Source organism: Coprococcus sp. RTP21281st1_F1_RTP21281_210402, assembly GCF_040915325.1.
In the GTDB taxonomy this organism is placed as follows: Bacteria; Bacillota; Clostridia; order Lachnospirales; family Lachnospiraceae; genus Coprococcus; species Coprococcus aceti.
In genome coordinates this window covers 68,976-126,646 of sequence record NZ_JBCPDQ010000005.1, presented here as the reverse complement: position 1 = coordinate 126,646, position 57,671 = coordinate 68,976, and the positions used below count along the sequence as shown (strand labels likewise).

Genomic DNA, 57,671 nt, shown 5'->3' with positions numbered 1-57,671 from the left:
AGAGCCAGATCCTTTGTCATCTTGCCATCTTCTATAGTCTTGATGGTTGCAGCCTCGAGCTTGTCTGCAAAATCCTGAAGTGCCTGGATTCCATCAAGCTCTCCACGCTTTCTGAGTGCTCCTGACCATGCGAAGATAGTTGCAACTGAGTTGGTTGATGTCTCCTCACCGGCAAGGTGCTTGTAGTAATGTCTCATAACTGTTCCGTGTGCTGCCTCGTACTCATACTTTCCATCAGGGGATACGAGAACTGATGTCATCATGGCAAGTGAACCAAATGCTGATGAGATCATATCACTCATTACATCTCCATCATAATTCTTACATGCCCAGATGTAACCGCCTTCACTCTTCATAACACGGGCAACCGCATCATCTATAAGTGTGTAGAAGTACTCAATACCTGCTGCATCGAACTGCTCCTTATACTCTGCATCGAATATCTCCTGGAAGATATCCTTGAATGTATGGTCATACTTCTTTGATATGGTATCCTTTGTGGCAAACCACAGTGTCTGCTTGGTATCAAGCGCATACTTGAAACAGCTTCTTGCAAAGCTCTCAATAGACTTGTCCACGTTGTGCTGTCCCTGAAGAACACCAGGGCCATCAAACTTATGTATAGTCTCCTTTATAACCTGTCCGTCATCGCCTGTGAATACAAGCTCTGCAGTTCCAGGACCTGGAACATCGATCTCTACGCTCTTGTATACATCACCATATGCATGTCTTGCGATGGTGATAGGCTTCTTCCAGTTCTTAACACATGGCTCGATTCCCTTTACTACGATAGGTGCTCTGAACACTGTACCATCAAGGATCGCTCTGATGGTTCCGTTAGGGCTCTTCCACATCTCCTTGAGATTGTACTCCTTAACTCTTGCCGCATTAGGTGTGATAGTAGCACACTTTACAGCTACGCCATACTTCTGTGTTGCGTATGCTGAGTCAAATGTTACCTTGTCATCTGTCTCATTTCTATGTACAAGTCCAAGGTCATAGTACTCTGACTTGAGATCGATAAATGGATAAATAAGCTCATCCTTGATATACTGCCAGAGAATTCTGGTCATCTCATCTCCATCCATCTCTACAAGTGGTGTGGTCATCTGAATCTTTTCCATGTTTTATGTCCTCCATCTTTGTGTTTTCTAAGTTTTGTTATATACTCACTGCCGATTATAAACTATAAGGGGCTATATTTCTAGTTTTTTTGAATTATACATACCAATTATTAATTTTCTTAAGCCCTATAACCATATTCTTGATCAGCTATTTTTTTCAGCCTTACACATATCCATATATTCCTCTCACGGATACTTCCCCGGATATTATATCGTGAACCTCGCCATCGGCATCCCTCACCAGAAGTCCGCCATCCTTTGAAAGTCCAAGCGCCGTGTACTCTGTCTTTTTATCCCCCTCTATTACATACACCTGCTTATCCCTGTTCACAAGATAACTGTTGTACTCATCAACAAGGAATCCCAGGTCCTTATTCTTTATAAATTCGTCATATAGCTTTTCAAATTCATTTGACACCTGTGCAATGAACCATGACCTGTCACAGCCCTTGCCATTTTCCAGCAGTATTGATGTGGCCTTGTCTGCTATGTCCTCAGGGAAGCTTCGGTTATACACGTTTATGCCTATTCCCACAACAACATAGCTTATGTCAGTTCCCTCGGAACTCATCTCTGTGAGGATTCCGACCAGTTTTTTTCCATCAGACAACACATCATTCGGCCATTTAATCTGAGGCTTTACTCCATCCACCTTGCTGAACGCTCTGGCAAGTGCCACCGCCGACACCAGAGTTATCCTTGACACACAGGAAATATCTATGTCCGGCTTGAGCAGATACGACATGGATATTGTCGTGCCCTTATCAGAATTCCAACTGTGGCCTCTTCGTCCCTTTCCTGCAGTCTGCTCATTTGCCACGAACAGAGCTCCGTGAACACAGTCAGTTTCCCCGACTATCTTGGCACGGGTGTTCGTTGAATCCGTCTCATCATAATAGTAAAGCTTTCTGGCAAATGTTCTGGTCTCAAGATACTTTGAGATCTTCTCCTCAGACATTACATCAGGCTCACTCACCAATCTGTATCCCTTGTTGTTCACGCCCTCGATCACATAACCTTCATTCTTGAGTGCCTGTATGTTCTTCCACACCGCTGTTCTGGATACCCCCAACAGCTCACAGAGCTCCTGTCCTGACACATATCCATCACTGTTCTGCAGCTTTTCAAGTATTTTATTCTTCATCAGTTCTTACCTTCTCTCTCAGGATATCGTATACCGCCTCACATTTGCCTTTTGCTCCGGCAAATGGAACTATGTAACTCTCCCTGCCTCTGTCAAACTTAATTATATAATACTTCAATTCAGGATCAGGCTCTATCATGATATACCCTGTAATAGTCTCATACGGTATCACCTTACTGCCTCTCTTCTGAATGATCGTTACAACATCCTGACCAAACAGATATGTCATATCATATGCAGACTTTCTAAATGAAGCCTTGACCACATAAAATCCATATGCCATGGCCGCAATCGCAATAGCAGCCTTTATCATTCTGTAGTGACCTCCCATAGCCCACCACACAAGTGCTATACCTGCCAGTACAAATATTATGCCAACCACCCTGTACGCTATCCTGGTGCTCTTTCTCTTGACTACCTTCTGTCTGATGATTCCATCTGCCTGAGTTTCCTGTTCTTCACGCCTTGCGCGCTCCAGCTCGTCCACGAGCTTTCCAGCCTGTCTGACAAGCACCTTCTGCCTGTAGGCTCTCGAAGTACCATTCTCTATGCTGCTTATATTTCTAATCTCTTCTCTGTGTTTTTTATTGTTCTTTTTTTTATCACTATCTCTACTCATTCCATATCCCCCGCCAGGTCATTATCGTTATCGACATTACCCTGGTTTGTATCCATGCGCTTTATGCACAATTATTTTCTCTTTTTTCATCACTTTTACGACTATACTTATATTAGTTCAGAGACTAATATATATCAAGTTTCCAGCATTACAAAAGTGTTTACATTTTACCACGTTTAATCACCTTTTTTCCATATATAAAATCATTAAAAGGTGATTAACTAGCAAACACACGATATCGTGAAAACAACCTGTAAATAACAATTTTGGAGAGGTGAATTACATGAAGAATTTTATCGCACGCATCAGTGGCACAAAAGACCTCACTGAAGGAAAGCCTTCAAAGCTTATATTGAACTTTGGTCTGCCCCTTCTCTTTGGTCTGATATTTCAGCAGTTTTATAATATGGTAGATTCTGTCATAGTCGGGCAGAAGCTTGGGACTGACGCGCTGGCGGCGGTAGGTTCCACCGGAAGCATCAACTTCATGATACTCGGTTTCTGTATAGGAATCTGCAACGGATTTGCAATCCCTGTTGCACAGGCTTACGGTGCGAAGGATTTCAAAGCTCTTAAGGCTTATATAATCAACAGTATATGGTCATCCGTTGCACTGGCTGCTGTTATAACAGTGGCAGTAAGTATCTTTACCATGCAGATACTCAAGGCTCTCAGAACACCTTCGAATATCATCGATGATGCATATATATACATATTTATAATATTCCTGGGCATTCCGGCAACCTTCCTCTACAACCTGACCGCCGGGATACTGAGATCACTCGGAGACAGTATCACACCTGTCATATTCCTTGTGGGTTCATCAATTGTCAACATAATACTTGATCTTATACTTGTTGTTCCTATGGGCGTCGCCGGAGCTGCAGTTGCCACAGTAGCTTCACAGGCAGTGTCAGGAATCATATGTACGATATACATGACAAAGAAACTGAAGTATCTTGAATTCAGTAAAGAGGATTGGACATTCAGCATGCGCCACTGCCTTAAGCTCTGCGGTATGGGTCTGCCTATGGGCCTGCAGTACAGCATAACCGCCATAGGCAGTGTCATTCTTCAGACCGCAGTCAATGATATGGGTTCAACATATGTTGCAGCCGTATCAGCAGGAAGCAAGATTTCCATGTTCATGTGCTGTCCTTTCGATGCAATGGGCTCCACCATGGCAACATACGGAGGTCAGAATGTTGGTGCCAGACGTCTTGACCGTGTTGATCAGGGACTTAAAGCCTGTATCAAGATGGGAATCATATATGCCCTCGTGGCTCTGGCTTTCTCCATCGTATTCGGAAAGCAGATTGCACTTCTCTTTGTAAAGAAGGAACAGATTGAGCTTATCGGCTACATATATGAATTCGTAGTTATCAACGCCGCATTCTACATATTCCTGGCTCTTGTGAATATCGTAAGATTCATGATACAGGGGCTTGGATACTCGACTTTCGCCATACTTGCAGGCATATGTGAGATGATTGCCCGTTCTGTTGCCGGTTTCGTGCTGGTGCCTCATTTCGGTTTCATCTGCGTATCACTAGGAAGTCCGCTTGCATGGGTATGTGCTGATCTCTTCCTGATACCTGCGTACCTGTGGGTTATGAAACAGCTGAGACGAAAATTCGGGGGAAATAAAATCAGCCGTGCAAAGTCCGCAACGGCAACAATATAATCGGTTTATGAACAGACTCACTTGTGTCTCGATCACATGTGAGTCTGTTTCATTTGCACCCTATTGGGATACTAAAGTCTGTTCTGCATCCTTTCCTGTTTCGGAGTGATTCCCCTCCACTTTTTATACACACGGATAAAATAACTGCTGTCCGAAAAACCATTTTCCTGCGCGATATATTCCATGGAATAATCCGAATACAGCAGCATGTTCTGCGCCTTGTTGAGCCTTATATACAATATGTATTCCTTACACGATCTTCCATAACGAGCCTTAAATGATCTGGCAAAGTGTGAATAACTCATACTGCACATTTCTGCCAGATCTTGAACCTCTATCTGTTCTGACGAATGCGCATCTATATATTCCAGTATGTGATTGAAATACACATCACCATCCGACCTCTTATGCTTAAAATCTCCATTTGTTTTCATTTGTCTTGCCATGATGATGAGCAGCTTATATATCCCAGACTGAACCGCAAGCATGTACATCTCCCGCTTTTCCGTATACTCCTCAAATATATCCTGAACAATATCTGCCATACTTTCTTTTAGTTTTTCAGACCTTATAACCATACAGAAATCTGTAGTCTCCGTCCTGTATACAAAACAATCATACATTTTCCTTACATAAGTCTGGGGAATGCCCAGTGTATACATATTAAACTTTATGACCGCATACTTCACCGATTCCGTACAGGTCTTATCCGCCTTTATACTGTGAAGCTGCAGCGGATATAGGTAGCACATATCCCCTTTTCTGAGAACCGTCTCTCCATCATTGCAGATCACCCGGATAGATCCGCTGACTATATAAAGCATCTCACTGTAATAGTGCCAGTGCAATTCAGAATGCACCCAATCTGTGTAAAATATATCATATGGCTGTTTCATCTCATCAATGTACTCAAACATTTCCATAGCAGTCTCCCCCTACGATCCAAGTTGTATCATGATAGGTTTATACAATTTTTTGCTCTTTATATAATACAATTATTACATTTATTTGTATATGATAAAAGCATATCAAACACATACTAATGAAGGAGAAAATAAGATGCAGAAAGCAGCAAACAAGCACATATCGCATTCAGCACAGAATCTGCTGGATTATTTATCGGAGATTTCTGGTAAAAAGATAATAACAGGTCAGCACACACAAACCAATCCTATGGAGGAGATTGACTATATATACGAACAGACAGGCAAATATCCGGCACTCAGAGGTTTCGAGCTGCTTGGATACTCGCCAAACATAAACTATAATGATGCATCCGCAGAATGTCTCACAGAGGTATATGAAAATCAGAATACCCTTGACACCGCTCTCGAATGGGCAAAGAAAACAAATGGCATTGTCACTTTCACATTTCACTGGTTCTCTCCGATTGGAGGTCGTGACAAGAGTTTCTACACAGAGCACACTGACTTCGACGCTGAAAAGGTGCTCATTCCAGGAACAAGAGAACGTGATGCTTTCTACCACGATATGGACATCATCGCAAAGGAACTCCGAAGATTCCAGCTTGAAGATATCCCGGTTCTGTGGAGACCTTTCCACGAGTCCGAGGGCACCTGGTTCTGGTGGGGTGCCAAAGGTCCTGCTGTTGCGGCAAAGCTCTACAGACTCATGTTCGACTACTATACAAATGTACTGAACATCAACAACCTTATATGGGTATGGAACTGTCCTACAAAAGGCGTATACCCTGGAGATGACTTCGTTGATATTGTCTCCATGGACATATATCTGCCGGAATACACAGCAACCGATTACAGTGAAGAATATACAAAGCTTGTAGAAGCTACCTCTCCGAACAAGGTTGCTGCCCTTACCGAAGTCGGATATATACCGGATATACATCTTCTGGAGAAGTCACACACTCCATGGGCATACTACATGACATGGTCTGAAAAATTCTGCATAGGAGAAAAATTCAATTCCAACGAAAATCTTAAGGCTATGTATGACAGCCAATATGCTGTTACCGGAAAGTAAGTGGGTAAGTCTGTTATATGTAACGGCTGTAATGCTCACTTTATAAAACGACTTCAAAAATCGTTCCTCCAGACGGATTAGACTTAACTGCAATATTACCATCATGCACTATCACGATCTCGCGGACAAGAGCAAGTCCCAGTCCTACGCCGCCAAGCTCACGGCTTCTGGATTTATCCACGCGAAAGAAAGGTTCAAACACGCGATCCTTCAATTCTTCCGGGATGCCATTTCCGGTATCCTCTACTGACAGGTAAACGTGTTTTTCCTTCTGACGCGCTGTCACTGTAACCCGTCCTCCTGTGCGGTTATATTTTATAGCATTCTCAACAAGATTGTATAACATCCTGTAAATAAGGATGTCACTTCCTATCATCGTTACATCCGTACATTCTCCAATAAGTTCTATATCCTTTTCCTGTGCAAGAGGTTCCAGATCCGCCAATACCTCATCAACAAGCGCGTCGACCATTATTTTATCATCCCGGCTCACAGTTTGAAGCTCACTCATATCAAGAAGTGTCTTTACCATTTTGCTGAGTCTCTCATTCTGTTCAGTTACCATCTTTATCGTCTGCAGAGTGACTTCATCATCTCCCGGATGCCGGGAAGAATTATATGAATCAAGCTGTATCTGCATTAAAGACAGTGGAGTTCTGAGCTCATGTGCTGCATTTGCAGTAAACTGTCTCTGTATCTCAAATGCATCCGAGAGGCGTTCAAGCATCTTGTTATATGAAACGCTGAGCTGGTTCAGTTCTTTAACATTGTTTTCTTCTATTCGTGAATCTGCCAGATTCTGTGCCTGTACCTCTTCAATTTTATCAGAAAACTCACTGATAGGCTTTAGTGCATGCCCACTTATAAAATATGTAGCTACTCCGCCAAGCAGGGCCAGCAAGGCAGAAATTATCAGGCTGTTTTTCTTGTAATCTGCCTTATTATTGTACACCTTAACAGAAAAATCATTTGCAAATTCATCCCATTTATCCTCCGGAATACTGATATATATTTCATCAGTACCGCTCCCATTATCATCTCCCTGGGCATCAACGGTTTCTTGCAGAGAATCAATATAATACACGCCATTTTTATAGACAAGCAAAGTAAGGCATCCACATATAAGCGCAATATATAATGTGATTATACAGGTAAGCCTCCACTGCAGCGACATTCTTTTCATCTGTCGGACTCCTCTCGTATTTTATAGCCTTCTCCCACCTTGTTCAAAATCGGATCATATCCAAGCACTGCCTTAAGCTTTCTTCTCAGCGAAGACATATGTACTCTGATTGCTCCACTGAAGCTGTCAACCGAAGCATCCCAGACATGCTCCATCAATTCCTCCTGGCTTACCGGTCTGCCCAGATTAAGAAGCAGATATTCCAGGATTCCATTTTCTTTTCTTGTAAGGGGAACCTTCTCTCCTTTTGCGTATGCCTCACGTTTTATCGTATCAAACTTTATCCCGCCACTTTCCAGACATACATCCTTCTGTACAAATTTTCTTCTTGTAAGACTTCTGATACGCGCCTCAAGCTCCTGCAGATGAAATGGTTTTTCCATATAATCATTTGCACCTGCATCCAGCCCTTCAACCTTATCCGCAATTTGTCCCCTCGCAGATAATATGATAACCTTTGTCTCCTCATTTTTCTGTCTGAGTTCCTTTAAAATCTCCATTCCATCCATCCCCGGCAGATTCAGATCCAGAACGATCAGGTCATATTCCTCTGACAGAATGCATTCAAGAGCCTCTTCTCCGTCATAACAGGTATCCACCTCATACCCGGCATCATACAGGCTTTTCGCAACCATATCACATATCTGCTTCTCATCTTCAACTATCAATAATCTCAAAACTGTCACCTGTTTCTTAACAAAAATCCTTCTTAACAAAAATTTTACAACAGCTATTGTATAATATCCAAGTCAGCTGGTCAACAAACACAATCATGAAAGGAGCTGCAATAACTTGAAGTACAGGAAAATGTCTCAGATCATTTTACTCATCACGGGTATGGCAATGATCAGCTATGGTGCAGTCAGAGGTGAAGCGGCTGCCGTGCTCAGCAAAGCAATAAAATTATGTCTGGAGTGTGTAGGAATTGGATAAGAATAAATCACTGTCAAAAAAAACAGCCAGAATACGCGGATGGATACAGGCAGCAGCCACGCTGCTTACCAATATTCACATCCCCAATTTATTTAAAGGCAAGATCTATCAGGGCAAAGCAAAAACAGTATGCGTACCAGGACTAAACTGTTACTCCTGTCCTGCTGCAACAGGAGCGTGTCCCATCGGTGCATTTCAGGCGGTCGTCGGATCATCCAAATTTAAATTTTCTTACTACATAACCGGTTTTTTCATTTTAATCGGTGTGATCCTCGGAAGATTTATATGTGGGTTTTTGTGTCCATTTGGATGGTTTCAGGATCTGCTTCACAAAATCCCCGGGAAAAAGTTTTCCACAGCCAGGCTGAAACCACTAAGATACCTGAAATATATAATCCTTATTGTTTTCGTTATACTTCTGCCGATGCTTGTAACGAACTCCATAGGAATGGGAGACCCGTTCTTCTGTAAGTATATTTGTCCACAAGGTGTTCTGGAGGGTGCTATACCACTTTCACTTGGAAATGCAGCTATACGCTCTGCACTCGGAAAGCTGTTTTCCTTTAAATGCCTTATTTTAATTACAGTTGTCGTTCTGAGTATTCTGTTCTACAGACCCTTCTGTAAATGGATTTGTCCTCTCGGCGCAATCTACTCATTATTCAACAAGGTCAGCCTTATGAGTATCAAGGTTGAAAGCAGCAAATGTGTCGGATGCGGTAAGTGTTCAAAGGCATGCAAAATGGATGTAGATGTATGCAAAACACCAAATCATCCAGAATGCATACGATGCGGAGCTTGTATGAAGGCATGTCCAAAAGATGCGATCCACTATCAGTTTATGGGAAAGCCATGTTCCCCAAAAGGACATAAGCAAGCTTCCAAAACCAACATGTAACAATCAACCACACTAATATTATTTAAATTATTATTTAAAGGAGCAATTATTTATGAAGACAAAAAGAACATTAATATCTATTATCACTCTCTGTGCAGCATTATCTCTCACAGCATGTAACGGATCAGGATCTGCCACCACTGAGAATTCACAAAAAACCCAGACAGAATCCACCACTGAAGCTGTGGACAATTCCAACACAAAGCTGGATGATCTATATCAGCAGGAGAACCAGATCTTTGCAGATCACCAGGATGTATGGAACAAGGCATTTGGCATGGCGAATAAAAGCGATGCTGATCCAAGCGGAAATTATGCCGATTATCTGGCCGGCATAATAGAATCGAACAAGGAATCCTTTACGGATGATGAACTGAAAACACTTAACGATGATATCGAAACTATCAGACAGATTGAAAAGCAGATAGATGAAATCGAAAATAAAAACGCAGGATCAGAAAGCACCGACCAGAACGACAGTTCCGAAGAAATCACGCCTTTCAAGAGTTTCTCCGGCAAGAATTTTGACGGTAATTCTGTTGACGAAAGCCTGTTTTCCAATAATGCAGTAACTGTCGTTAATTTCTGGTTTACCGGCTGCAAGCCTTGTGTCGCAGAATTGTCCAAGCTTAATGAATTAAATGATGCCATCAAATCGATGGGCGGCGAGGTAATAGGTATCAACACAGAGACATTTGACGGAAACGAAGATGCTATCAAGGAAGCCGCAGCCGTTCTTGACAGCCAGGGTGCAAAATACCGCAATATCTCCGTTGACTCTGATTCCAGCATAGGCAAATATGCCTCCGACATCATGGCATTTCCTACAACCATACTAGTCGATAGAAATGGTAATATTGTCGGAGAGCCTATGCTTGGAGGGATCGACGATCAGGCTAACTACGACTCTCTCATGAAACAGATCCAGTCAGTGATCGACGCTGATAACAAGGATAAATAATTATAGTTGACTTTAAATTGAATATACTAATGAAAGGACAAGAAGCCTTTCTGCTTTTTAAAAAAAGGTCATCTGGTTTTCAAGAAACCAGATGACCTTTTCCCGTGCAATAAAATTTCATATGCTTACTCCCTTCTTTTTGCCCCCCGTCTTTTACACTTCGATTCCCATCGCACGTATTGCGTTTAAATTTTTTTCTGCACGTTCTGCTTTTAATCGTGCAATCTCATTTTTAGTTATTTCATCTGAAAAAAATTTTTCATATTGTTTAATATCATCATTGTATCTTCCTTCACACCTAAGCAATCTCTCCTTTCCTTCCTTTTCTGTCATCTTTTTTTCTGAAACAAGTTGCATCACTCTCCTATTTGCCTCTTGGAAATCATTTTGTACTTTTGCGCTGTAAGATTCTACATCTGGATACTTTGCTGGCAAAATAAATGCATCTACATTACATTCTGTTTCTAATCTGACTTCCAACTCATCAAAGCCATATAGTTCCAAATAATCCACACAAGTCTTTAAATCCACCACCTTGTCAAATGCAGGAATTACATAATGCTCTATGCCAGTCATGGCAAACGCAATCTGTTCTCTGAGAGAAGCTTCATCTCCCTTTTTGATGATATAGTCAACTCCCGGCTGTTCATTCTCGTAAACCGGTATTCCATTTCGCTTTGCCGTAAAATACATATCTAGCTGTGTTGTATTTATCCAATCCATGCTGGCATACACAGACCGGTTCAGATTGATCTCCGGGCGGTATATACTGCCGACCGCACAGTATACCTCAAACCGTTTTTCTTCCAACTGCGGCGACAACGCCTGCTCCAGCCGATAGTTGATGACTTGAATAATCTCGGGAGTTGCCATCCTCACAAAGTGCGGATACCTCCCCTTTACTTTCTTGAACCCATGCGGCTCCAGCGTTTCCTTAAACGCCGCTTTAAGACTCTTGTCCACTTCCAATGTTCCCATTTCTCTTTCTCGCACACAACAGATGCACGATACCTCCTTTTCGTTAAATTTAATTAAAAAACGGAGTAAATACTGATGCACTCAGTGTTTACTTGACAAGCTCCAAACGGTCAGAAGCTGTATCTCTGACAAATGATTCCTGATATCATGGCGCATGCCGAGAACATTACATATAAGATTAATCAATTATATATTAAGACAGATAAACAACGCGCTGTTTATCGCATAAAAAACAATACATACTCCTACAACATGTTTCTTATCCGAATTCTCTCCCTGAAAAAACATGTCTGTAAGCTGCTTAATCAGATATATTCTGAACATGTTGCTCATAATCAAATCAATATCCAAGAATAATAAATCAATCGCATTCCCATCAGCCCCTATAGTTAAACAAAGCATTTACATTTTAGATTGTATCACCCATACCATCTTAAATCCAATGCTTTGTAGTAGGCTGCTAATCAGAACCGCCGCCATCATCTCCACTTTCAGATAAGCTCCGAGTATCACACCCGGAAGATGTATTCCTCAATGATTGCCGGTACTATTGCAAAACAGACATCCCTTTGCACCAAACCGATCATTCGCCAATTGCTTTATCAACCGGCCACGACTTTCTGAGAGCCATATAAGAGATCAGAAAGTTTGCAAGCCATCCCGCCGGCACCGCAAGCCAGACAAATTCGATACCAAAACGGGGCGCATAAATCAGGGCAACTGACAGACGGATCGCTAAGTTGACCATATTTGCAATGAGAAATGGGCGCATGATCCCAAGTCCTCGAAGAACCCCATCGGTTGCCATCTTGATTCCCATGAAAATGAAAAAGTAGCCAAGCCATCTCATATAACCCCCAGACACCTGATATGCCAAAGCGGTTCCATCTTTGCCAAGGAATAAAGATGAAATCTGAGTATGCAGTGTTTCAATGACTATAAATGCGATGATCGCAAAGCACATATCCAACACCAGCGCAGCCCGATATCCTTTTTTGATACGTTTGATTTTCTTTGCACCAAGATTCTGAGAAACATATGGTGAAACTGCATTTCCAATGGATACAAATATCAGTGAAAAAACATTCTCTACCCTCATCGTTGCTGAGTAACCTGCAAGCGCCTGTGTGCCGAATGGATTTACAACTGCCTGAACGATCATCATACCAATCGACACTGTGGACTGCTGAAGAACCGATGGTACGGCAATTCTAAGCATGGAATGTAACTCGTGCCTGTCAAACCAATCAAAACGGCCTTTATATTGACGCATCCGCCAAAGAAAAATCAACAGTGAAAACACTGCGGATATTCCCTGAGCAATGAGAGTTGCAAGGGCTGCACCGAAAACGCCAAGGCCGAGGCCTGCCACCATCCAAAGATCCATAACAATATTCAAGACAGAAGAAAATATCAAAAGGCCCAACGGTATCTTTGATTCACCGATTGAATTGAACATTGTTGAAAGAATATTATACATAAACAAAAATGGAAATCCGGCAAAATAAACACGAAGATACAGCACCGCTTCATCCAGTATGTCAGCAGGTGTCTGAAGCAGCGTCATCATCGAACGTGAAAAGATAAGACCAAATACACCCAAAAGTATGCTTAGGATCATAAAACTTATCAGCGATGTTGATACTATTGTTTTCATTTTACTATAATCCCTAGCTCCAAAATAGCGGCTCACAAGCACGCCCGCACCTACGCCGGCACCGAGTGCCACACAAATGAATACATTTGTAAGGGCGGCACATGCGCCAACAGCCGCAAGTGCAGATGATCCGACATACTGGCCAACTATTATTGAATCAGCCATATTATACACTTGTTGAAAAAAGCTGCCCAAGATCATAGGCATTGCAAAAACAGTCAGCGCTTTAAGCGGTGCATCTGTGATCAAATACTCATCTTTTGACATTATGTTATTCCTCCAAATTGAATATTAATCCACTTGTCCTTATTTACAACAAATACCATTTTTTAAATTCACAGCCAACAAATTCTGCGTCCTCTATTGTTTCATTTTCCAGTATCACATTTTCAAACATCTACAAGTGGAATCTATAAAATTCAAAACGATGAATCAGATTCCGCCTTATTAAACAATCCCCTTTCTTAATTCAAAAAGTCTTGCCATAACAGGCTTTTTAAAATGCACCGTTAATACATTTCCTTTGAATTCAAAATCAACCGGTTCCTTCTTAGGATAAATGCAGGATACCTGCATATCGTCTCTGATAAAAGGAATACTGTCCAATGGTATGGATAAACTATCATCTGTGCAGTTTATGCCGGCTTTCATGTACCTGTCATTATTTTTTCCTTCCATTTGCCGCTTCCATACTGCAAGATATGCTTTGTTTTCAAGCTGAAGGCCTCCGCATACCCACATATCCTCATTGTCAGCAATATCAATCGGCCAATAAGGTATCGCATATTTGATATCCTGACGAATCGTCTTATAACAGGCAATTCCCTCTTTCACTAATGCAAGACGTTCCGGCGGAAGTTGTGCCAGATGACCACTCTGATGAATACGAAGCAGCATGGCATTTATCATATTATAAATTACTTCTTCCTTGTCTCCCTGGCGCATCGGATACGACCAGACTGCCGCCTGTTCCGGAGTAACTCCTGCCACAGCATTTGCTGCTATCGTCGCATAATTCCGGTAATCTTCCTGATCCGATGTAGACTGGATACTATATCTGGAGAGCAACGCATAATCAATGCGAAGGCCTCCGCTGGAACAGTTTTCAATTACCAGATCCGGATAACGTGCAAATACATCATCAAGCCAGTTTAGATATGCTTTTTCATGTTCAAGCAGTCCCTGCCCCACACTTTCCGCGCCAAGTTCAGTACCTATGCCCGGTTCAATGTTATAATCCATCTTGATATATCCCACTCCGTAATCTTTGACTACCCGATCGATCACTTCATTGACATGTTCGATGACTTCCGGATTCCTAAAATCGAGCTGATATCTGCTACGGTCATATACACGCTTTCCATGACGGATAAAGAACCAGTCATCCGGAGCATTCTTTGCTTTCTCACAATTGATTCCCATCACTTCAAGTTCCAGCCAGACGCCCGGTATCATTCCCTTTTGACGAATGTAATCTGTTACTTCTTTAATTCCATTCGGAAAACGCTCCCTGCTTTCCTGCCATTCGCCGACACTGTCCCACCATTCTCCGGGAGCATACCAACCGGCATCTATCACATAGTATTCACAACCGCATTCCGCAGCCGCATCAATCAGCGGAAGTTCTTTCTCCGTTGTCGGATCACCAAACAGGCAATTCATATAATCGTTGAAAATAACCGGTAAATTCTCATCATCTTTATTTGGTCTTCGAATCATACGGCGATATTTTGTCAGCTCACCCATTGCTTTTTCAAAGCTGTCATCTGCCACACCCACAGCAACCGGTACCGATTCAAATGATTCGCCCGGCGCGAGATTTTTGAACCAGTGAGACTGTACTTCGGTCGGTCCGCTGACACAGACATAAAAATGCGTATTCTGATCACTGATCTCATAATGCCAGGAACCGTTATGTTCAATCTGCCAGAATAAGCTTGTATGTGCCTCTGTATTTTCTACATACCCTAATGGTAAATACTTCTTCGTAGACCAGTTTCCGGTATTCGATACTTCAAGCACCTGTGAAGTACGCTGGTATACCCCGGGTTGTGTTTGCGCCAGTCCTACATCTCCGAACTTATATTCTTTGATACTCATCTCTTTCTGCCATCCATTATAAGGAATGCGCACTCTCATTTTCGCATCGGAATTGCTTTTTCCCTCTTTTTCAATTCCTGTATAGCAAAATGAAGATAGATATTCCAGACACTGTGTACTATCGCCTTCATTGATTACTTTATTGACCATACGAACGATAGAAGTGCCCTTATAAAACTGCATTCTTGTTTCTACGCGGACATGTGTCTCTTCCTTATCTTCCTGATAAATGGTTATCTTACGTCCAATCTCATTCCAACTGTCTTCCATCCCCGCATAGGTCAATAAATATCCCGGTGCTGTACAAATATGTTTATTTCCATGCTTTTCATATGGGCGATTATATCCGGCAAGGTTTACCTGTACAAGTTGAAAAGCCTCATCGATAAATTGCTCTTTTCTTACCAGATCTTCTGCCTTACATTCCTTTCCAAATTTGCAAATATCATTTTCATCAAATTCTGCTTTTGAAAAATGCAGCAATTTGATCTGATTTTTATCTGTAATTCCAAATACAATATGAATTCCGTTTTCATTGATTTTGATGTATTTCATTTTTCTCCTCCATGCAATAAATTTGCAATATGCTTTTTTTGCACATCGCCCTATCCACTAGAACTTTTATCGGAAAGCCGATAAAATAATCATAACAAATATAATCTTATTCTACAATCTCCTTACACCACAAATAGAAATCCATTTCCAACAACAAAAGAGACACTCCCTAATAATCTCTTACTGGAAAGTGTCCCTGTTATTTTTCTGTTATTTGATTTCCCTGTGAATCAGGTCAAATTACTTTGCGTTTCTGTAGATGATATCGTTTCTTCCCGGACCGTTTGAAATCATGGTGATTGGGAATCCGATATGCTCTTCAACGAACTCGATGTACTTTCTGCAGTTCTCTGGAAGATCCTCGTACTTCTTGATTCCTCTGATATCTGTCTTCCAGCCTGGAAGTGTCTCATATACAGGCTTTGCTTTCTTGAGTTTTGATGTTGTTGGGAAGTCTGTTGTAACCTCACCGTCGATATCGTAGCCTACACATACCGGGATCTCATCGAGATATCCAAGTACATCAAGTACTGTAAATGCAACGTCTGTTGTTCCCTGGATACGGCAGCCATACTTTGATGCCACACAGTCGAACCAACCCATTCTTCTAGGTCTTCCTGTTGTTGCACCAAACTCACCGCCATCACCGCCGCGGCGTCTGAGCTCATCTGCCTCGTCGCCAAATATCTCACTTACAAACTCGCCTGCTCCTACTGCGCTTGAGTATGCCTTACATACAGTGATGATCTGCTTGATCTCGTATGGAGGTATACCTGCACCGATGGCACCGTAAGCTGCCAGAGTTGATGATGATGTAACCATAGGGTAGATTCCGTGATCCGGATCCTTCAGTGAACCAAGCTGACCCTCAAGAAGGATGTTCTTGCCCTCCTTGATCGCCTCATAGAGGTATGCTGATACATCACATACATAAGGAGCAACCATCTCCTTATACTCCATGAGTGTGTTGAATATATCATCAACCTTTAAGAGTGGCTTGTGATACAGGTTCTCAAGAAGAACGTTCTTCTGTACTATAACTCTCTCGATCTTCTCCTTCAGTGCTTCCTCATCAAAGAGCTCGCTTACCTGGAAACCGATCTTTGCATATTTATCTGAATAGAATGGAGCGATTCCTGACTTTGTTGATCCGAATGACTTACCTGCAAGTCTCTCCTCCTCGTATTCGTCGAAGAGAATGTGGTATGGCATAACCATCTGTGCTCTGTCAGATACAAGGATCTTAGGCATTGGTACATTTCTGTCTGTGATGGACTTTATCTCCTTGAAAAGAAGAGGGATGTTAAGTGCAACACCATTTCCAATGATACTTGTTGTGTGACTGTAGAACACTCCTGATGGAAGTGTATGTAAAGCAAATTTACCATAGTCATTGACAATTGTGTGACCTGCGTTGGCACCACCCTGGAATCTTACGATTATGTCTGACTCCTGGCCTAACATGTCTGTGATCTTACCTTTTCCTTCGTCGCCCCAATTGGCTCCTACAACCGCTCTTACCATAATACTTTTCCTCGCTTTCGCAGCATTTTGAAATATTTTCTGATATCCGTATTGTGGCTGTTCAAATGTTTCTGCCTATACATAATATTTATAAGCAGATCACTCACAATACCTTTTCATTATAACACTATAATGTCATAAGTAAAATCAATATTATTTATATTTATTATAAGTGTATCTTATATTTATCTTTACATTTTGTAGAAACCAACATAAACTGTAAATATAATGGATTTTGTCCACCTCAAACACCATTTTACTTATATTATATATGCATAATTTTTTAAGCAAAATTATTTCAATCGTACCATTATAGAACGGTAAAAAGTTCTGAATTATTTTGCAATAAAACATATTGTTGACACACACATATTAAACGATCTCTATTGAATCTGGAGGAAATTATAAATGAACATAAATTTCGAATATTACAAAATCTTCTACCATGTTGCCAAAGCATCCAGCATATCCGCCGCTGCCAGGGAACTGTGTATATCCCAGCCAGCCGTAAGTCAGGCGATCAAAGCTCTGGAACAGGCGATCGGCATAGAACTGTTCATCCGAACCAAGAAGGGCGTCTCACTGACAAATGCCGGAGAACTCCTCTACTCCCACGTTGCAGCGGGATACGAATCCATCTCCCTGGGTGAACAGCAGCTCTCACAGCTCCTCCACATGGAGACCGGTGAGATAAGGATAGGTGCAAGCGATATGACACTACAGTTCTATCTCCTGCCATATCTGGAGCATTTCCACCAGCTATATCCGGGGATCAAGGTTCATGTCACAAATGCTCCGACTCCCAGCACGATAAATCATCTGCTATCAGGCAACATAGACTTCGGTATCGTCACCAGTCCTCTTCCCGCCGATCCTCACATGGAGATCAAGCAGGCAAGGGAGATTGAGGACATCTTCATCGCCGGACCAAGGTTTTCATATCTTCAGGGCAAAACTCTGGATTACCACGAGCTTGACGAGCTTCCGATCATTTGTCTGGAGCATGACACAAGCACACGCGCATATGTCGACACATTTCTGAGCCATGAGGGCGTGACTCTGCAGCCCGAATTCGAGCTTTCTACCAGCGATATGATTGCCCAGTTCGTCATGAGAAATCTCGGCATCGGCTCCATCATGGCAGACTTCGCCCAGAGCTATATAGACCGCGGCGACCTGTTCCGCCTGCAATTTAAAAAGCCCATACCAAAGCGTCACATGTGTATCATCAGTGACAGGCGCCGTGGTATGAGCGTTGCTGCAAATAAACTTATGGAGTTGTTGTAAGAATCATCCCCACACCCATATACCATAGTAAAATAGAGCATGTTCGTCCATTTGAACACGCCCTATTCTTATCACATATTTCTATAATCTGGAATCAGTTCATCGCACAGCCCTGTCTTCTCAAGCAGTTCTCTTGATGAGTCACCATAGATTCCCACTATATATCCGGCTCCGGCTGCCGCCGCTGCCCGGATTCCCGACGGTCCATCCTCTATGACCATGGTCTCTCCCGGCACTGCTCCGATACGCTCCATGGCCCGGATGTACATATCAGGAGCCGGCTTAGCATTCATGGTTCCATCGTCGTATGCGCACAGCGTTATGTCAAACCATCTTCCGAGATCAAACTCTTTAAAATAGAATGCGAGATTTGTCATATTTGACCCTGTGGCTATGTTCATATTTATCCCCTGTTCCTTAAGTTTATCAAGGTATGCCACTAGACCATCCACCAGCTTGAAGTTTGCAGTATCTTCCATGTACATCTCTCTGTACATAGCCTCTTTCTCCTCGGTAAGTTCAAGTATTCTCTCCTCGGTGAGCGTGCCCTTTCCCATGAGGTATTCCAGAATATCCTTGTTCGTGTGCCCCAGCACATGATGCTGAAACTCCTCCGTGCTCATCTGTCTGCCGGCAAGCTTCTCCGCATAATCCTTCCATGCTATCTCATGATACTTTCCGTCAAATATCATTGTGCCGTTCATGTCAAATATAATGTTCTTTATCTTACTGTTCAATCTATTCATACTTGTCTCCTATATCTACCGAACGCAAAACATCACTTATCCTCACTAAGCAAATGCTTGTACGTTCCATCTATTCCTATCGCTCCAAGTGGCGCAGTCACCACGATCGCCAGCACGGCAACCGACAATACTATATTACCACATGCCAGCCCTGCCGCAAGCGGAACTGATCCAATGGCTGCCTGAACTGTAGCCTTCGGAAGATACGCGATGACACAGAACAGCCTTTCCTTCCATGTAAGTGATGTATGTGCCACGCAGATCAGAACACCAACCGTTCTAAATGCCAGTGCGACAAATATCATAAGTAGTGCCGGAAGTCCTGCTGCCAGGGTGTATCTGATATCCACAGCCGCACCCACAAGCACGAATAATATGACCTCCGTCGCAAGCCACAGCTTTCCAAACTTCTGTGAGAGTCTTCCCGACACCGACTCTAGGCATTTGAGTTTCAGGACACATGCCATAGCCACCACCGCAAGAAGTCCCGACACCGACACCTTTCCCTCAAGCCAGCCCTCTATCGCTATAAGCAGGAACGAAAATCCCAGCACGATGATGACCTTCATGCTGTTTCTCACGCAGTGTTTCCTTGCATAGGAAGTCTCAAAGAACAGATAAAGTCCATATCCAACGGCCACGCCAAGCAGTACTCCAAGCACGATGGATATTGGAATATTCACGAAATCCATGACATGAGCACTTCCGCCCTGCGCCATGCTGAGAAATGTGGTAAAAAGCACTATGACAAATATATCGTCGCAGGATGCTCCCGCAAGTATCATCTGCGGAATCGCCTTGTCAGTTCCGTACTTTTTCTCTATGAGATTCACCATTCTCGGAACAACGACCGCCGGTGATACCGCCCCAAGCACGGCTCCCATGACCGCTGCCTCAATGCGGTTTATTCCAAGTATAACTGGTGCGCACAGTATGTATCCGATGATCTCAAATGACGCCGGGACAAATGAGAGCAGCACAGCCGAGCGTCCTGCCTTCTTCAGATCCTTAAGGTCAAGGGACAGTCCTGCCTTGATAAGTATGATGATAAGCGCTATCTTTCTGAGATCCGCAGATATGGACAATATAGACGGATCAAAGAGATCCAGCACATACGGACCAAGAACGACTCCCGTTGCCAGCATTCCTATGATGCGCGGCAACTTAAGCCTCTGACAGATGGCGCCCATCGCCAGTCCGACTATGAAAATGAGTGCAAGTGATGTCAACATGATAGACAATACCTCCTTAATTTAGCAAATGTATCAAAGCATTTTCTTATTATGAAAAAAAAGCTTACACCAGTCAGTATCAATACTAACATACCATCAATACAGCCGTCGAAGCATATCACCTTGCACAGGTTCTCTCATTCTCCCTGCCCTCGTAGTCAAACAGCCCGTCATTTTTCTCCTCCAACGCCTTTATCATATGATACGCAAATTCATTGTAAGGCATCGGTATTCCAAGCTCTCTTCCCATTCTTACTAGTGCACCCGAGAACATATCTATCTCTGTATGCCTTCCAGAATCAAGATCCTGAAGTGTCGAATATCTCGCTGAAGGTGGAACCGCACTTCCGTGCACCGATGGCCCTTCGGCAAGTGAAAGGTCTATCCCCTTCGCCGTAGCCACCGCCTCAAGTTCAGACTTGAGTGCATCGCTTATGATCCTCATGTGTTCACTGTCCCTGTAACAGCCCACTCCCGCACCAAGGATAGCCTGTGGCAGATTGTTGCACACGTTGAGTCTGAATTTGCTCCACAGATCAACCATGATATGATTCGATATCGTGTAGTGAAGTCCTGTTCCATCAAACAGCCTGACGATCGCCTTCGGCTATAACTCCAAGCTCTATGTCATCTCTTTCTGAGAGTCCCCATATCATATAAGAGCCTACAGCTCCGGCTCCTAAAATAGCAACTTTCTTTATATCCATATGTAAAATCCTTCTTTCATGTACTCATAAACATTATTATAAAAACCGGACAGAAATCCTGTCAACTTTCAAAATCTTATCACCTGCCAGAATCAGTCACGCCATGCTGCAAATATTAATTTTAATTCAAACTACTCCAGTAGTATTGACATTTTATTAGCTGAAAAGTATTATAAAGACATAATACTACTGCAGTAGTTTGCAAAGGAGAACACATATGGATATAAAACTTTTTGATTCAGAACTTAAGGTGATGGGAGTCCTCTGGGACGAGGGCGACACAACTGCCAAACATATCTCCGATGTCCTGAAAGAAGAAATTGGCTGGAACATGAACACTACATATACGTTGATCAAGAGGTGCATCAAAAAAGGAGCAATTGAACGCTCTGAGCCTAATTTCATGTGCCACGCCATAATACCAAAGGAGGAGGTACAGGAAGCCGAGACAACTGAACTTATCAATAAGGTCTACGACGGATCTGCCGACAAACTATTTGCCGCTCTTCTCGGCAGAAAGAAGCTTTCTCCTGAGGAGATCGCAAAGCTAAAACAAATCGTCAACGATTTGGAGTGAGGTGATGAATATGAGCTTACTGCAAATGAGCGTTGCCGGGGCTGTCATGATCATGGTGATCACAGTCATTCGCGCTCTGGCAATTAACCGATTGCCTAAAAAGACATTCCTGATACTGTGGGGAATCACGATCATCAGGCTGCTAATACCATTTTCATGTCCATCTAAGTTTAGCATCTATTCTCTGCTGGGAAAGAAAACAGTCTCTGACATAAATGAAACACCGGCTGTCAGATTCATGCCGGTCAATACGCAAGGGCCTGTCTCCACCCAGGCACCTCAATCTCAGATTTCTACTCTCACGATTTCAGCGTGGGATATCATCTGGGTGGCAGGACTTGTTCTCTGCGCGGTATTTTTTATCTCGGCATATATCAGATGCTACAGGGAATTTCAGACATCATTACCAGTTGAAAATGCATTTGCACGCAGATGGCTGGAGACTCACAATTTAAAACGCAAGCTGTCCATACGACAGTCAGATCTGATCTCGGCACCGCTTACATTTGGCGTGTGGCATCCAGTGATTCTTATGCCCAAGAAAACTGACTGGGAAAACGAAGATACCCTGTGTTACGTGCTGGAACATGAATTTATACATATTAGAAGATTTGACACAGTTACCAAGTTTCTGCTGATCACCACTGTCTGCATACACTGGTTTAACCCTCTGGTATGGATTATGTACTTTCTCGCCAACAGAGACATAGAGCTATCCTGCGACGAGGCTGTGATTCACCATTTCGGAGGCACAAGCAGGGCGTCCTACGCAAAGGCTCTGATCAGTATGGAGGAGACAAAGGGCGGTTTTATGCCACTCTGCAACCACTTTAGCAGAAACGCAATCGAAGAAAGGATAACAGCAATTATGAAAACAAAAAAGACGACTATCATATCATTCGCTGTAGCGATGGTCTTATTCACCGGAACAGTGACAGTATTTGCAACATCGGCCAAGGGCGATGAATCCAGTACGGTCACCGAAGCTACAGATACTACCAATACCACTTTTTCAGACACGGTTGATACGGAGACAATAATGTCCTATATAAATCCGGATGACGGCAAGACATATTACAGCTTTGATAATGGAAAGACATTTGAGGCCATGACCGACGCCGAGTTTGAAGAAAAGTTCCCAACTCCTGATATTGAGTGGTGGACATACGACGAGTATAAGGCATGGCTTGAGAACGAAAAAGTCGAGCTCAAAAGTATCATCGGTAGTTCATATATATCCGGTGGCAAAAAATATGTGTGGACACAGGATAGAGTAAATGAGACGATCGCCATGTACGAGGGCATTCTGGAGGATATCAAGAACGGAGCCAAATACTCCAAATCCATAGACGGGCAAGATGACGAGATGGTCAGCTACAATCCAGCTGACATAGCTCAGACAAAAGAATCGCTTAAGTCCATCGAACGCACTATGACAGACTGCCAGGATGAGGTCAGCGAATCCGTGGCTCAGACAAATGAATCACTTAAGTCCATTGAGCGCACTATGACGGACTGCCAGGATGAGGTCAGCGAATTCCAAGCTACAGCCAATTAAACTACCAAGAGTGTCAGTCCAGATCTGAATTCCATCGCAACAAAGAACTAGAAATACTGAACATAACAAACCGCCCTGTCTAATACATATAACGTATCAGACAGGGCGGCTTTATTATCTATATACATGTCTACATCTTTATCCAGCCAAGTGCATTTGCAACAGAGCTGAGCAGGATAATGATGGCAAATACAGGACAGAGATATTTGATCATGACTACAAATACCTTCTTTCTCCTGAAGGCACTCTCGCCGTGAATTATCTCATCCTCTATCTTATCTATTCCAACTACCCTTGACACAAGCAGGCTTGTGAGAAGTGCCGCTATAGGCATCATCACCGAATTTGTGAGGAAGTCGAACAGGTCAAGGAACTGCATGCCTATAATCTTGATTCCTGCCAGCGGGCCATAGCCAAGGGATGACAGACTTCCAAGCGCAAGCATGATAACTCCCACAAGCACCGTTGCCTTCTTTCTTCCCCATCCAAGCTCATCCTCAAATGTTGACACTGCACTCTCAGTAAGTGCTATGGAGCTTGTAACCGCTGCGAACAGTACGAGCAGGAAGAACACAATTCCTATGACAGTTCCAAATCCCATGTTCTGGAATACTTTTGGAATAGTGATAAACATCAGTGATGGTCCGGCCTGAAGGGTATCCGGATCTCCCCCAGAGAATGCAAATACCGCCGGGATTATCATAAGTCCCGCCATGATCGCTATACCAGTGTCAAATATCTCCACATTTCTGGTCGAATCCTCTATCGCCGTATCTTTCTTCATGTAAGAGCCAAATGTTATGAGTATTCCCATGGCAATGGAAAGCGAGTAGAACATCTGCCCCATGGCAGAAACCACTGTCATCCACGAGAAGTTCTTCACATTTGGCACAAGGAAGTATTTTACTCCCGCAAGTGCGCCTGGTCTTGTCACGGAATATACAGCAATGATGACTGACAGAACGATCAGAATAGGCATCATAATCTTGGATACCCTCTCTATTCCGTTCTGCACACCGGCAAATATAATGATAAGTGTAAATGCACAGAACGCCACAAAACACAGCTCCGTTGACACACCATTTGATATAAAATCGGTGAAATATCCATCCTCAGCCAGCAGCTTTGCATTTCCTCTGAAATACTCCACCAGATATTTGATGACCCAGCCGCCGATAACCGAATAGTACGGCACTATAAGCACGGGGATAACTGCATTTATCCAGCCGCCGAACGACAGCCATTTCTTCTTTCCAAATGATTTGAATGCTCCAACCGGACTCTTTCTCGTCATTCGTCCGATCGCCGTCTCCGCAACTATCATAGTATAACCAAATGTAAGTGCAAGCACGATGTATATTATGAGGAAAATCCCCCCGCCGTACTTTGCCGCAAGATAAGGGAATCTCCATATATTTCCAAGGCCCACCGATGCACCTGCCGCCGCCAGCACGTACCCCAGCTTGCCCGAAAATGAACTTCGCTTACCATTCTTCATATCTTCCATATACCTTCACCATATTTTACCTGGAACTAATCCCCGTAATCTTTCCTTCCACATTTATTTGCATATACATGTGATTCTAACATGACCCGAGAGGAAAAGCCACTATATATTTGAACATCATCCAAACTGCTGACATCTCGCCCTCAACACTCCATTTACTATAATGTCCAACACGTAATATCTTTTATTCCCTACCCTCTATAATTTCTTCTATTTTAAGATAGAAATTCTCAAAGAACTCTCTTTGTTTGGTTGACAAACCATTTATTTTTGCCACATCGCGATAAAATACTTCCTTTGAGACCGCCTTGGGGTTATCTCCAAAGGTCCTTATCCCCTGTACTACTCCATCAAGATATAAACCATCTTCCTGAAAAATATGTGTCATAGGGAGATCCCCCAGCATATCCATCAGCACAGCTACTTCTGATTCAGCAACCTTCTTTACCCTGATCATAAATTGTCCTTGTTTTTCGGGATGCTTTTCTGCTTTTTTGCACAGAGCAAACGGATACATTTTTATTGGATTTTTCTTTATCCACGCTATTCTCAGTCTCCATTCTACAAATACCCTTTTATCAAACGTGCATACTTATTCTCCGAATCCTCCACAACCTTTATCTTGCCCTGCCTTATGAAATGTTCTATCCTCGCCGCATACCACCAGTCGCCGACTCCGATCGTAACCTGTCCCAGAATGTCACCGATCAGCCTGCACTCCTTAACCGGCTTGTCCGTCAGCTTGTTCCAAATGATAAAATCATAGAAATCATCTGACACACTGAGCACTGTTCCATTTACCACAGCCCTGAGCGGTGCATTTTCAAGGACAAGCTCGCCCCACATCTCCGCATACATTCTTATCTCATCTGATGTGAGTTTCCTCTCATTTCCGAGGAACCCAGCAAATTCCTCCGCCGCCACCTCGCTCCAGCTATGATACGACACTATTACGTTTTTCTTTACAACATGTTCTGGCTGCGTGACAACTGACACTTCATTTGGATAGTTCTTCAGGATGCTGCATACATGATAAAATCCACACCTTGAATATGGAGCGTCACTGTACCATATTCTTACCGGCTCACCACCCTCAAGAAATCTTATAAGCCTTGCAAGTTCACCGGCGTACACATTGCCAAGTTTCTTAAGTTCATTTTCATATTCCTCGTCCTGCTCCCACTGATTCTGAGCATACATTGAGTAGATAAAATCCTTGCGGTACTGACTGTCAACTGCCTCGCCTATGTAGCCCATGTCCAGCATGAAACCAAGGCAGATCACCTCGTCAGAAGAACCCTGTATCCACAGTGGCTGGCCATTCTTATATTCCACATTCTCGCATTTTGCCGCTTTCATGGAGCCTGCCGAGCTTTCTCCAAATAGTATCTCTACCATAATCTGCTCCTTATCTTTCCCCAATACCACCTATCAGCCTGTCAATCTCCTGATATGCCGTTTCTGTCCGTGCTGAATATGTGCAATTCGGAGAATCTCCCTGCATAACAAACAAGATTTCTTCATCAGTTTTCGCGTACAGATCAATTCTGTCAGAATACCAGTTATAAACATGATAAGGATATTTATTTAATATGCCATCTACCTTTTCAATGTCACCATCATCATACCAGATAATATCCTCTGCGCAAAACTCAAAACAGGATATTGCCGCCTCATATATCAACATTCCCATCATAAATGCAGACAAACTATTTTCAGCCTGGCCGATCTCGTTGACCGTGCCATCGTCATCCGTTTCCACGACATACACAGGTGGATCATCCTCAGCCATATCAGCCCTTCTGATCGCGACCTGATATACACCTTGATTCTCATTCAATATATAAAAATATCCTTTTGTCTTCCTTGTCCATTTATACCTGCGCTGAAAATCAAGAGTAACCCAGGGATCATTGCTATGATTGAACAACTCGCTTGTTTTACCACATTTCTTCCATATCTCATATAGCGTATGTGGGATGCTCTCAAATCCCGCTCTCAGCTCTTTTATCTCCTCATCTGTATATCCTACAAATGACTTGATATTGTATATTTTTTGTAATAAGGCATAGTCCATTTGTTATTCCTCCAACTATAAGTCAAACTTTACAACTCTAACACTATCTGAATATGTGATATATCATCTTCCAGAAATTCTTCCGACGATTGTCTGAAACCATTCTTCTCATATAAAGACCGGGCAGATACCTATGCTTCAATAGTAAGCTTATCTGCATGAAATTCTATTTTAGCTACATTGATAACCTCTTCATCGATTCTGCTACCCAGCTCTCATCCGCATCTGCCCTAAGTTCTATGCTAACCGATAGCGAATTCTTGAATTTGCTAAACACTGTTTCGCCAATTTGGACTAAAAAATAAACCTTATAAGATTGTCGAGTTTTTTAGATTTCCAACAGAAAATCCTTTCCTAAAATTCTGCATAAAATAATCAGATACCTCTTCAATAGTTATCCATTATTTTTTCTTTCTAAAAATTTTTGAACGTGGCTCATATCTATCGAACATACAGGGCGTTTTTTCTCATTATCATATTCAATACTTATTTCAAAATATTGTTCATAACTATTTGAATAAATATCATCATAATAAAATGAGAGTACATACCTCCCCAAGTTTTCACTATTTTCTGAACAATTCTCTGAAAACAAATGAAACATCATCGGCGTATTAGGTTTTAATGATAAAACTGGTAAATATTTTCTATCATGTTCAATAGTCTCTTTACGATTTAAGCCATATCGCATCCGTATTGCAGCACCATTTCCAACATTTTCAAATTCAAACGGCACACAAATGTCGTCCACTACTTGCAATCTCCCGCCATTTTCAGAATAAACCCATCTCGTTCCCCCGTTATCCAGCAACTCCTGCTGAGTTTTTGTCAGTCCAGTGCTGTATCTAATTACACCATTTTCTAGGATACAGTAATAATCTGTAAGCTTATATTCATAATATCCTTCTACTTGCTTTGCACAAATTTTTGTATCTTTTGATTTAAACAGATTAGTTCTCGATCTTGTTTTCAACATATCTATAACAATAAATGGCATTGTCCTGTCTCGAACATCATCCTTGTAGCTCTTTTGACTATACCGTATTGTGATAAAAATACCATAAATAGCAATTACAGCTGCAATTATTGTTCCATAATAAGAAAGCATTGCTGAAGCGTCCCATTCTGCCACAAAAAATTCTCTTGATGGATGCAATTTAAAAAGGCAATTTATAATTATTGGTCCTATAATAACAAATGCCAATACTACTAAGATCATTTTATAATTATTTTTTATCCAGCCCCTCAAATATAATCTAGCTCCTTCCTAAATTTATTTAATTCAATCTTCATTTTCACTGAAATTATCTATCAACTCTCAATCCACAATTTCATACCCTGCTGCCGCCAGAACTTCAAGTGCATCTTGAAAATTCTCCTTCTTCACCATAACATAATCAGTATTATATGTGGATACTGCAAATATCGAAATTCCGTTATCCGCCAAAACAGATGCAATCTTAGCCAGAATCCCGATCAAAGAAAAGTCCAATACGCCCTGAATGCGGAAGGCTCTCCAGCCATCATCACGCTTTATAACATTTGCCGGCACTTCACTCACCGGGCATACCAGAGACTTTTCCTCATCAGTTTTTCCTATAAAACAATACTCAGAATCGAGATTCGCATATGTGTAATCTTCCACCTGACACAATGAAAATTCTTCATCAATCTTTTTTATCTCCATGACCTCTCCTTGAATCTATTTTGTAAGCACCTTTTTGCAATATCTATGTGCACCACAATGAGGACAAACTAATTTACGCTTTGTTAATGTATGTGCTCCCATTACATATGACTTCATATCCGGAACAAACCTTGTGTTGCAATCAGGGCATTCAAATGCTCCTGCCTCTCTATCAAGAATACACGCAATCACTATTCCGCCACATACCACTACTAACCCTATTGCGATAAGCAGAACCCTCAGCCAATTCTCCATCTCCAGAATTCCTGACAATAAAAACAATGGAAATGCCGCAACTATCGTAAGTGTCGCGACCATTGCAGACAAAATAATTTTCTTTTTGCTTTCCTGTGCCTCTCTAACTAAATTCACCATATTAACCTCAGCTTTCTTTCGATAATCATCTTCAGATACTCTTTCGCCAGATAGTAATTCATTCACTGTTATCTCTAATTCATCACATAACGGCAACAGTAATGAAACTTCCGGAAAACCATTTCCTCGTTCCCATTTTGAAATTGTTTTATCGCTGATTCCAATTTTTTCAGAAAGCTGTTTTTGAGTATATCCCTTTCTCTTTCTCTCATCAGCGATGAATCGTCCAATTTTAATCTGGTCCATATGTTTTCCTCCTTTCTGGCTCAATTATCTCCCCTTTTTATTGCAAATCACACCCACGAGGCGTAGAATATGGTGAATCTATGCGGGTTCTACGCTTCGTAGACTAATCTATTTATCTGTTATCACCTATTTCTTACCAAAGCTGCTTATATCTGCTAAAACACTCCTCATCTACGACAGCCTGCAAACCATTATATATTCCTCATCATTCTCATCCACGATCTGGAATCCAACGCTCCACTATCTCCAGCTCATCCCGTGTAACCCGGCATATGAGATTTAACACCTCCACGCCGGCAGCCTTCGCCTCATAGAAAGTCTCCGCAAACTCCCTGTGTATTTCCGCATTTGGCCTGACCTCAGTTATCCCTGTCATCGGAATGACAAATGCAACATAGCATTTATATCCCTCGGAGACCGCCTTCATCAGCTCCCGCAAATGCCTGACTCCCCTGTCGGTGGGTGCATCCGGGAAATATCCTATCCCATCGATCTCCTGAGTGCAGCCCTTGACCTCCATGAGATACTTCGTGCCATCCTTTTCCATATAGAAATCAATCCTTGAATCCCCGTATACATACTCCGGCTTTATAAAGTCATAATCCTTAGTTTTAAGCCATTCCAAAACCACCTTATTCGGCACCTGACTATCCACGTTCACCCAGCCAAGCTTTGGATCCTCCACCGCTATGAGATCGTATTTCGTCTTGCGGTTTGGATTTGCAGACTTCTCAAGGCTGACCGTGTTCCCCGGTATCAGCAAACTGCTAAGCCTCCCTGTGTTCTTTACGTGCACGGTCTCTGTAACTCCGTCTATCTCCACATGGGCTGTGAACCTGTTTTGCCTTTCTACGAACTTGCCTGAGATAACATTTGTATATTTCACCTTGCCTTACATCTCCCATCTATTCCACAACAGAGCGGTTCATCATGTAGAATGAGAACCTTGCCTTGTCCACAAGCTGTCCCTTGTCATCGTAAATATTTGCCTCGTACAGTGACACCTTCTTGCCCTGGCGGATCTCCATTCCCTCGCATATGAGATACTCCGTGTTCATAGCCGGAGCTATATATGTCATGGTTCCATCTATAGTTGAAGAAAACTTTCCGTAGGTACATGCTGCGATCCCGCTCACTATATCCGCAAGTGAGTACAGGCATCCACCATGCACAGAACCATATGGATTAAGGACATCCTCTGTGACCATCATCTTGCCCTTCACATATCCAAGACTCATATCGACCAGCTCTATCTTCAGGTTCTGGACATAGATGTTGTCCTTGTTAAACCTTATCAGCGCCTGTTTCACATCCTCGGACATTGCTTTTTTGTTGTCGTTTATCTCATTCATGCTTAGTTTTACCTTTCAACTCTATTTTCATGTTCATACATCCTGCGCACATATCAAAAGCACTTGTCCAGAATATCCGGATCAAGTCCTTTTCTTCCCGTTACAAATCCAATTCCAAAGTACAGCACCGCACCTACCATCAGTCCCCACACGACCGCATTTATCCCGGCGATCTTGATAAAATACGTTGCAAATATATATGTCGCGATCGCGCCTACGCTGCTGCACACCGCCGCCTGCTTAGTTCCCTTCTTCCAGAACAGGCCTCCCACAAGGGGCCAGAAGAATGTGCATTCAAGTCCGCCAAATGCAAACATGTTGAGCATAAAAATTATATCCGGCGGATTGATCGTGAGAACCATCACCACCACGCCGAGCAACATCGTAAGTATCGTGCTCACCAGCTTGACATTCTTGTCGTATTTCTCATTTTTCACCGGATCATCACCCACCACGTAATTCTTCCACAGATCCTTCACTATAGCTGCTGTGGCAAGTATGAGGAGCGAATCTGCTGTCGACATGACTGCTGCCATCGGCGCTGCGAGAAATATCGCTGCTATTCCAGGCGGCATGATCTTCTGTACTATATATGGTATAAAATAATCCGAAGTTGGAAGATTATCAGTATCGACAAGTGCGCCAGCCCATGTTCCTGCAAGATGCATTCCCACGATCACAAAGCTGCATGTGAGAACTCCGATCCACATCGCTCTGTGCATGCTCTTCGTATCCTTAAATCCCATGGCACGCACAGCAGTCTGGGGAAGTCCCAACGTTCCAAATCCCACAAGCACCCAATAGCTGAGCAGTCCTCCTGGCGTGTATTTCGAGAAAATGTCATCGTACACCTCCGGCAGATTTGTCTGAAGACCGGCATCTATCGCTGCAAGACCGCCCCCGCTCCTTAAGACAAAGAATATAAACAGGAATGTTCCGATACACATTACTATTCCCTGAATCGTGTCAGTTATGACAACCGCACTGAATCCGCCAATAGCTGTGTACAATATCACGACTGTGCCAAATATCAAAAGTGAAGTCACATGATCCATTCCCGTTATGGATGCTATAAGTGTGGCCCCGCCTGTAAACTGGCTTATCATCTGTGCTATGAAGAAAACTATAAGTCCAAGGCTCGTGATGACCACCAGCGCATCGCTCTTGTATCTCGCCTTGAAGTAGCCCACCACTGTCACAGCGCCCGTTCGTCTGGACACTATCGCCAGCTTATTTCCAAGCACACCGAGCACCAGAAATGTGACCGGGACCTGGATAGCAGCTATCCACGCCTGTGCATATCCATATGTAAGACCCGCTGCACCCGGCCCTGATATAAATGAACTTGCGGAAGTGTATGTCGCCATGATCGTCATGGCTAGGACGATTCCGTTCATATTTCTTCCGCCTATGAAATACTTCTTCTCGGACGTTGTGTGCAGACTTTTCTCCGCCCTTCTGCTGTAGACAAAGCTCACCACAATATTGAATAACAGATATCCGAGAAAAACCGATAAGATCAATATCTGATTACTGTTCATTTTCACCCTCACTCTCATCCTCTTCATATTGGAAATCTACGAACACAAACTTAAGCAGCCAGAATACCCCGATTACCGCAAGCACCACTGTTCCAAGCACCGAGACCACAAACCACGCCGGCATATGGAATACCGTCCACCCGGTGTCATTTAGCAGGAACGCGGTTAGCACATGCCATAAAAAACATATAAATACCACAAGCAGCGTCGCTTTGATCTCTTTTATGCACTGCCTGTGCTGTTCTTCCTTTGTCAGTTTCATCATAATAATATATCCCCTTATATTTCATAAATACATCGAACAATGCTCATTATATCACGCTGATCATTTTTTTCATAGTTACCCCGCCAGCCACCAAAATCCTGTGCATATACAAACTCTGTATTGTTGTCTGCACAAAAAAACTGGCGCACAGACGTTTCGTCCATACACCAGCCATTTATAGTTTACTGTATACCAATTTATGTTATGCTATTTTATCTTTTACATTTTCCAATTCATATAACGTATCCGGATCTATATCCAGACATTTCGATGTATCCCTCGTTCCTGTCACATCCCATGCCAAAGTTCCATTCAAAATTGTACATGAATTCAAAAAGAAATCTTTGTCTCTAAGCGGTTCAAACACTTTCTTATCCAGTAGTGGTTTTGCATCATAACATACAATTTTGCCATCCTCAAAATACACATATACTGTATAATCTTCAAATGGAACTACCTGTACTATATCATATATCATGCCAATTCCCCCTCTCTGTATAATACATAACTTTTAAATCAATGGATTTATTCTGTTTAATGGCAAACCATCCTTCGATAATTCCCAATTCTGCATTAACTCATCTTGATGAATGACACACCATGCAAGTATGAGCTTTAACTGCCTTGAAGGCAATGCACCTTTTATAACCCGTGCTTCATTTATATCTATTATAGCTTTATTTCCGTTATATTCTGCATGAAAATGTGGCGGATTATGATCATCATAATACATAGTTATTCTGATTCCATAAAACAGTGATATTTCTGGCATACTATCAACCTCCAATTATTATTGATAATATTATACTATATCATTCCAAGGCTGTTCAATAACTATCATGACTATATCAAAAGATAACTTAAGTAAATTTAGTCTTCTCTAGTTATTTTTTTCTAACCATATTGGCACAATCACTTATAAATTTGAATACAAAAAGCGCCAGCACATAAACCTTGGGATATATCCAATATTAAGCGGACATACCACCAGCGTAAATGCGCCAGCGTCTTATTTACTCTATATACATTTTAATTCAGATCTTTATACATTGATCTCCGCAGTAACACCGAGGATATCCTTGTTCTCATCGAGGATAGGCTGAATGACCTCTTCCAGGAACTCTCTTGTCTGCTCAGGAGCACGACCTACGAAGTTCTTTGGCTCAAGGATAGATACGATCTCCTCCTTTGTCATACCAAAGTCAGGGTCTGCTGCGATACGGTCAACGAGGTCATTCTCTCTTCCGTACTTCTTGACCTGCTCGCCTGCAAGCATTGAGTACTCTCTGATCTTCTCATGAAGCTCCTGACGGTTGCCGCCACGCTTAACAGCATCCATCATGATATTCTCTGTTGCCATGAATGGAATCTCCTTCATGAAGCACTGGTAGATAACCTTGTCATATACCACAAGACCATCAACAACGTTCAGGTACAGATCAAGGATTCCGTCAACTGCAAGGAATGCCTCTGGAACTGAGATACGCTTATTTGCTGAGTCATCCAGTGTTCTCTCAAACCACTGTGTTGCGGCTGTGATAGCAGGATTGAGCGCGTCACACATTACATAATTGGCAAGTGATGCGATTCTCTCACTTCTCATTGGATTTCTCTTGTATGCCATAGCTGATGAACCAATCTGGTTCTTCTCAAATGGCTCCTCTATCTGCTTTAAGTGCTGGAGAAGTCTGATATCATTTGAGAACTTGTGTGCACTCTGTGCGATGCCTGAGAGCACATTAAGAACTCTTGAGTCGACCTTTCTTGAATATGTCTGGCCTGATACAGGATAGCACTCAGCAAATCCCATCTTCTCAGCGATCTTTCCATCTATCTTTCTCACTGTCTCGTGATCTCCTCCGAAGAGCTCAAGGAAACTTGCCTGTGTTCCAGTTGTTCCCTTTGATCCGAGAAGCTTCTGCTGGCTGATCATGTACTCTATATCAGAGAGGTCAAGGAGCAGCTCCTGCATCCAGAGTGTTGCACGCTTGCCGACTGTCGTTGGCTGTGCAGGCTGGAAATGTGTAAATGCAAGAGTTGGGAGATCCTTGTACTGATCTGCGAACTTTGCCAGCTCATTTATAACATTGATGAGTTTCTTTCTGACAAGCTTTAATGCCTCTGTCATAACGATAACATCTGTGTTATCGCCTACATAGCAGCTTGTTGCTCCAAGGTGGATTATTCCTGCTGCCTTAGGGCACTGAACACCGTATGCATATACGTGGCTCATTACGTCGTGACGAACCAGCTTTTCTCTCTCTCTGGCAACATCATAGTTGATGTCATCAGCGTGAGCCTTGAGCTCCTCGATCTGCTCATCTGTGATTCTTGGATTGCCGTTCTCGTCCTTGAGACCAAGCTCCTTCTCTGTCTCAGCAAGAGCTATCCACAGCTTTCTCCATGTCTTAAACTTCATATCAGGTGAGAAAATATACTGCATTTCCTTACTAGCGTATCTTTCACACAGTGGGCTTTCGTACTTGTCCTTACTCATGTCTTTACCTCTTTCTTCCTGTAGTCTCCCGCATCTGCCAGCTGACAAATGCTTTTATATCTTATCACACAACTATTATACATGGGTTTCAGATTATTTCCATGCTTTTTTTGCATAAACCAGAAATTCGGAATCAATATCTGCTTTTCCGCTGATATGATTCCGAATTTTTACAATTTTTGTCTTGCAACAAGTGCGCACTTTCGTGCGCTATCACCAGGACTCCTCCCGCTTACGCGGGTCCCTCCTCATATCTTGTCTTCCGACAAGTGCGCACTTTCGTGCGCTATCACCAGGACTCCTCCCGCTTATGCGGGCCCCTCCTCATGATATAATATGTGACTCCGATCCTCTCTTGAAATTCTCGTGGTCGCCTCTGATGTCCTCTGTAGGCGGTTTCATAGGATATTGGCCGCTGAAGCATCCATGGCAGTACTGTCTTCCGCCTGAGAGCTCCGGAAGCCTCTCCATCTTCAGGTACGCCAGAGAATCGGCACCTATGATCTTGCATATATCATCCACAGACCTGTTGTATGCTATGAGCTGCTCTCTGTCCGGAATGTCAGTTCCAAAGTAGCATGGATACAGGAATGGAGGTGAACTGATCCTTACATGGACCTCAGTCGCTCCTGCCTCCCTGAGCATGCCAACTATTCTGTCACTCGTAGTTCCACGAACTATAGAGTCATCTATCATTATGACACGCTTGCCATTTACAGCCTCCTTAAGGACGTTCAGCTTGACACGCACGCTGGACTCTCTCTGGCTCTGCTGTGGCTTTATGAATGTTCTTCCCACATATCCATTCTTGACAAATGCCGTTCCATATGGAATACCCGATTCAAGTGAGTAACCCATAGCCGCCGCATTTCCCGATTCAGGAACGCCAACTACCACATCAGCGTCAACCGGGCTGTCCTTTGCAAGGCATCTTCCGGCTGTGATACGCGAATCGTACACAGACATTCCATCTATGACTGAATCAAGTCTCGCAAAGTATATATACTCAAATATACATCTTGCATGCTGCTCCTGGCACATGTTCTTGTACGACTGGATTCCATACTCAGGTGATATGGTTACAACCTCTCCAGGCTCCACATCCCTGACAAATTCGGCACCTATTGTATCGAGCGCACAGCTCTCAGATGCCAGTATGTATGCGTTATCACGCTTTCCTATACAAAGCGGTCTGAAACCAAATGGATCTCTGGCTCCAATAAGCTTTCTAGGACTCATGATGACAAGTGAATATGATCCCCTTACTTTCTTGAGAGCTCTAGTGACAGCCTCCTCAACGGAACCGCACTTAACTCTCTCCCTGGCTATATGGTAAGCTATTACCTCAGAATCAATTGTAGTCTGGAATATAGCGCCTGTGAGTTCCAGCTCACGTCTAAGCTCAGGAGCATTTACCAGATTGCCGTTGTGTGCAAGTCCCAGAGTTCCCTTTACATAATTGAGAACCAGTGGCTGTGCATTCTCTATAGTGCTGGCACCGGCTGTTGAATATCTCACATGACCCACACCGATATTTCCCTTTAGCTTGCTCAGTGAATCAGGTGTGTACACCTCATTCACAAGACCCATGCCCTTTAAGGAGCTGACCTTGCCCTTAGGACCAGCAGTGTCTGACACCGCTATACCGCAGCTCTCCTGTCCACGGTGCTGCAATGCAAACAGACCATAATAGATCGTGTTCGCCACATCATTTCCATCGAAATCATAGATACCGAAGACTCCGCACTCCTCGTGCATCTCGTGCATCTCGTCCTCGTCATAATAATGGGATCTTAAACATTCGTTCATAAATATATGCCTCTCATGTTATATTATTGTAACTGTCACGGCCACATAATTCTCATCGTATGTCTGGTAACAGTCATATCTTTCACCACATAAAACTTTATCTGTTTTACCACAACATGTCAACAGATAAATTCTATCATTTTTAGGATTATACCCCACTTTTTTCATGCATTTTCACCAACAGCAGTATGTTTCGCAAGTATTTATCTATTTAAACTTGAGAAAATCCACATCTCTCTGTCACAACCTCGCCTCACCGGTCGCGCTGTGCTTCTCTCCTGACGCGGCAGGTTACCACATAGTCCTTCCGGCTTCCACCTGGAATTGAAAAAAGCCCAAAAGATACAAATTTTACGTACTTTGTATCTTTTGAGCTTTTATACCACTCTCTACTCCACAGCGTATCCCTTTGCCTTTATGAGATCTACCATCTTGTATACATACTTCTCACACAGCTCATCTGTAGCTGCCTCGACCATAACTCTGATGACAGGCTCTGTACCGCTCTGTCTGAGAAGAAGTCTTCCGTCGTCTCCAAGCTCTGCTGCTATCTCATCGTTCAGTTTCAACACATCAGCATCGTTCATGACTGCATCCTTGCTTGAAACCTTGACATTCACAAGGAGCTGTGGATATATCGTCAGGCTGTTGAACAGCTCTGAGAGCTTAACCTTACGTCCAAGAATCGTCTCCATGATCATCAGCGAGGTGAGGACTCCGTCACCTGTTGTTGCATATTTAGAGAAAATGATATGACCTGACTGCTCACCGCCGATGGAATGTCCGTGCTCCATCATATTCTCGAACACATACTTGTCGCCGACTGCTGTCTTCTCATAGTTGATGCCCTTCTTGTCAAGTGCCTTGTAAAGTCCAAGATTGGACATAATAGTTGTAACGATCGTATTGTTGTTCAGCTCACCCTTATCCTTCAGGTAACGGCCACAGACATAGAGGATCTTGTCTCCGTCCACGATCTCACCCTTGTCGTCCACTGCAAGACATCTGTCCGCATCACCATCAAATGCAAATCCCACATCAAGTCCCTTCTCCTTGACAAATGCCTGAAGCTTCTCAATGTGTGTTGAACCACAGTCCGTGTTGATATTTGTTCCATTTGGCTCATTGTTGATGACATATGTCTTTGCTCCGAGGGCGTCATACACTGACTTTGCAACCAGATATGATGCACCATTTGCACAGTCAAGACCAATCCTCATACCCTTGAAAGGTCTGGTTGGGATCGTGAGCAGATAGCCTATATATCTGTTTCTTCCCATGGTGTAGTCAGTGGTCTTACCGATGTTCTCTCTCTTTGCAAATGGTATCTCGCCGAGCTCACCGTCTATATACTGCTCGATCTCGTTCTCGATGGCTGCCTCAAGCTTGTAGCCCTGGCCGTTGATCACCTTGATACCATTGTCATAATATGGGTTGTGGCTGGCTGAGATCATGATACCGCAGTCAAAATCACCTGTACGGACTATATAAGATACACTAGGTGTAGGAGTTACATGCATCAGATATACATCTGCTCCGCTGGCTGTAAGTCCTGCAACCAGTGAATACTCGAACATGTAGCTTGAAAGTCTCGTATCCTTTCCGATGACAACGTGTGCCTTTCCATCCTCATGCTGCTTGCCATAGTAATAACCAAGGTATCTTCCAACCTTATATGCATGCTCCACAGTAAGGTCAACATTTGCCTCGCCTCTGAATCCATCTGTTCCAAAATATTTACCCATTGTAAAATCCTCGATTCTATTATTCTATAACCTCATCCTGCTCGCTTTCCTGAACGACCAGAAGATCTATCGCTCTCCTGTGGATGTGTATCTTGGTCTCCTTATATTCTCCGCCGAACTCACCGTCACATGTCCATGCAACCGGATCCTCTGCATCGAACTTGACCCTGTGAGCCCTGAATGAAACCATACTCCTCTCATTCACATCTCCCGTAAGAAGCGCCCTGACAACTCTCTCCAGATCAGCTGGCGTCTTCATTGTCCTTATCAGTATGCCCTCAAAAAGTCCGTCATCGAACTCAACGCCTTTTCGGGTTATACTCTTAAATCCTCCAACGGATATCGAGTTGGACACCATACCGAATATGAACTCGCCTTCCTGCTCGTCCCCGTCTATCGTAACCTTCATCTTGTAAGATGGTACATTTGCCAGACTTTTTATCCCCTGCAATACATATGCCGCATGCCCAAATATATTCTTCATATTCTGCGGCGTTGCATATGATGTATCTGAGAACATTCCAAAAGCTGCGACATAAACAAAGTTCTTGTCGTTCAGACTTCCTATATCTATGGAGAACGGCTCTGCCTTCACTATCATCTCAGCCGCCTCAACCGTCTCTCTCGGTATGTCCATGCTCCTTGCAAAGTCATTGGTGGAGCCACACGGAATATATCCAAGTGGAACCTTTATCCCGCTCTTCATATATCCTGTAACTGTGTTGCCCAGGGTTCCGTCGCCCCCCGCACATACGATCACATCGTAGTTTGCGCCTTCCTCCTGAACAATTCTCTCTGCGTCATCTGCCGATTTCGTAAGATATGTCCTGACCGCGTAATCGTTGTTGCAGAACACTTCCAGCACATCCACCAAAGAATTCTTCAGAGTAGTCCTACCCGCTTTGGGATTCATGATGAACAGCATATTCTTCATACTTTCAATAACACAACCTTTCCCTTTGATACTGCTTATTTACTTGTGATCCTCCTTGTACTTCATGTACAGATCATACCCCTTCTTGCGGAGCTTGCATGATGGACAATGTCCGCAGCCCTCGCCCTTGATGCCATTGTAACATGTGAGTGTCATATCTCTGATGACATCCAGTCCACCCAGCTCATCAGCCATCTTCCATGTCTCCATCTTATCGATCCACATCAATGGTGTTATTATATCAAACTCGTAGTCCATTGCAAGATTTAGTGTTGTATTTAACGATTTGATAAATATATCCCTGCAGTCAGGGTATCCTGAGAAGTCACTCTGGGACACTCCTGTTATTATATCAGATATTCCTCTCTGTTTGGCAAATATTGCTACAAATGTAAGAAATACCATGTTCCTTCCGTCTACAAATGAGTTCGGTGTACCCTCATCAGGTGCATTTTCATCAACCTTCATGTCCGTTCTTGTCAGAGAATTTGGCGCAAGCTGGTTGAGAAGACCCATGTCAAGTATGTGGTGCTCCACTCCGAACTTGTCTGCGATCTCCTTTGCACACTCAAGCTCCAACGCATGTCTCTGTCCATAGTCAAATGATACCGCATACACCTTCTTGTACTTCTTGAGTGCCCACAACAGACACGTTGTGCTGTCCTGTCCGCCGCTGAATACTACAACTGCCTCATCCTTATTCTTCAAATTCTGCATGATCTCATCCTCCATATATAATCAAATATGATATTCCGGACCGCATTATAACGCTCCCGGATAAACAAATTCATCATTATCAATTCAGTGTGCCTATGACTATCTTCCCGCATTGTACATCATCAGCATCTTGTTCTGCAGAGCTGTATCGCTCTCAAATCGTCCCCTGAGAGTGGTCGTCATGGTCTTGCTTCCCGGCTTCTTGATGCCTCTCGCCGTCATACAACTGTGATGTGCCTCTATCATAACCGCCACGTCATCGGTTCCCGCAGCCTTGGATATGACGTAGGCTATGTCCGAGCCTATCCTCTCCTGAAGCTGAAGTCTCTTTGCAACCATATCCGCGATCCGCGCTATCTTAGAAAGTCCGAGCACTCTTCCATTTGGAATGTATGCGACTGAGACCTTCATGTCATACATGAGCGCCATGTGATGCTCACAGTAGCTGAACACCTCTATATCCTTGACAAACACCATGTCGCCTGCCTGCCTTGCCACTCCGTCCTCAGCAAATGTCTTGCCGAACATCTCAGCCAGCTCGTCGTTGGTGTAGTTCATTCCCTCAAATACTTCCTCGTACATGCGCGCGACCCTGTCAGGAGTCTCTACAAGTCCCTCTCTGTCAGGATCATCGCCAAGGGCAATCAATATTCCTCTTACATGCTCCTTTATAGCCTCTTTATCTATCGCCATCTTATACACCTCTTTCTTCCGGATCCCAAATGAACTTGTGAAGCTGTAACTGAAGCTTCACATCATTCATATCGTTCTCGATCATAAAATCCACTATATCCGCAGGATCTATACTGCCATACACAGGACTGATGAATACTCTCGTCTTCTCATCCAGCGCATACTCCTGAACTATCTCAAGACACTTCTCCAGATCTTCCTGTGAACCGACCACAAATTTCACCGAATCATTCTTGTCTATATAGTTATAATTTGCAAGGCACATGTCACTTTCCATGCCGCTGGATGGACATTTGTAATCCAGCGTGTATGACACATTCCCTCCAAGAGCCTTGAACTCTGCTATATCCACACTTCCGTTCGTCTCGATCTCAACCCTTATATCGTCCTCCAACTCAAATGCAAGGAGGAGCTTATCTATATCCTTCTGTATCAGCGGCTCCCCGCCTGTCAGGGTGACGTTCTTCACCTCTGTCCTTCTGACATAATCGATGATCTCATCCTCGGTCAGCTCCTCATACGGAACGCCTGCCTCATTTGCCCACTTGGTATCGCAGTAACCGCAATCAAGATTACAGCCCGCAAATCTTATGAATACGGCAAGCTCTCCGGCTCTCGCGGCCTCCCCGTTGATACTTATAAATCTCTCTACAATTCTGTACGTACTCACGTCTATATTTCCTTTCTCCCAGTGTATATTGTATATCGTCTCACATCTGACAGATCTTGAGACCAGTCAGTTTCTCACCGGGATCCTATTGTTTATATTACTCGCAATAAGACGCCACATTATTCGGTGTCTCATACACACTTGCCTCTATGACCTTATAGCCTCGGCTGGTCATCTCATCATATATATACTTTGCAAAATTCTCTGCCGTAGGTCTGAAGTCTACCTTTACAATTCTCAGATTCTCTGCAATCAGGGCGTCCTCCGTTGCCTGTCTTAGGCTTCCTGTCTCCATGATAAGGCTGTGATCAAAGTAATCTGCAATCTCTCTCAGATCCTTCTTAAGATTTGAGAAATCTACCACCATTCCCCTGTTCTGTGTATCGTGCTCAAGCGTTTCCGCTCCGACCTCTATCTCCACCGTCCATCTGTGTCCGTGGATATTGCTGCATTTGCCCTCATAATCTTTCAAAAAATGGGCGCTGTCAAAACTTGCCTTTGTCTTTAACTTATACATAACTCCTCCTATAAGCATCCAACTGTTCACCACAAAAAAAGACCAGAATAGGACATTCTGATCTTCTTCTGTCCTAGTTTTGTTTAGTGACAGGATGGTACTAATGAACTGTCAATCTATTATGTTGTGTTCTGATCTATTTGTCAGTTTCTCTCAGATCTTAGATGTTAAGGAATCCCTTAACCTCTGCAAGCATATCCTCCTTGTCACATACTGTGTCGTGGAGAACCTTTGCTGATCTGATATCCTCTATAGCCTGAGGTACCTTTACACCTGAGAGCTTCTCAAGCTCGTCGACAAGCTCAAAGTCTGTCTTGGAATCATACTCAGGGTCTATAGCGTTCATAACGCTTCTTGTGAACTTGTATGGGCTTGCTGTTGACGCGATGACTGTAGGTGTCTTATCTCCTGTCTCTGCCACATACTTTTCATATACTGTAGCTGCAACTGCTGTATGTGTATCGATGATATAATCATCTGACTCATATACCTTTTTGATGGTAGCTGCGGTCTCTGCCTCTGTTGCATATCCACCATAGAACTCAGCAAGCTTTGCCTTCATATCGTCTGTGATGGTGTACACTCCATCTGTTGTGAGTTCTTTCATAAGCTCCGAGTTCTTCTCAGCATCATTTCCGGCGATCTTGTATATCAGTCTCTCAAGGTTGCTTGAAATGAGGATATCCATCGATGGTGATGTTGTGAGTATGAACTCTCTGTTTCTATCGTATGTTCCTGTCTGGAAGAAATCAAACAGAACCTTGTTGTCATTTGATGCGCAGATGAACTTTGCGATTGGAAGTCCCATCTCCTTGGCATAGTATGCTGCAAGGATATTACCAAAGTTACCTGTTGGAACGTCCACGTTGATCTTGTCGCCTGCCTTGATGGTTCCGTCTGCAACAAGTCTTGTGTAAGCGTATACATAGTATACCATCTGAGGGACAAGACGTCCGATGTTGATTGAGTTTGCTGATGAAAACTGATATCCCTTCTCATCCATGTACTTTGCAAGCTCTGCATCTGAGAACATCTTCTTTACGCCAGTCTGAGCGTCATCGAAGTTTCCTGTGATACCTACAACAAATGTATTATCTCCCTTCTGGGTAACCATCTGCTTCTCCTGAATAGGGCTTACACCGTGCTTTGGATAGAACACGATTATCTTTGTTCCAGGAACATCTGCAAATCCTGCAAGGGCAGCCTTACCTGTATCACCTGATGTTGCTGTGAGGATGACAATCTCATTCTTTACGCCATTCTTCTTTGCTGATGTTGTGAGAAGATATGGAAGGATTGAAAGTGCCATATCCTTGAATGCTATTGTTGATCCATGGAAAAGCTCAAGATAATATGCTCCTGCCTTATTCACAAGTGGTGCTATAACCGGTGTATCAAACTTTGAATCATATGCTGAATCTATACAATGCTTAAGCTCAGCCTCTGTGAAGTCTGTGAACATAAGCTTCATAACCTCGTATGCAACCTGCTGATAGTTCATCTTTGCAAGGTCTTCCAGAGACACATCAAGTGCTGGTATAGAATCTGGTACAAAAAGGCCCCCCTCATTAGCAAGTCCCTTAAGTATAGCCTGTGATGCTGTTGCTGTCTCATTTGCATTTCTTGTGCTTCTGTAGATAAGTTCCATTTGCCAATCTCCTTAATAAATATATTTAAACATTTCGTTATGTACTAAACTCAAGAATCACCTGTATTCTTACAAATAATCGTGTGCATTATAACACAGCATTTTATAAAAAACAAGCTATAGCCCGCCTCATTCATGCGACTTTTCCAACACTTTCCCAACACTTATCTCACTGCATTTAAAAACCCGCCTTACGGCGGGTCTTTAATATATCTGTATACAATTTCTGCTTTTTATTACTTTACATATACATCATAGTAGCCTGTTGCGAAGTTAAGAGCTGCCTGATGGTTTGAGAAGTAGATATCAAGATGATTGCCATTGATAGCTCCACCCCTGTCCTGAACTGTGTATGTATGACCATCAACTATAAGCTCTGTACCAAATGCAAAGTTACTTGGCGCTGCACATGTCACACCCTCGACTGCAGGTGCGCCTGAAGCTGTTGTCGGGTTATCCATGTTGCTGTATTCACCGCAGCAGATTGGACATGGACAATATGCCGTAATCCAGAATGTTCCGAGATATGTACCTGATGTCTCACCATTCACATAGATAACCTTGTCATCAGGAAGTCCATCTGTTGACTTCTCTGTTGATGGATCAACTGATATCTGATCGTCAGGAAGTCCTGCTGCTGACTTATCCTTATCCTTAACCTTCATCTGTGTGGTAGGCTCTGACTTTGTTGTATCTGCTGCCTGCTGTGCAGCCTCTGTTGCACGAGCCTCTGTTGTGCTCTCCTGAACTCCACCGCTTATGGCTGAAGTCTTCTTAACTGTCTTTTTGCTTGAGAGGGCTACTGAACCAGTCTTGTTGACATCTGACAGAGTACCATCTGCCAGTGCAACTGATGATGTTGCCTCTCCATAGTCTGCTGTGTTGTCTGCGTATAATGTATTACCTGCTGCTGCGATTGACACTCCCTTGCCCTTGGATGAAACCATGCTGTCATCTGATGCGATAACTGCGTATGATGAAAATCCAACTGCCAGGAGTACTGCTCCTATGCTAATCTTCTTTACGTTCCTTTTCAGTGATGTCTTCATTAGTTTCTGTGATTTCATACGTGATGAATCTGAAAACTTTTGCATAACCTTTTCTCCTTAATTTCTTTACGGTTTCAGAATTGTTACAAAACCGTTAAAATTTAACTCATGACGCTATTATAATCTCTGTCAAAAGAAAGGTCAAGCAAAGTGGATATTTTTGTAAATCATGCACAACTCGCATAAAATCTTTAATTCCGTTAATGTAAACATGCAACATTTTAAAATGCTATTTTTGTGCATATTTTACATTTTAGTACCGTAACATTTTTGAAACAAATCAGCATCTTGTATATTTTTACTTTAGAGTTTTTAATAAAATCTTTGTTTTCTGTTACATTTTTTTGTTTTTATGTTAACTCACAATGACTTTTTCAGGTGCGCTGTCAGCCCATCTACAGAGCAGTTCCTCAAGCTCCTCGTAAGTCTCAACCTGGTTCACATTGCTCCTGAGCTTTGCCGAATCATACATTCCGACTGAGTACCATGCCACGTGCTTTCTCATCTCATGGATACCTGTGTACTCACCCTTGAACTCAACCATGAGTCTCGCATGTCTCAGCATCATATCCTTCACTTCATATATGTCAGGCTTGTCCGGCAGCTCGCCATGCTCGTAGTAGTATTTCATATCGCGGAATATCCACGGGTTGCCCCTCGCACCTCTTCCTATCATAAAGCCGTCACAGTTCGTCTGCGCCCTCATGTCTATGATGTCCTGAGGAGTGTTTATATCGCCATTGCCAATGATCGGGATGATGCACGCCTCCTTCACCCTGGCTATGACGCTCCAGTCCGCATGTCCCTGATAATACTGCTGCCTTGTCCTTCCGTGCACCGCCACAGCGGCAGCCCCGCTCTCCTGGGCTATATGTGCTATCTCAGGCGCATTTATATGCTCTGAATCAAATCCACTTCTTATCTTGATGGTTAGCGGTATACTTATAGCTTTTGCCATGGCCTCGACTATCCTTCCAACGAGAACCGGATCCTTCATCAGCGCAGATCCCTCTCCATTGTTGACCACCTTCGGCACAGGGCAGCCCATATTTACATCTATGAACGAATAACCGTTACTCTCTATCCTCTTTGCCATCTCCGCCATGATCTCAGGATCAGAGCCAAAGAGCTGCAGCCCAAATGGCTTCTCCCGCTCATCCATAGCCAGAAGCGGCTTCGTGTTCTTATTTTTATAATATATTGCCTTGGCGCTCACCATCTCGCTGTACAGGATATCACAGCCCTGTTCCTTGCATAAAAGACGAAATGGCTGGTCACATACACCAGCCATCGGCGCCAGGATCAATTTATCTCTGAAATCCATAAATTTCTCCATTGCTTCTATAATAATATATAATTTGCAAAATCCGACTTATTTCTGCTTGTCCATGATAAGTCTGAGTCCGTGAAGTGTGAGATCCGGATCATACACATCTATGCAGTCCGTGTTCTCATATATCATCTTTCCAAGTCCGCCGGTAGCCACGACTTTCATGTTGTCGTATCCTGACTCCTTGCGCATTCTCTTCACTATATACTCTGTCTGGCCAATATAGCCCATGCACACACCGGCCTGCATACTGGATATCGTGTCCTTGCACAGTATCGTCTCAGGCACCTTTATCTCTATCTCAGGAAGCTTGGCTGTTCCCGTCCACAGAGCATTTGCAATAAGCCTTATACCCGGCGATGTGACCTCAGCCTCAAACACGCCATCGGCATTGATGAGGTCGTACGTTGTGGCAGTTCCAAAGTCCACCGTGAGAACCGGTCCGCCATACATGTGATAAGCCGCAACTGCGTCAACTATTCTGTCAGCTCCAAGCTGCTTCGGGTTTGGCAGCGCTATATTGATCCCCGTCTTTATTCCCGGCTCAACTATGAGTGGTGTTATTCCAAAATATTTCTTTATGCCATTCACCAGTGAATGCATGATCTTCGGAACAACCGAAGCGATTATAACTTCATCTATAACATCAGTTGACAACTGTCTCATTCTGAGCCAGTCGCACAGAAATACTCCGTACTCATCCGATGTTCTCGATATCCCGGTGGTCATCCTGAAGGTCTTCTCCAGGCGTTCTCCGTCAAACAGTCCTATCGTAATATTTGTATTTCCAGCATCAATAGCAAATAACATGCCCTTTTTTCCTTCCTGATCTTCCAATTATTTTATATCATTCATTTACAAGACTGTTAATGTCAACACCCTGTATAAATATCTTATAGAACAGCTCCAGACTCTGGAACAGCTCCTTCTTTTCATTCTGCAGCTTCTTGACCTTGAGTCCGCATCCTATGTCGTCAAATAACAGGTCATCCTCAAGTGCCCTCGTCTGTATCTTCAGATTGCCGGCGTCGTCAAACACCAACATAAATATTCCTCCGACCTCCTGTGTAAACGCTCCACACATGGCGTGAAGCTCGTCCTTTATCTCATCAGGAAGCTTTGAAAATTCCTTGTTCAGATAAAACTTCTGATTATATATCGAGCTGGCGCACAGAACAAGCTCGCCATCCTCTGTCCTAGTTGAAATCTCCATAACCGCTCCTATCCTATAACGTCCGCCATATCGTACATTCCTGCAGGCTTGCCCTTGAGGAACTTTCCTGCCTCAACAGCACCCTTTGCAAATACTGACTTGGAATATGCAGTGTGCTTGAACTCTATAACCTCATCAATACCTGCAAATATCACCTCATGCTCTCCAACTATAGTGCCGCCTCTGACAGCAGAGATTCCGAGCTCCTTCTTATCTCTCTTCTTTCTCACCTGGCTTCTGTCGTACACATACTCATACTGCTCATTGCATGCCTCATTGATTGAATCAGCAAGAGCAAGAGCTGTTCCGGATGGAGCATCCACCTTCTGGTTGTGATGCTTCTCAACTATCTCTATATCATATCCGGCTGGTGAGAATACCTTCGCAGCATCCTTCAGAAGCTTCATGAGTGTATTGATTCCCAGTGACATGTTCGCTGACTTGAGTATGGCAACCTTTGCACTGCACTCCTTTACCTTTGCAAGCTGCTCATCTGAGAGACCTGTTGTACAGAGAACTATAGGAGTCTGTGTCCTCACACCGTAATCGAGGAGCTTGTCAACAGCTACAGCCGCTGCAAAATCTATGATGACATCAGCCTCGACATCGCAGGCATCTATATCTGTAAATACCGGATATCCGTTATCCCTGTTGTCCACAACATCTATTCCCGCTACGATCTCGGCATCAGGATCGCCTGCAACGATACCTGTTATTACCTGTCCCATCTTTCCATTGCAACCATGCATTATGATCTTTACCATGTCTGTCTATCCTCCATATATATAAGCTTTGTCATTTGTTGTCGTCTTTTGTGTGGTCTATGCACGCTGACATGCGCATATATTTCAACATGTACTCCATTTTACACATTTGCTGTCCATTGTGCAACGTTTATATCCACCTCGGCAAATAAAAATGTCTGCAGCCAGTTGAGACCGCAGACATCTGTATTGTTTCTATGATAATTACAGTCCTAGAGAACTCCGTACTCTTCCATTGCCTTCTTGAGCTTCTCCACGTTCTGTGGCTCCATCTCAGTGAGCGGCATTCTCATTGTTCCATCACACATACCAAGAAGCTCTACAGCCTTCTTGACAGGTATTGGATTGACCTCGCAGAACAGTGCGTTGCAGAGGTCGATGGCCTTAAGCTGAAGATCAAGGCTTCCCTGAACATCTCCGTCAAGATATTTCTGAACCATATCGTGTACGTCCTCAGGGATTATATTGGCTGTTACTGAGATAACTCCCTTTCCGCCAAGTGAGAGAAGAGGTACAACCTGATCGTCATTTCCTGAGTAGATATCTATGCATCCCTTTGAAAGACTTGCAAGCTTTACGACCTGGCTTATATTACCTGAAGCTTCCTTGATACCGACAATGTTCTCAACATTCTGTGCAAGATATACTGCTGTCTCCGGCTGGATATTGCAGCCTGTACGTGATGGCACATTGTAAAGGATTATAGGCACATTTACTGAATTTGCAACGGCTGTGAAGTGTGCGATGAGGCCCTTCTGTGTAGCCTTGTTGTAATATGGTGTAACCACGAGCAGACCGTCCACTCCGTAGCTCTCTGCCTCTGTTGAGAGATATATTGCTGTTGCAGTACAGTTTGAACCTGTTCCTGCTATTACCTTTATTCTGTGATCAGCGAACTCTACACACTTCTTCACGCACTCAAGATGCTCCTCGTGTGACAGTGTTGAAGCCTCGCCTGTTGTTCCGCAGATAACTATGGCATCCGTCTTGTGTGCTATATGAAACTCCACGAGCTCCTTGAGCTTATCATAATCCACATCTCCATTTTCAAGAAATGGTGTTACAAGTGCAACTGCTGAACCGGTAAAAATTGACATATTGTCGTCCTCCTTAAAAATAAATAGTCGATACAATATAGCATAAAAATGGGCTGGCAAAAAGCCAACCCATAAAAACATCTCATTCTTACAAGTAGCTCTCCATCCTCAGATGACAGTCATACAGTTCTTAACTGCACAACCAGCAACAGATCCTGTGGAATATCCATCACTTCGGCGGTCTTCCCTTTCGTCAGGCATCTTCTGCATCCACATGCATCAGCCTGCTTAATCATTAATCCCGCGCCTCTACTATATTGTATTCAGTTTAATCTTAGATAGTGCTACTATATCACCGCATCCAGGCCATGTCAACCATATATTTTACTGCATGCTTCACAAGGATTCCTCCCACTGACGTGGGCCCCTCCTTATGAAATGTTGTGCAGGCGCATTCCTATGCGCTTTGCGCGGCGCCTGCGTGCTTCACAAGGGTTCCTCCCACTGACGTGGGCCCCTCCTTATGAAATATCATTCAAGACATTCCATCTTGCTCACAGACACCTCGTATGCCACCTTGCTGATCACCTGGTCATTGTCGATACGCTTCTGATACTCCCTGCTCTGGATCCTTCCCCAGATGGCCACATGCTCTCCTACCTGGAGCTTTCCGGCAAATCTCGCATTTCTGCCCCAGCAGATACATGGTATGTAATCGCTCTTGCCGTATGCTCTGTTGACCGCCAGCAGCACATCCGCGATCTCCCTTCCAAGGGGCGTCATCCTGTACACAGGTGCCTTACATATGTAACCGTCAAGATAGATCTGATTTGGTCTGTTCTCCTCCTCAGCATCATCCTCGTCGATGGTCTCGATCTCTCTCACAAACACAGACAGTATAAGGCGGTTTCTGGTCTCCTCATGCTTGTTGTATGACCTGAACTGTCCCTTTGCCATGATGCGCTCCCCTATGTGGGATTCGTTCACATCGAACAGTCTGTCAGACACCATGAGCGGAATAGTATCGTAAGCATCGCTGAGTCTGCTGACGATGAGATCCACCATATAGAAGCCCTCGCCAAATATCTCGTGGCTGAACACGAACTCTGATGCTATCTCTCCTGCCACCACTACCTGATTGTTGTTTAATGTTTTTTCAGTCATATTTTCTCCCTCCGTTATAACAAACTTTTGCATACTTTAAAAGTTATGCCACGCAGTACAAAAATATGCTGTCTTGTTTAATCTAGTTTTGTCGGTCTCTCTTTCGCTGTCTCATTACCTCATACGACAAAAGAGTCGCCGATATTGCAGCGTTCAGCGATTCGACTTTGCCCTCCATCGGAATCCTGAGAAGTCTGTCGGCTCTGCACGCCACCTCATCCGTCAGGCCATTTCCCTCATTTCCTATGAGGAACGCCACCCTGTCAGGGAATCCTATGTCGTAGAGATCGTCGCCGTCCAGATGTGCTCCGTACACCACAACGCCTGACCGTCTCAGCTCCTCCACGGTCCCGGGCAGGTCATCGCACATGACAAATGGCACCCTGAATATGGCACCCATCGTCGATCTGACTACCTTCGGATTGTACGGATCGCATGAACCTTTTCCTATAAGCACGGCGGTCACACCTGCTGCCTCTGCGCTTCTGAATATAGTTCCCATATTTCCGGGATCCTGGAGCGTATCCAGCACAAGAAATGTCTCTCTGTCATTCCTGCCGAGCACGGAATCAAGCTGATAATGCATGCATTTCACCACAGCCATACACCCCTGTGGAGTCTTGGTCTGTGACACCCCTGCGAACACTCCGTCGCTGAGTATCCAGGTATTCCTGCCATCAAGCACACCCATGCTCTTGAATTCATCCCTGTATTCCTTAAGCGCACTCTCCGACAGATACACCTCCTGAACATTCTGAAGCGGAAGCTCCCTGAACATGCGTATCCCCTCGACCACGAACACGTCTCTGTCCTTTCTGAGCTTTGCATCCTTGTTCAGCTTATTAAGTTCTTTTATCCTCGGATTACTGTTTGCTGTAATTACTTCCACTTTTTTCTCCTTTTGCGGTATTTCTGTCACACTTTTCTGAGCAATACCCTGTCTTTGCCGTATTCCATCTGGAGCGCGTACACCACGCCGGAATTCTCATCCACACAGAATCCCCGGCCCATATTCTTCGCCTGTCTGGACTTCTTGAGCTGCACGTACACTGGACATGTGCCCTTGTACTCCTCAAGGATCGACATAAATGCAGACTCGTTCTTCATGTATTCGTCCACATCATCGAACAATACCCAGAGCTGGCTCTTGCTCTGAACAGGCTTCTGTCTGTTGTTCCATGGCTTCCCCGACTGAAAGCTCTTGCCACCTTCTGCCTCCTCAAAGCTTATCATATCCGACAATATGAGCTTGTTTTCCTTCTCACCGAGATTCGCCCTGCCCCTGACAAACACTCTGGAATCCACCAGAAGTCTGTCCCTGAACTTCTCGAAATCCCTCGGGAATACTATAACCTCGACCTGTCCGACCAAATCCTCTATCGTCACATACGCCATATTCTGATTGTTCTTGGTGAGCTTCACCGTCACCCTTGATATGAGTCCGCCGATGACATACATTGCATTGTCCTGAAGCTTCTGTCCATCTCCGTCACCCTGATCCCGGCTCATCTCATCGTCATCCTCGGTGTCCACCACGAAATCCGTCGCCTGAGCCGTGCATGTTCTCTGCATAAGCTCGATATATTTGCCAAGCGGATGTCCCGATATATACACTCCGAGCACAGACTTCTCAAGCGCCAGCTTCTCCTGATCCGAATACTCCTCCACATCAGGGTAAGGTACAAGATTGCTCTGCACAAAATCGTCTCCCATCAGGTCAAACAGAGACATCTGCCCGGACTCCCTGCTCTTTCTCTCCCTTGCTGCTTCCTCCGCTATGGCCGGAAGAGCCATCATCATCTGCTTTCTGTTTGCTCCCATATCATCAAATGCACCGCTGAGTATCAGAGCTTCCACAGTTTTCTTATTTGTATCCTTTGAAGGCATCCTTGTGAGGAAATTCCTGAGATCCTTAAACGGTCCATTCTTGGTTCTCTCCGCCTCTATCCTGTCGACAACAGCGCCTCCGACACTCTTGATACCGGAGAGGCCGTATCTTATCTTGCCGTTGCTTATGGAGAACTTTGCCACTCCCTCATTTATATCCGGAGGGAGCACCTCAACACCCATCTGCTTGCACACGCTTATATACTTTGCAACCTTGCCATTGTTGTCAATTACCGATGACATCAGCGCAGCCATGAACTCCACCGGATAGTAATACTTCAGGTACGCTGTCTGCGCCGCAAGTACCGCATATGCCACGGAGTGGGACTTGTTAAATGCGTACTCCGCGAACTTCATCATCTCGTCAAATATCTTATTTGCCACGGTCTCCGAGATTCCATTTGCCACACATCCCGGAACATTGAGCTCCTTGTTGCCGTACACAAAGTTATGACGCTCCTTCTCCATCTCCTCAGGCTTCTTCTTCGCCATGGCTCGGCGCACAAGGTCACTTCTTCCCAGCGTATAGCCCGCCAGCTTCATAACGATCTGCATTACCTGCTCCTGGTAAATGATACATCCGTAAGTCGGCTCAAGTATCTCCTCAAGCTCAGGGGTATCATAGTGAACCAGCTCACGGTTCTCCTTGCCCCTGATGTAGTCGTCTATGAACTGCATAGGACCCGGTCTAAACAGAGCAACACCGGCAATTACATCGTCCAGACTCTGCGGCTTCAGCTTCATCATGAAGTTTCTCATGCCCTCACTTTCGAGCTGGAACATACCCTCGGTCTTTCCCTGTCCCATGAGTCCAAGTATATTCGGATCATCGTAATCTATATTGTCTATGTCTATATCCTTGCCTGTTGTCTGCTTGACCAGCTTGACTGTATCCTGCACAACAGTCGCCGTACGGAGTCCCAGGAAGTCCATCTTGAGCATTCCCAGATGCTCCACCGTGTTCTTCTCAAACTGGGTTACCACCGCGCCCTCGGCTCCGACTGACAAAGGCGCGTACTCCTCTATGGCTTCACGGCCTATAACCACTCCCGCCGCATGCATTCCTGCATTTCTAGGGAGTCCCTCAAGCTTTCTGGCTATATCCACAAGCTTCTTGATCTCGTCCGAGCCCTCGTACATATCCCTGAAATCCTTGCTCGTCTTGAGTGCTATATCTATAGTCATATCCTTCTCTGCAGGTATTGCCTTTGCAAGGGAATCACACACCGCATACGGGAGATCCATGGCTCTTCCAACGTCTCTTATGACGTTTCTTGCGCCCATGGTCTGATATGCTATTATCTGTGTCACGCACTCCTCGCCATATTTCCTTACACAGTAGTCGATAACCTCCTGACGTCTGATATAACAGAAATCTATATCAATATCCGGCATGGATACTCGCTCCGGGTTCAGGAATCTCTCGAAGAGAAGGTTGTACTGCAAAGGCTCAATTGTCGTTATATCCAGACAGTAAGCAACCACACTGCCAACCGCCGAACCTCTTCCAGGTCCAACTGCGATTCCCTGCGATTTTGCAAAATGAATGAAATCCCACACTATCAGGAAATAATCCACAAATCCCATGCTCTTTATGACAGACAGCTCATAATCTATTCTCTGTCTGACCTCGTAGCCGTGGGTTCCCTCGGCCATCTTACCGGACTCCTCATATGTAAGTCCGTACTTTTTCTCCATACCCTCATATACCAGATGATCCAGATATTCCTCCGCGGTATATTCCTCCGGCACATCGAATCTCGGAACCTTCTGCTCGCCAAATACGATATTCACATTACACCGCTCTGCGATCTTATGTGTATTCTCCAGAGCCTCCAGGGCATATGGGAACAGCTCAGCCATCTCCTCCTTTGATTTGAGGTAGAACTGACCTCCCTCATAGCGCATTCTGTTCTCGTCCTGAACCTTGTGGTTAGTCTGTATACACAGGAGAACATCATGTGCCTCCCAGTCCTCGGCATAGATGTAGTGCGAATCATTTGTCACGACCATAGGGATACCCAGTTCCTTTGACAGACGCATGATCCCCGCATTCACAGTTGCCTGCTCAGGTATTCCGTGATCCTGCATCTCCAGAAAATAGTTTTCCTCGCCAAATATATTCCTGTATCTTATCGCAGTCTCCTTCGCACCGTCATAGTCGCCCTTTCTGAGCTTTGTCGCAACCTCACCGGCAAGACAGGCGCTGAGCGCTATAATTCCCTCATGGTACTTCTCCAGCACCTCCATATCGACCCTCGGCTTATAGTAAAAGCCCTCGGTAAATCCTCTGGTCACGATCTTGGACAGATTGTGATATCCCAGATCATTCTCCGCCAGAAGGACGAGGTGATAATATCTGTCATCACCCTTTCCAACTTCCCTGTCAAATCGTGATCCCGGACTGACATACACCTCACATCCGAGAATAGGTTTTATCCCCTCTCTGAGACAAGTCTCATAGAACTCTATAACACCGTACATGACGCCGTGATCCGTTATTGCGAGGGAATCATATCCCAGTTCCTTTGCCCTGCGCACAAGTCCGTCTATCTTCGCCGCACCGTCCAGCAGACTGTAGCCTGTATGCACATGCAGATGTGTAAACTCCATATGTCTCCTCCTTATTTGTTATGCAGTATCTCCCGCCTTATATAGTCAAATGTATAATCTTCGCCCTTCTCAGCCAGAGTCGTTAGCATGTCCTCCAGCAGATCCGCCGATTCAGGGTGCAGATGATGTCTGGATCTGCCCCTCAGATAATACTCAAGTGGAAATGAATCCGTATACTTATCACCATTATAATTCTTGCTGGCAGCCACCCTGTCGCAGAACATCTCCACAACGTACTTCTCCGGCATGCGCATTCCCACCAGCTCCACACAGTTCCTGTCAACACTGTAGTCTACCCAGTATTCCAGATGGTGCTTGTTTCTTCCCTTGTGGTGCAGCCATGCGCTTGAATATCCCTTGCTCTCGCGCTCCGCATCATTCGGGCTTCTTGTTCCCTGATAATACTTTGCCCCGACTGAGAACTCAGTCCACGAATACTTTGACAGATCGTGCACAAGCCCCTGCCAGTATAATCCGCACTTAAAGCAGTTATGCATGACCATTCTCTTATGTCTGTTTATGGTTTTCAAATGTCTGTACCATTTTGGAGCATCCATATCATCCCGTCCTTTCCCACTGAGTACAAAAGGCTGCCGCAAAAACTTTTGCAGGCAGCCTTCCTCAATATTGAAGCCGAAAAAGGGACTCGAACCCTCGACCCACGCATTACGAATGCGTTGCTCTACCAACTGAGCTATTTCGGCATCTATAAATTACTACCATACGCTATCGGTTAGAAACACCAGATACCATATAGCGGTATATTTACCAATCCTTTATCGACAAACATGTCATCTGTAGATATCCTCACTGAAGTCTGATTGTCATATCTCTGTTTGAATACTCTGGAGCTCTGGGCCTTGGTGTGCGGACTTGTCTGAACATCCACTGGAATGACCTCTCCATCGCCCTCATACACGAAATCAACCTTCGCTGTGGCCGATGAGATCCAGAAATACAGATCACCGATACTCCTGTTCACATACAGCTCTGCAAGAGCGTACTGCTCTGCTATAACTCCATCCATCATATCAAGAACATTATCTGTGTCAATATCCTGAACCAGAATACCAGCCATGACCCTGAGCAGACCATGATCAAGATGATACAGCTCAAATGACTTGTCATCCTTCTGGTTTGCCAGAGGAAGCACTCCATTCCTGACTCTGTACACCTGACGCACAACGCCCATCCTGACGATCTGATCAACTGACGCCTCGTACTCCCTGGCACGGGCCTTCGGATCAACGTATCCATACATGAACTTCTTGTTCTCCTTGGTAAGCTGAACCGGAATACTATTCCATATCGCCATGACCTTGGTAAGATATCTCTTCGGAGTGGAGTTTATCAGATATTCAGTAGTTCTGTCAAGTATAGACTTCAAAACCACATCAACTCTTCTGAGATCTCCTGTCTTATAATATTCATCCACCGCCTCCGGCATTCCTCCGGTCACGAAGAAAGTCTCAAGCATTGTCTGGACGCTGTCCCTGACCTCATCCGGCATCGGTGTGATCTTCTGGTTCTCTATAAATGCACAGAGCTTTCTGCCCTTTCCCGCTTTCAGGAATTCCTCAAAGTTCATAGGCATCATCTCATATACGCATATGTCATCCTGGCACTCTTCCTCTCCCGGGATTGGTCCACAGGATGTCGCAATGACACAGATCCTGCAGTCAGTATTATATCTGCTGTACTCAACAAGGTTGCCGAGCAGTCCCACACAGTTCTGCGCATTGTCAAATATAAGAAGCTTATCCTTGAAATCATACTTGTCAAGCGACGTTGTAAGCTTGGCATGAAGCTTCTCCGGTCTCCTCTCCTTTGCTGCATATGCGGCAAAGTCCGGATACTTGTCCATATCTATTATTATATGATCCTCAAAAAATCCCATGGCAAAATCAGCCACAGCCCATGTCTTGCCAACAAACTTGCCACCACGGACAACTGCAATCTTATCCGCTCCGGTCTCATACCATGTTGCAAGGTCATTCATAACATTTCTAAACAAGCATCTCACCTCGATTCGACCACTTTTTCCAAATCTATTATAGGATACCACTAAAAATTTGCAATGTAAATAGTTAAACCCATATCATTGCACTCTCTGATTTTTTATCACTTTATACTATTCATACAGGAATTTTTCCCTGAAATACGTCTTAAGTGCTGGTTCATCGATATCCATATACTTCATCACAACCTCATACAGGAACTCCTTATAATATTCCCAGTCTTTTCCCGACATATCCAGCTCCTGTACATCCTCATAGAATATCTCTCCAAGCTTATTACGAAGTCTTATAGTCGCTACATATAAGTTGATATTACCATTTGCATTCTCTGACTTCACCACATCCACCGTCATGTCTCCATACTTCAGATGGGTCTCTCCACGCATGATCCTTACTTCCTTCTCAATGCGCAAAAGGCATTTCTCCTCAACCATATCCCGCAGGAAATACCCACGATTTTCAAAGAGATATTTCTTTATGGACATGAGAATGATCTCATTCTGAGAATAACCGGTATAATCAGATAATCTCTCCAAATCCCTCGCCATTCTGGAATCCATTCTCAAAGGCTTGCTCGTGAGCTCTCTCTTGTTAAGTCCCGGCATAATATGCTCCCTTTCTCTATCCCTATGGGGTAAAAAACCCGGAGGAGATATGTCCTCCGGGATCATTCTGATCTAATTGATATCCTGTTGTATTACTCGCCTTTGCCGATCGACAGGAATCCACTCTCATTAGCCTTCAGCAGGAATGCAAGACCGATGTTCTTCTTGCCCTCCTCTGTCGCCTTGTAGATCTCACCTGTCTCAACAAGAGACTTGGCTATTGCAACTACGACATCCTTGAAC

Annotated in this window: 54 protein-coding genes, 1 tRNA gene, 1 pseudogene and 1 riboswitch (1 of these 57 only partly in view); of the genes and pseudogenes, 8 read left to right on the top strand and 48 right to left on the bottom strand. The window is 43.9% G+C overall.

Translation table 11 applies throughout. The features are described from left to right. From AB5150_RS08495 to AB5150_RS08485, 3 genes are all read right to left on the bottom strand, one after another. Positions 1 to 1,124, bottom strand: partial view of an NADP-dependent isocitrate dehydrogenase gene (locus tag AB5150_RS08495; RefSeq protein ID WP_015533231.1) — the 5' portion only. 85 nt of this gene lie to the left of the window's left edge; 1,124 of the gene's 1,209 nt are visible here — the first part of the coding sequence; it begins with the start codon at positions 1,122 to 1,124; the stop codon falls past the left edge of the window. Positions 1,125 to 1,287: 163 nt separating this feature from the next. Further along, positions 1,288 to 2,268 (bottom strand): biotin--[acetyl-CoA-carboxylase] ligase, encoded by a 981-nt coding sequence (locus tag AB5150_RS08490; RefSeq protein ID WP_055143905.1) that lies wholly within the window; start codon positions 2,266 to 2,268, stop codon positions 1,288 to 1,290. Further along, the gene (locus tag AB5150_RS08485; protein ID WP_055143903.1) at positions 2,258 to 2,887 is read right to left on the bottom strand and encodes a hypothetical protein; all 630 of its coding nucleotides are present in this window, start codon (positions 2,885 to 2,887) and stop codon (positions 2,258 to 2,260) included. Before AB5150_RS08485 ends, AB5150_RS08490 begins: the two co-directional genes overlap by 11 nt. A gap of 283 nt (positions 2,888 to 3,170) precedes the next feature. Here AB5150_RS08485 and AB5150_RS08480 point away from each other — a divergent pair, with 283 nt between their 5' ends. After that, entirely contained in the window at positions 3,171 to 4,571 is a 1,401-nt protein-coding gene (locus tag AB5150_RS08480) for an MATE family efflux transporter (protein ID WP_368291681.1), read from the top strand. Between the two features lie 71 nt (positions 4,572 to 4,642). Here AB5150_RS08480 and AB5150_RS08475 read toward each other — a convergent pair whose 3' ends face one another. Continuing rightward, the gene (locus AB5150_RS08475) at positions 4,643 to 5,494 is read right to left on the bottom strand and encodes an AraC family transcriptional regulator (RefSeq protein WP_349818444.1); all 852 of its coding nucleotides are present in this window, start codon (positions 5,492 to 5,494) and stop codon (positions 4,643 to 4,645) included. 136 nt (positions 5,495 to 5,630) lie between these two features. Between AB5150_RS08475 and AB5150_RS08470 the strand changes: the two genes are divergently transcribed. After that, on the top strand, positions 5,631 to 6,572 hold the full coding sequence (locus AB5150_RS08470) for a glycosyl hydrolase (protein ID WP_349818443.1): 942 nt from the start codon (positions 5,631 to 5,633) through the stop codon (positions 6,570 to 6,572). A gap of 40 nt (positions 6,573 to 6,612) precedes the next feature. Here AB5150_RS08470 and AB5150_RS08465 read toward each other — a convergent pair whose 3' ends face one another. Further along, entirely contained in the window at positions 6,613 to 7,755 is a 1,143-nt protein-coding gene (locus tag AB5150_RS08465) for a HAMP domain-containing sensor histidine kinase (RefSeq protein ID WP_015533238.1), read from the bottom strand. Beyond that, a complete protein-coding gene (locus AB5150_RS08460; RefSeq protein WP_238050552.1) occupies positions 7,752 to 8,390 on the bottom strand; it encodes a response regulator transcription factor in 639 nt (212 codons plus the stop codon). The genes AB5150_RS08465 and AB5150_RS08460 overlap by 4 nt, the downstream gene beginning before the upstream one ends. Positions 8,391 to 8,562: 172 nt before the next feature. Between AB5150_RS08460 and AB5150_RS08455 the strand changes: the two genes are divergently transcribed. Genes AB5150_RS08455 through AB5150_RS08445 form a run of 3 tightly spaced genes read left to right on the top strand, consistent with a single transcriptional unit; the run spans position 8,563 to position 10,547 of the window. Beyond that, entirely contained in the window at positions 8,563 to 8,688 is a 126-nt protein-coding gene (locus tag AB5150_RS08455) for a CD1871A family CXXC motif-containing protein (RefSeq protein ID WP_004849721.1), read from the top strand. Further along, positions 8,681 to 9,586, top strand: coding sequence for a 4Fe-4S binding protein (locus AB5150_RS08450; RefSeq protein WP_120000181.1), 906 nt, complete (start codon positions 8,681 to 8,683; stop codon positions 9,584 to 9,586). The genes AB5150_RS08455 and AB5150_RS08450 overlap by 8 nt, the downstream gene beginning before the upstream one ends. Positions 9,587 to 9,638: 52 nt before the next feature. Then, complete coding sequence (locus tag AB5150_RS08445; RefSeq protein ID WP_055223721.1) at positions 9,639 to 10,547, top strand: TlpA disulfide reductase family protein; 909 nt, start codon at positions 9,639 to 9,641, stop codon at positions 10,545 to 10,547. 153 nt (positions 10,548 to 10,700) lie between these two features. Here AB5150_RS08445 and AB5150_RS08440 read toward each other — a convergent pair whose 3' ends face one another. The 4 genes from AB5150_RS08440 to AB5150_RS08425 form a co-directional block, all read right to left on the bottom strand. Next, a complete protein-coding gene (locus AB5150_RS08440; protein WP_349818442.1) occupies positions 10,701 to 11,525 on the bottom strand; it encodes a hypothetical protein in 825 nt (274 codons plus the stop codon). A gap of 583 nt (positions 11,526 to 12,108) precedes the next feature. After that, a complete protein-coding gene (locus tag AB5150_RS08435) occupies positions 12,109 to 13,449 on the bottom strand; it encodes an MATE family efflux transporter (RefSeq protein ID WP_349818441.1) in 1,341 nt (446 codons plus the stop codon). Between the two features lie 180 nt (positions 13,450 to 13,629). Continuing rightward, positions 13,630 to 15,837: a glycoside hydrolase family 36 protein gene (locus AB5150_RS08430; RefSeq protein ID WP_055143885.1), complete on the bottom strand. Its 2,208-nt coding sequence runs from the start codon at positions 15,835 to 15,837 to the stop codon at positions 13,630 to 13,632. A 240-nt stretch (positions 15,838 to 16,077) separates the two neighbouring features. Then, positions 16,078 to 17,361 (bottom strand): adenylosuccinate synthase, encoded by a 1,284-nt coding sequence (locus AB5150_RS08425; RefSeq protein ID WP_004849677.1) that lies wholly within the window; start codon positions 17,359 to 17,361, stop codon positions 16,078 to 16,080. Positions 17,362 to 17,769: 408 nt separating this feature from the next. On the opposite strand from AB5150_RS08425, the gene AB5150_RS08420 reads away from it, so the two are divergent. Beyond that, on the top strand, positions 17,770 to 18,648 hold the full coding sequence (locus tag AB5150_RS08420) for a LysR family transcriptional regulator (protein WP_055223716.1): 879 nt from the start codon (positions 17,770 to 17,772) through the stop codon (positions 18,646 to 18,648). A gap of 71 nt (positions 18,649 to 18,719) precedes the next feature. Here the strand turns inward: AB5150_RS08420 and AB5150_RS08415 are convergent, their stop codons facing one another. From AB5150_RS08415 to AB5150_RS08405, 3 genes and pseudogenes are all read right to left on the bottom strand, one after another. After that, entirely contained in the window at positions 18,720 to 19,394 is a 675-nt protein-coding gene (locus AB5150_RS08415; RefSeq protein WP_368291674.1) for an HAD family hydrolase, read from the bottom strand. A gap of 32 nt (positions 19,395 to 19,426) precedes the next feature. Next, positions 19,427 to 20,626 (bottom strand): cation:proton antiporter, encoded by a 1,200-nt coding sequence (locus tag AB5150_RS08410; protein ID WP_368291671.1) that lies wholly within the window; start codon positions 20,624 to 20,626, stop codon positions 19,427 to 19,429. A 118-nt stretch (positions 20,627 to 20,744) separates the two neighbouring features. Further along, a pseudogene (locus AB5150_RS08405) lies at positions 20,745 to 21,333 on the bottom strand (ketopantoate reductase C-terminal domain-containing protein). A gap of 217 nt (positions 21,334 to 21,550) precedes the next feature. On the opposite strand from AB5150_RS08405, the gene AB5150_RS08400 reads away from it, so the two are divergent. Then, positions 21,551 to 21,910, top strand: a complete 360-nt coding sequence (locus AB5150_RS08400) for a BlaI/MecI/CopY family transcriptional regulator (protein WP_015533249.1) — start codon at positions 21,551 to 21,553, stop codon at positions 21,908 to 21,910. A gap of 10 nt (positions 21,911 to 21,920) precedes the next feature. Further along, a complete protein-coding gene (locus AB5150_RS08395) occupies positions 21,921 to 23,468 on the top strand; it encodes a M56 family metallopeptidase (protein WP_368291669.1) in 1,548 nt (515 codons plus the stop codon). Positions 23,469 to 23,598: 130 nt separating this feature from the next. Here AB5150_RS08395 and AB5150_RS08390 read toward each other — a convergent pair whose 3' ends face one another. The 35 genes from AB5150_RS08390 to AB5150_RS08220 all read right to left on the bottom strand — a co-directional run bounded on the left by AB5150_RS08390 (position 23,599) and on the right by AB5150_RS08220 (position 57,428). Further along, positions 23,599 to 24,975, bottom strand: coding sequence for a sodium-dependent transporter (locus AB5150_RS08390; protein WP_215672659.1), 1,377 nt, complete (start codon positions 24,973 to 24,975; stop codon positions 23,599 to 23,601). 184 nt (positions 24,976 to 25,159) lie between these two features. Next, positions 25,160 to 25,432 carry a hypothetical protein gene (locus AB5150_RS08385; RefSeq protein WP_368291667.1) on the bottom strand — a complete coding sequence of 91 codons (273 nt, stop codon included), beginning with the start codon at positions 25,430 to 25,432 and terminating at the stop codon, positions 25,160 to 25,162. Between the two features lie 104 nt (positions 25,433 to 25,536). Next, positions 25,537 to 26,373 carry a DUF3658 domain-containing protein gene (locus AB5150_RS08380; protein WP_368291665.1) on the bottom strand — a complete coding sequence of 279 codons (837 nt, stop codon included), beginning with the start codon at positions 26,371 to 26,373 and terminating at the stop codon, positions 25,537 to 25,539. 10 nt (positions 26,374 to 26,383) lie between these two features. Further along, entirely contained in the window at positions 26,384 to 27,052 is a 669-nt protein-coding gene (locus AB5150_RS08375) for a hypothetical protein (protein ID WP_368291662.1), read from the bottom strand. Between the two features lie 394 nt (positions 27,053 to 27,446). Then, positions 27,447 to 28,184 (bottom strand): hypothetical protein, encoded by a 738-nt coding sequence (locus AB5150_RS08370; protein ID WP_147341862.1) that lies wholly within the window; start codon positions 28,182 to 28,184, stop codon positions 27,447 to 27,449. 186 nt (positions 28,185 to 28,370) lie between these two features. Further along, positions 28,371 to 28,739 carry an ACT domain-containing protein gene (locus AB5150_RS08365; RefSeq protein ID WP_368291660.1) on the bottom strand — a complete coding sequence of 123 codons (369 nt, stop codon included), beginning with the start codon at positions 28,737 to 28,739 and terminating at the stop codon, positions 28,371 to 28,373. A gap of 15 nt (positions 28,740 to 28,754) precedes the next feature. Beyond that, a complete protein-coding gene (locus AB5150_RS08360; RefSeq protein WP_368291658.1) occupies positions 28,755 to 29,360 on the bottom strand; it encodes a helix-turn-helix domain-containing protein in 606 nt (201 codons plus the stop codon). 211 nt (positions 29,361 to 29,571) lie between these two features. Then, positions 29,572 to 30,246 (bottom strand): DNA/RNA nuclease SfsA, encoded by a 675-nt coding sequence (gene sfsA / locus AB5150_RS08355; RefSeq protein ID WP_368291656.1) that lies wholly within the window; start codon positions 30,244 to 30,246, stop codon positions 29,572 to 29,574. Positions 30,247 to 30,265: 19 nt separating this feature from the next. Next, positions 30,266 to 30,712, bottom strand: a complete 447-nt coding sequence (locus AB5150_RS08350) for a PaaI family thioesterase (RefSeq protein ID WP_055273642.1) — start codon at positions 30,710 to 30,712, stop codon at positions 30,266 to 30,268. A 53-nt stretch (positions 30,713 to 30,765) separates the two neighbouring features. After that, on the bottom strand, positions 30,766 to 32,253 hold the full coding sequence (panF, locus tag AB5150_RS08345; RefSeq protein ID WP_022216584.1) for a sodium/pantothenate symporter: 1,488 nt from the start codon (positions 32,251 to 32,253) through the stop codon (positions 30,766 to 30,768). Further along, entirely contained in the window at positions 32,243 to 32,518 is a 276-nt protein-coding gene (locus AB5150_RS08340) for a YhdT family protein (RefSeq protein ID WP_117875398.1), read from the bottom strand. Before AB5150_RS08340 ends, panF begins: the two co-directional genes overlap by 11 nt. Positions 32,519 to 32,720: 202 nt before the next feature. Next, the gene (locus tag AB5150_RS08335; protein WP_120000135.1) at positions 32,721 to 32,996 is read right to left on the bottom strand and encodes a DUF2442 domain-containing protein; all 276 of its coding nucleotides are present in this window, start codon (positions 32,994 to 32,996) and stop codon (positions 32,721 to 32,723) included. Positions 32,997 to 33,029: 33 nt separating this feature from the next. Further along, positions 33,030 to 33,290, bottom strand: coding sequence for a DUF4160 domain-containing protein (locus AB5150_RS08330; RefSeq protein WP_015533263.1), 261 nt, complete (start codon positions 33,288 to 33,290; stop codon positions 33,030 to 33,032). A 270-nt stretch (positions 33,291 to 33,560) separates the two neighbouring features. Further along, positions 33,561 to 35,015 carry an adenylosuccinate lyase gene (purB, locus tag AB5150_RS08325; protein WP_238050521.1) on the bottom strand — a complete coding sequence of 485 codons (1,455 nt, stop codon included), beginning with the start codon at positions 35,013 to 35,015 and terminating at the stop codon, positions 33,561 to 33,563. A gap of 324 nt (positions 35,016 to 35,339) precedes the next feature. After that, entirely contained in the window at positions 35,340 to 36,824 is a 1,485-nt protein-coding gene (purF, locus tag AB5150_RS08320) for an amidophosphoribosyltransferase (protein ID WP_368291653.1), read from the bottom strand. A gap of 389 nt (positions 36,825 to 37,213) precedes the next feature. Continuing rightward, the gene (gene glmM / locus AB5150_RS08315; protein WP_015533266.1) at positions 37,214 to 38,569 is read right to left on the bottom strand and encodes a phosphoglucosamine mutase; all 1,356 of its coding nucleotides are present in this window, start codon (positions 38,567 to 38,569) and stop codon (positions 37,214 to 37,216) included. Positions 38,570 to 38,588: 19 nt separating this feature from the next. Then, on the bottom strand, positions 38,589 to 39,503 hold the full coding sequence (locus AB5150_RS08310) for a diacylglycerol kinase family protein (protein WP_015533267.1): 915 nt from the start codon (positions 39,501 to 39,503) through the stop codon (positions 38,589 to 38,591). A gap of 39 nt (positions 39,504 to 39,542) precedes the next feature. Then, a complete protein-coding gene (queC, locus tag AB5150_RS08305) occupies positions 39,543 to 40,220 on the bottom strand; it encodes a 7-cyano-7-deazaguanine synthase QueC (protein ID WP_015533268.1) in 678 nt (225 codons plus the stop codon). Between the two features lie 99 nt (positions 40,221 to 40,319). Continuing rightward, positions 40,320 to 40,913 carry a GTP cyclohydrolase I FolE gene (gene folE / locus AB5150_RS08300; protein WP_015533269.1) on the bottom strand — a complete coding sequence of 198 codons (594 nt, stop codon included), beginning with the start codon at positions 40,911 to 40,913 and terminating at the stop codon, positions 40,320 to 40,322. Between the two features lies 1 nt (position 40,914). Further along, positions 40,915 to 41,583, bottom strand: coding sequence for a putative 7-carboxy-7-deazaguanine synthase QueE (gene queE / locus AB5150_RS08295; RefSeq protein WP_208895890.1), 669 nt, complete (start codon positions 41,581 to 41,583; stop codon positions 40,915 to 40,917). Between the two features lie 97 nt (positions 41,584 to 41,680). After that, the gene (gene queD, locus AB5150_RS08290) at positions 41,681 to 42,100 is read right to left on the bottom strand and encodes a 6-carboxytetrahydropterin synthase QueD (RefSeq protein ID WP_208895891.1); all 420 of its coding nucleotides are present in this window, start codon (positions 42,098 to 42,100) and stop codon (positions 41,681 to 41,683) included. Positions 42,101 to 42,260: 160 nt separating this feature from the next. Then, positions 42,261 to 43,748 carry a threonine synthase gene (gene thrC, locus AB5150_RS08285; protein WP_055223684.1) on the bottom strand — a complete coding sequence of 496 codons (1,488 nt, stop codon included), beginning with the start codon at positions 43,746 to 43,748 and terminating at the stop codon, positions 42,261 to 42,263. A 236-nt stretch (positions 43,749 to 43,984) separates the two neighbouring features. Then, positions 43,985 to 44,842 carry a 3D domain-containing protein gene (locus tag AB5150_RS08280; RefSeq protein WP_055273648.1) on the bottom strand — a complete coding sequence of 286 codons (858 nt, stop codon included), beginning with the start codon at positions 44,840 to 44,842 and terminating at the stop codon, positions 43,985 to 43,987. Positions 44,843 to 45,152: 310 nt separating this feature from the next. Next, positions 45,153 to 46,121, bottom strand: a complete 969-nt coding sequence (gene dusB / locus AB5150_RS08275; RefSeq protein ID WP_022216595.1) for a tRNA dihydrouridine synthase DusB — start codon at positions 46,119 to 46,121, stop codon at positions 45,153 to 45,155. A gap of 48 nt (positions 46,122 to 46,169) precedes the next feature. Further along, positions 46,170 to 46,937 carry a type III pantothenate kinase gene (locus tag AB5150_RS08270; protein WP_015533274.1) on the bottom strand — a complete coding sequence of 256 codons (768 nt, stop codon included), beginning with the start codon at positions 46,935 to 46,937 and terminating at the stop codon, positions 46,170 to 46,172. A 37-nt stretch (positions 46,938 to 46,974) separates the two neighbouring features. Beyond that, on the bottom strand, positions 46,975 to 47,340 hold the full coding sequence (locus AB5150_RS08265; protein WP_015533275.1) for a DUF6145 family protein: 366 nt from the start codon (positions 47,338 to 47,340) through the stop codon (positions 46,975 to 46,977). A gap of 8 nt (positions 47,341 to 47,348) precedes the next feature. Continuing rightward, positions 47,349 to 48,104: a 4-hydroxy-tetrahydrodipicolinate reductase gene (dapB, locus tag AB5150_RS08260; protein ID WP_022216597.1), complete on the bottom strand. Its 756-nt coding sequence runs from the start codon at positions 48,102 to 48,104 to the stop codon at positions 47,349 to 47,351. Positions 48,105 to 48,316: 212 nt separating this feature from the next. Further along, complete coding sequence (dapA, locus tag AB5150_RS08255) at positions 48,317 to 49,201, bottom strand: 4-hydroxy-tetrahydrodipicolinate synthase (RefSeq protein WP_022216598.1); 885 nt, start codon at positions 49,199 to 49,201, stop codon at positions 48,317 to 48,319. Positions 49,202 to 49,288: 87 nt separating this feature from the next. Continuing rightward, positions 49,289 to 49,461: riboswitch (Lysine riboswitch) on the bottom strand. 211 nt (positions 49,462 to 49,672) lie between these two features. Then, positions 49,673 to 50,305 (bottom strand): single-stranded DNA-binding protein, encoded by a 633-nt coding sequence (locus AB5150_RS08250; RefSeq protein ID WP_015533280.1) that lies wholly within the window; start codon positions 50,303 to 50,305, stop codon positions 49,673 to 49,675. An 82-nt stretch (positions 50,306 to 50,387) separates the two neighbouring features. Continuing rightward, positions 50,388 to 51,194 (bottom strand): RNA methyltransferase, encoded by an 807-nt coding sequence (locus AB5150_RS08245; protein ID WP_022216600.1) that lies wholly within the window; start codon positions 51,192 to 51,194, stop codon positions 50,388 to 50,390. A 26-nt stretch (positions 51,195 to 51,220) separates the two neighbouring features. Continuing rightward, positions 51,221 to 54,805 (bottom strand): DNA polymerase III subunit alpha, encoded by a 3,585-nt coding sequence (locus AB5150_RS08240; RefSeq protein ID WP_055273650.1) that lies wholly within the window; start codon positions 54,803 to 54,805, stop codon positions 51,221 to 51,223. Between the two features lie 11 nt (positions 54,806 to 54,816). After that, positions 54,817 to 55,362: a DUF5662 family protein gene (locus AB5150_RS08235; protein ID WP_015533282.1), complete on the bottom strand. Its 546-nt coding sequence runs from the start codon at positions 55,360 to 55,362 to the stop codon at positions 54,817 to 54,819. 74 nt (positions 55,363 to 55,436) lie between these two features. Then, positions 55,437 to 55,509 (bottom strand) — tRNA-Thr (locus AB5150_RS08230). A gap of 29 nt (positions 55,510 to 55,538) precedes the next feature. After that, on the bottom strand, positions 55,539 to 56,819 hold the full coding sequence (locus tag AB5150_RS08225; RefSeq protein WP_022216601.1) for a DUF4143 domain-containing protein: 1,281 nt from the start codon (positions 56,817 to 56,819) through the stop codon (positions 55,539 to 55,541). Between the two features lie 117 nt (positions 56,820 to 56,936). Then, positions 56,937 to 57,428, bottom strand: a complete 492-nt coding sequence (locus AB5150_RS08220) for a hypothetical protein (protein WP_015533284.1) — start codon at positions 57,426 to 57,428, stop codon at positions 56,937 to 56,939. Between the last annotated feature and the right edge of the window lie 243 nt (positions 57,429 to 57,671).

Excerpts from the sequence above, each read along its gene's own strand:
- AB5150_RS08250 (WP_015533280.1), bottom strand. The coding sequence starts at position 50,305 with ATGACTGAAAAAACATTAAACAACAATCAGGTAGTGGTGGCAGGAGAG.
- AB5150_RS08220 (WP_015533284.1), bottom strand. The coding sequence starts at position 57,428 with ATGCCGGGACTTAACAAGAGAGAGCTCACGAGCAAGCCTTTGAGAATG.
- AB5150_RS08415 (WP_368291674.1), bottom strand. The coding sequence starts at position 19,394 with ATGAATAGATTGAACAGTAAGATAAAGAACATTATATTTGACATGAAC.
- AB5150_RS08400 (WP_015533249.1), top strand. The coding sequence starts at position 21,551 with ATGGATATAAAACTTTTTGATTCAGAACTTAAGGTGATGGGAGTCCTC.
- purF (WP_368291653.1), bottom strand. The coding sequence starts at position 36,824 with ATGAACGAATGTTTAAGATCCCATTATTATGACGAGGACGAGATGCAC.
- AB5150_RS08485 (WP_055143903.1), bottom strand. The coding sequence starts at position 2,887 with ATGAGTAGAGATAGTGATAAAAAAAAGAACAATAAAAAACACAGAGAA.
- AB5150_RS08265 (WP_015533275.1), bottom strand. The coding sequence starts at position 47,340 with ATGGAGATTTCAACTAGGACAGAGGATGGCGAGCTTGTTCTGTGCGCC.
- AB5150_RS08490 (WP_055143905.1), bottom strand. The coding sequence starts at position 2,268 with ATGAAGAATAAAATACTTGAAAAGCTGCAGAACAGTGATGGATATGTG.
- AB5150_RS08480 (WP_368291681.1), top strand. The coding sequence starts at position 3,171 with ATGAAGAATTTTATCGCACGCATCAGTGGCACAAAAGACCTCACTGAA.
- AB5150_RS08470 (WP_349818443.1), top strand. The coding sequence starts at position 5,631 with ATGCAGAAAGCAGCAAACAAGCACATATCGCATTCAGCACAGAATCTG.
- purB (WP_238050521.1), bottom strand. The coding sequence starts at position 35,015 with ATGAGTAAGGACAAGTACGAAAGCCCACTGTGTGAAAGATACGCTAGT.
- AB5150_RS08390 (WP_215672659.1), bottom strand. The coding sequence starts at position 24,975 with ATGGAAGATATGAAGAATGGTAAGCGAAGTTCATTTTCGGGCAAGCTG.
- AB5150_RS08455 (WP_004849721.1), top strand. The coding sequence starts at position 8,563 with ATGTCTCAGATCATTTTACTCATCACGGGTATGGCAATGATCAGCTAT.
- folE (WP_015533269.1), bottom strand. The coding sequence starts at position 40,913 with ATGGCGATAGATAAAGAGGCTATAAAGGAGCATGTAAGAGGAATATTG.
- AB5150_RS08465 (WP_015533238.1), bottom strand. The coding sequence starts at position 7,755 with ATGAAAAGAATGTCGCTGCAGTGGAGGCTTACCTGTATAATCACATTA.
- AB5150_RS08395 (WP_368291669.1), top strand. The coding sequence starts at position 21,921 with ATGAGCTTACTGCAAATGAGCGTTGCCGGGGCTGTCATGATCATGGTG.
- glmM (WP_015533266.1), bottom strand. The coding sequence starts at position 38,569 with ATGGGTAAATATTTTGGAACAGATGGATTCAGAGGCGAGGCAAATGTT.
- thrC (WP_055223684.1), bottom strand. The coding sequence starts at position 43,748 with ATGGAACTTATCTACAGAAGCACAAGAAATGCAAATGAGACAGCAACA.
- AB5150_RS08425 (WP_004849677.1), bottom strand. The coding sequence starts at position 17,361 with ATGGTAAGAGCGGTTGTAGGAGCCAATTGGGGCGACGAAGGAAAAGGT.
- AB5150_RS08375 (WP_368291662.1), bottom strand. The coding sequence starts at position 27,052 with ATGGACTATGCCTTATTACAAAAAATATACAATATCAAGTCATTTGTA.
- dusB (WP_022216595.1), bottom strand. The coding sequence starts at position 46,121 with ATGGATTTCAGAGATAAATTGATCCTGGCGCCGATGGCTGGTGTATGT.
- AB5150_RS08340 (WP_117875398.1), bottom strand. The coding sequence starts at position 32,518 with ATGATGAAACTGACAAAGGAAGAACAGCACAGGCAGTGCATAAAAGAG.
- AB5150_RS08335 (WP_120000135.1), bottom strand. The coding sequence starts at position 32,996 with ATGATATATGATATAGTACAGGTAGTTCCATTTGAAGATTATACAGTA.
- AB5150_RS08475 (WP_349818444.1), bottom strand. The coding sequence starts at position 5,494 with ATGGAAATGTTTGAGTACATTGATGAGATGAAACAGCCATATGATATA.
- AB5150_RS08365 (WP_368291660.1), bottom strand. The coding sequence starts at position 28,739 with ATGGAGATAAAAAAGATTGATGAAGAATTTTCATTGTGTCAGGTGGAA.
- AB5150_RS08360 (WP_368291658.1), bottom strand. The coding sequence starts at position 29,360 with ATGGACCAGATTAAAATTGGACGATTCATCGCTGATGAGAGAAAGAGA.
- AB5150_RS08310 (WP_015533267.1), bottom strand. The coding sequence starts at position 39,503 with ATGAAGAATATGCTGTTCATCATGAATCCCAAAGCGGGTAGGACTACT.
- dapB (WP_022216597.1), bottom strand. The coding sequence starts at position 48,104 with ATGGTAAAGATCATAATGCATGGTTGCAATGGAAAGATGGGACAGGTA.
- AB5150_RS08440 (WP_349818442.1), bottom strand. The coding sequence starts at position 11,525 with ATGGGAACATTGGAAGTGGACAAGAGTCTTAAAGCGGCGTTTAAGGAA.
- queD (WP_208895891.1), bottom strand. The coding sequence starts at position 42,100 with ATGTATAAGTTAAAGACAAAGGCAAGTTTTGACAGCGCCCATTTTTTG.
- AB5150_RS08280 (WP_055273648.1), bottom strand. The coding sequence starts at position 44,842 with ATGCAAAAGTTTTCAGATTCATCACGTATGAAATCACAGAAACTAATG.
- panF (WP_022216584.1), bottom strand. The coding sequence starts at position 32,253 with ATGAACAGTAATCAGATATTGATCTTATCGGTTTTTCTCGGATATCTG.
- AB5150_RS08460 (WP_238050552.1), bottom strand. The coding sequence starts at position 8,390 with ATGGTTGCGAAAAGCCTGTATGATGCCGGGTATGAGGTGGATACCTGT.
- AB5150_RS08445 (WP_055223721.1), top strand. The coding sequence starts at position 9,639 with ATGAAGACAAAAAGAACATTAATATCTATTATCACTCTCTGTGCAGCA.
- AB5150_RS08240 (WP_055273650.1), bottom strand. The coding sequence starts at position 54,805 with ATGGAGTTTACACATCTGCATGTGCATACAGGCTACAGTCTGCTGGAC.
- queC (WP_015533268.1), bottom strand. The coding sequence starts at position 40,220 with ATGCAGAATTTGAAGAATAAGGATGAGGCAGTTGTAGTATTCAGCGGC.
- AB5150_RS08410 (WP_368291671.1), bottom strand. The coding sequence starts at position 20,626 with ATGTTGACATCACTTGCACTCATTTTCATAGTCGGACTGGCGATGGGC.
- AB5150_RS08420 (WP_055223716.1), top strand. The coding sequence starts at position 17,770 with ATGAACATAAATTTCGAATATTACAAAATCTTCTACCATGTTGCCAAA.
- AB5150_RS08330 (WP_015533263.1), bottom strand. The coding sequence starts at position 33,290 with ATGCCAGAAATATCACTGTTTTATGGAATCAGAATAACTATGTATTAT.
- AB5150_RS08350 (WP_055273642.1), bottom strand. The coding sequence starts at position 30,712 with ATGAATGAGATAAACGACAACAAAAAAGCAATGTCCGAGGATGTGAAA.
- AB5150_RS08270 (WP_015533274.1), bottom strand. The coding sequence starts at position 46,937 with ATGTTATTTGCTATTGATGCTGGAAATACAAATATTACGATAGGACTG.
- AB5150_RS08380 (WP_368291665.1), bottom strand. The coding sequence starts at position 26,373 with ATGGTAGAGATACTATTTGGAGAAAGCTCGGCAGGCTCCATGAAAGCG.
- AB5150_RS08435 (WP_349818441.1), bottom strand. The coding sequence starts at position 13,449 with ATGTCAAAAGATGAGTATTTGATCACAGATGCACCGCTTAAAGCGCTG.
- AB5150_RS08385 (WP_368291667.1), bottom strand. The coding sequence starts at position 25,432 with ATGATCAGGGTAAAGAAGGTTGCTGAATCAGAAGTAGCTGTGCTGATG.
- AB5150_RS08430 (WP_055143885.1), bottom strand. The coding sequence starts at position 15,837 with ATGAAATACATCAAAATCAATGAAAACGGAATTCATATTGTATTTGGA.
- AB5150_RS08235 (WP_015533282.1), bottom strand. The coding sequence starts at position 55,362 with ATGGATGCTCCAAAATGGTACAGACATTTGAAAACCATAAACAGACAT.
- dapA (WP_022216598.1), bottom strand. The coding sequence starts at position 49,201 with ATGTCAATTTTTACCGGTTCAGCAGTTGCACTTGTAACACCATTTCTT.